Origin of the sequence: Ruegeria hyattellae (genome assembly GCF_041537925.1) — a bacterium.
Lineage (GTDB): Bacteria > Pseudomonadota > Alphaproteobacteria > Rhodobacterales > Rhodobacteraceae > Ruegeria_C.
In genome coordinates this window covers 1-50692 of sequence record NZ_JBGOSH010000021.1, presented here as the reverse complement: position 1 = coordinate 50692, position 50692 = coordinate 1, and the positions used below count along the sequence as shown (strand labels likewise).

The window sequence follows — 50692 nt, the reverse complement described above, 5'->3', positions numbered from 1 at the left end:
GCGAACGTACAGCCACACCGCGTTCGCGATGATCTGAGGAGGAAATCGGTGGCGCTTGTAGCAGATTGATGATGACTTCATCGATGTCACCTACGTCCAATTGCTGACATGAGCAACCGAACGGCAGTTAACGTGACAACACCATTTACGGCGTTGATGGACGGCAGCTCTGGGCCGGCCTCATCAACATGCGCTGAGCAAGTAAGGTCGATGCTGCGCCGCCTCTGAGGTCAGCGGTGAGCCCATATTGTTCTTGGCTGCATGCCCTACACACGTCCGCTCACCATAGGCGCCTACCTAATTAAGGAGCCTTTGGGCACGTTCAACGATATCTTCTCGTGAAAGGACACTCGGAGGTTCCAACAAGTGGGTAACATTTACACTTAAGCGGTGAACTTCGGCATCTGTCTCAGCCAGTTTTCGGATCGCCGCTCCCATCTTCCAACGGTATTCGATATCTGCGGGACGCTTTCCGACCGTAGTTGGGTGTTCCAGGTCACGGGTTTCCATGACAGACCAACCAACTTGATTGAGCGCTTCAGATGCTTCGAAGTATCGCGACGCGAGACGATCCAAGCCACCGGTCAATCCGGAACGCAATGCCCGTGCTTGACCTGAGGACAAGCTTATGCCTTGCCCATACATCGGGTTGAAGCTTGTCACCGCTTCACCCATGGGAATTATCCCCCGTGGAAACCGTTCCATTCGATCATAGCGAAACCAAATTCCCTTTGGGATTTTGTAGGAGCGAAAGTCGGATACGGGCACGGCCCGGCTCAGTTTTTCGTGGATGATGGGATGGGCAAGGCCCTTCGTCCATTCAACGAAACCTTCTGCCTCGCGTGGTGCCATGTCACCGCCCCTGCCATACATGGTCGCAAGCCAAATTCCGCCGTCGACGGGTGTTAAATAGGCCGCGCGCGTGTTGGGCGGTATTGCGAGCATAAGGCAAGCCCAGGTATCATCTACCAGATCAGGAGGTGGGCGAAATAGTCCGGACGTGTACGACATACCGATGCCCAGTTCCTGACGTTCGACGTCACCATAACCGTGGTCGACGAGCCAGCGCGGAAGAGTCGTCGCGCGACCGGAACAATCAACAACCAGGTCCGAAAAGATTTCCGAACCGATGTCGCCTGTTTGAATTTTCACGCCAGAAACGTCGCTATTACCATCAGTGCAAAACTGCGTAAATCGAGTGGCTTCCTTGATTGATACATTTGGTAACGCAAGAACACGCTTGCGTGTCACGTGTTCCAACAAAGGCCGAGTTACCGACGGTGTAAGGATACCTACATCTCGAATTGGAGTCGGGCCAGCCGCATCGTGGAACCAGATATCCTTGTTTCTGCGAATTTGAACAGCGCCCGCCTCATATAGTTCGGTCATGATACCTGGCAGAAAATCCTCCATGGCTTCAACTGCATATCCAAGGAACGTATGTACGTGTGCGCCTTGAGGGACTCCTTTTCGAACTTGAGGCCTGCGCGGTAGATCATCCTTTTCGATAATTATAACCTCAGAAAATTGGTCTGAGAGCACAGCTGCTGCCATCAGACCGGCCATGCCAGCCCCAACTACAATAACTCGTTTCTGTTGTCGGCTATCCATCACAGCGTCCCACACTTCCGTTTGAAACGAAGACTAGAATATTTTTGATTTTATTCAGCAGCCGCCGTTTTCACTCAAAAGTTGGATGTCCGAATTTTCTGCCTTGCGGTTTCTCATGTACCCAAAATGCTGCACCGTCGTCCAATGTCAGCTTTCGGGAAACCGGCAGGAGAAAATTGACAGGTGTCGAATGTCGGCTGTGGGCCGATCTTCAACCCAACCGCTTCTTGAATCTTAGAGTGGCCACCAACAATCCGAATGCCGCAAATCCGATCATCCAGAGAATTCCCCAGCGCAACTCGTATAGCGACGCGTCACGCAGGATCACGCCGCGGATCATGTCCATGAAATGGGTTGCCGGCAGGACCTGAGCAATTATCTGGACGGGTTGTGGCATACCGTCGAAGGGGAACATGAAGCCCGACATCAGGATCGAGGGCAGCAGGACAAAGATGGTCATCTGCATCGACTGCAATTGGTTCTGCGCAAGCGTCGAAATCACCAGCCCGAGCGACAGACTGGCAATGATGAACAACAATGTCACCACAAGCAAAGTGGCCAATCCACCGTTTATCGGAACATCGAATAGTATATGCCCGAGACCCAGAATGATCGCGACCTGGATGAGGCCAAGAAAGATGTAGGGGATAATCTTGCCGACCATCAATTCGATCGACTTGATCGGGGTGTTGATCAGCATCTCCATATTGCCCCGTTCGCGCTCCCGTACGATCGCGGCCGAGGTGAACAGGATCATTGTCATGGTCAGGATCACGCCTACAAGTCCCGGGACGATATTGACCGCCGATCGCTGTTCCGGGTTGAAGTATAGTGTCACTTCGAACGTTGGAACCTGACGGTTCGGCGGCAGTTTCAACAGCTCGGTCAAAGGCATTGTCCGAAGCGACTTGATCGCGCTGGCGACCATCGTGTCCGAACCATCAACGATCCAATGCGCAACAGGTCGGCCACTGCTCTGATCCGTTGCGTCTGGCAGGCCCAAGCCAATAGACGGACTGCGCGCAAGCCGATAGGCCACATCCGGCGGAATGATCAGCGCGGCGCGTACCCGGGATTCCGTAATCGCGCGCTCAGCCTCCTGTGGAGTGGTAAGCTCTTCGGTTATTGTCACGACCTGCGTGGCCTGAACCAGCTGCGCCAGTGTTCGGGACAGTTCCGTTCCTGATTGATCCACGAGCGCGACGGGTACGTGACGCAGGTTGGTGTTGATCGCATAGCCAAACAGCAGCAGCTGGATCAAAGGGATCATGATCACCATGGCGAAGGTCATCCTGTCCCGCCTCAGCTGGAGCAGTTCTTTCTTCAGGACAGCGGCGATACGGCGTGGAGAGATCACTGTTCCGGTCCCCGCGTTGCGCTGACAAAGACGTCTTCCAGGTTTGGCCGTTGCGGGGTCAGGGACAGGTCCGGAAAGGCCTCAAGCTGGCTGCGCAGCATATCTACGGGCTGAGTTTCGGATTTGTCTACCAGCACGCGCAGGCGTGATCCTACCTGCGCGGTCGACAGAATCTTGGGTTTGCCGTCTAGTTCATGTTTGACCTTTCGCAGGTCTGGCCCTTCAACTTCTACGACGTCGGCTTGCAGATCATCCATCAACTGACGGGGTGAGCCATCGGCCTTTTTTACCCCATGCTGCAGGATCGCGAGCCGGTGGCAGCGCTCTGCCTCGTCCATGAAATGCGTGGACACGATCATGGTTGCACCCTGATCGACCAGATCGAACAATTGCTCCCAAAACGTGCGGCGGGTTTCAGGATCGACGGCGGATGTCGGTTCATCCAGGAATAGCAGTTTAGGCCGGTGCATGACGGTTGCCGCAAGGGCCAGCTTTTGCCTCTGACCGCCGCTCATACTGCCACTGAGCTGATGCACATTTGTCGTCAGGTCATAGGTGTGCAACAGCTCGTCGATCCGATCCTTGGCCGCCTTGACGGGAATGCCATAAATCTCCGCTGCAAACCTGAGGTTTTCCAGCACGGTCAGGTCGCGGTAGTATGAAAATATCTGGGTCATGTACCCGATTTCGTTCTTCAATGGCTCCGCTGCTTCGGGCATGGATCGACCCAGAACCGAGATCGATCCGTTGCTGGGGGTAAGCAACCCGGTCAACATCCGCATGGTTGTTGTCTTGCCGCAACCATTGGGACCGAGAAACCCATAAATCTGGCCGGTTCGGATCTCCAGATCCAGTTTGTTGACTGCAATGTTCTTTCCGAACTGCCGGGTCAGGCCGAGCGTCGAGACAACGACGTCGTTCATGGCATGGGGACCTGTACCGGAACACCGGCTGGCAAATCGGGCGATGCGGCAGGCAGGTCAATCTCGGCTAGATAGACCAGCCGCGCCCTGTCATCCTTGTTCAGCCCGTAATAGGGCGTGAACGACGCGTCGTCGCTGATCCATCGCACGACACCTTCGAGCGGAGCCTCAAGCCCATCGATGCGCACTTCAAGCCTGTCGCCGGGCTTTAGCCTAACCCGATGCGGTTCCGGCACATAGACACGCGCGTAAGGCGTCTGCCCGGTGACCATCACGGCAACCGGACTGCCCGAGGTCACGCGTTCTCCAAGATTCCACGGCAGAGAATCCAGCACTCCATCGCGGGTCGCCACCACCGTCAGATCATCCCGAACGGTCTGCTCGGCTTCGACCAAAGCTTCCGCCGCGCGCACGTTGGCCTCGGCGACCGCCAGATCCTCCGGTCGCGTACCGTTCTGCAGCTCCTTCAAGGACTCCTGTGCGCTGGCCAATTCGGCCCGGGCTGAATCCCGCAGCGCCAGATCGTTTGCGACCTTCGCTTCGGTTACCACGGAATTTTCGACCAGAATGGAGTTCCGGTCATAAACGTCCTGGGCATCGGCCAATCGCGCCACGGCGCCAGCAACTTTTGCCTCGGCAATTGCAATCTCTTCCTGTCGCGGACCGATCTGGAGTTTAAGGAGCGTCGCCTGCGCCTTTTCAAGTTCAGCCTGTGCCAGTGCCAACTTTGCGCTTTGCAATGTGGGATCAAGCTGAACCAGCGTGTCGCCTGCCTTGACCACGGCTCCCTCTGCAACTGGCAAATCGATGACGATTTCGCTGGCTGTCGCGGTCAAGGCCACCCGGTCGCGCGCCAACACGCCCAAAGCGACGCTGGTATCGGACCCAGAGCACCGGTCCAGAAAGGCGGGCAGTACAGCCGCCAGAATCAAAGGTATGGAGATCGTCAGATTCAACGGGGCTTCCCTCCGGTGATTGGCCTTTGAACGCGTTGGATAATAGTCAAAGCATACAATCAGGAAATCTGATTTATGTATACGGCTCAGCCGCTACACGTGGCAGAACGGGTTCATGTGGGCAGTCGCGCCAACCACTCCTCCAGCTTTTCTCCGGTATCAAAGAAGTCAACAAAATCTTCAAGCGATTGCAGATACCGGTTAAAATCGACACCGTTCGCTCGAAGTACCTAAACAACATAATCGAGCAGGACCTCCGGTTCATCAAGCGGCTCACGAGGCCGATGCTCGGCTTCAAAAGCTTCGCCTCCGCTGCAGCGACACTTGCCGGGATCGAGGCCGCCAACATGATCCGCAAGGGGTAGCTTGGCCAGTTGAAGTGTGGCTTTCGTCAGTTTGCTGATCTCGCGGGAAAAACCCGTCCAGGCAAATCGGTCGCTCTGATCCGTGAAAAAATTGCGACAAAGCCCAAAATAGTCTTTCAGGTCATGCGATACCCGACGTTTCTGAGTGTCACGATCCGCTGACCTTCTCCACCGATCTTACGTCTAAGACGCCCAACATAAACATCAACAACGTTTGTCAATGGGTCTTCGTTCATGCCCCAAACCGAATTCAAAATACGCTCTCTGGACAAAACGCGCCCAACATTGGTCAGGAACAGAAGAAGTAGGTCACGTTCTTTCTTGGACAACTGGATTTCCTGACCTTCAACGGAAACCTGAAGTGAGCGCCTGTCAAATGTAAGCGTTCCGCAAGTAATCACTGTATCGTTGAGATCGTTGGCATAGCTGTTGGCGCGGCGGTGCAGCGCCTCAACTCGCGCGATCAGTTCGTCAAAGTCGAACGGCTTGGGAAGATAGTCATCTGCGCCAATCTTCAGCCCTTCCACTCTTTCCTCGGGGCTATCCAGCGCGGTCAACATCAGGATCGGGATTTTTGATTTCCTGGCGCGCAATTTGCGACAAACGTCTTGCCCCTGAATCCCCGGTAACATCAGATCCAATAAAATGATGTCATAGTTGCTGGTAGCTACGTGCTCCAAAGCATCTTCGCCACTTGGTGCATGATCCACAGACCAGCCTTCAGCGGCCAATCCGCGACGTATAAAATCAGCTACACGGGCTTCGTCCTCGACAAGCAAAATGTTCATCATACGCCTCAATTATCTCTCTGCTAACAACCGTGACGATGCGCGGTTGTGTGCGACCTAACCGGTTGCCCAACTTGCTTTTGAAGCAGACTGGCACGCATTAGCCGGTTTCTCGCAGCACGTCGTTTTGAACAACCTTCATTCGCGGCGCTTTGGGAAGCGTTATGTTGACCTTCAATCCGCCTTCCTGGCGATCCTGAAGGTCGACTGTCCCACCATGTGCCTCGACAATCGACTTAACGACAGGAAGTCCGAGACCGCTCCCCTCGATACCCTGGCCCGAAGCGTTCGACCCCCGAAAGAACCGGTCGAACGCCTGGGATTTTTCCGCCGAGCTCAGGCCGGGACCGTCATCTTCGATTGTGATCGTGCAAGACGCGAGCCCTTCTTCCAACATCGCGCCAATTGTTGGGCCTCCATATCTTCGCGCGTTCTGCAGCAATGCAAGCACCGACTGGCGAAGCCGAACTTCGTCGACCGACGCCATAACCTTGCAATCCGGAATTTCGACCTGAACCGGATCGGGGAACATCGCCACGGCATCGCGCAGTATTTTTCGCAGATCCGTTTCTTTGCGATCTAGTCTGAGCTGACCCGCTTCAAACCGGGCAACGGTTAGCATGTCATCAACGATTTGGTTTGTGTGCTTTGCGGAATCTCGAATACGGGCAAGTGAATCTGAAGCGTCTTCTGACAGCGTTTCTGATGTCCGCAGAGTGACATCGGCCTCACCGAGGATAATTGCCAGCGGCGTTCGTAGTTCGTGGCTGATATCGGCCATCAAACGCTTGCGGTTCTCTTCACCTGTTTCAAGTTTATCGATGAGTTGCTGAAGCTCAAGCGTTCTGGCAGCAACGGTATCCTCTAGTTTCTTTTTTTGCTCGGCGCGACTAGCTTCGCGAGCAGCCAACCCTTCAGCCATGCTATTCAGGACGGTGCCCAACTCTCTGAATTCTTGGCTTCCCCCCAGGCTTATTGACTTTGAATAATCGGCCCCGCGCAGGTGTCCAATGCCGTCTGCAAGTCGTGTAAGTGGCTTTCTGATCTGGCGGTTGAACGACACGAGCGCCACAAGCAAAACGCCAATTGCGGCAAGAACGATCAAGTAAACCAATCGTTCATTCCATTTTCTAAAGGCTGCTGCTTCGGCCAATACCTCGTCGACCTCCTCAGCCTCTTCATCAAGGGCAGACTGGATTTTTTGATCGAGCTCGTCGTCGATGTCACCGTCCAGCAAGGCGGCCAGGCGTTCAATTCGGACAAATGTCTCGATACGGCTACCATTGGCTGAAAGGTTCGCGATGGCTCCATTGACGGATTCAATGCCATCCTCGATCTCATCAAGAAGTTCGAGTTCTTCGATCTCCTCGTCGCCGACCATCTGGATTTCACGCGCGATCGTCGTTCGGATCGAATCTAGTGTCTGATCGATTTTCGCCTGCAGTTCTTCTTCGCTTACGCCGTCGTCCCGGTCTCCGATAAGAAGCGCATCGCCGTGTTGCTTGAACAGACGGTATAGGTCTGCCTCAAGCCTCAGATGCAGCCCATAGGATTCTTGGGCCAGTGATATCCGGGCGTCCCACCATCGCGTTTTCTCGAGGCTGTAAAGGGTGAGCCCCGCAAGACCTCCCAGGAAAGCTACTAATACAGCAGCGTAAATCCCGAATAGAGTCGATGAACGCATTTCAAATGACCTTTGAATCCTGTTTCACATTAGGCGAGGTGGCATCTTCAGCCATTATGATGGTGGCCGCCGATAGCTTCTGTAAAGTTTCAAGCAATTTGGCTTGGCGATCCCTGCATGAACCCCACCTGACAGAAGCGATTACGACGACGTCAGCTTTGCCAAGAACTGCACGCACAAGATCGATACTCAATGTTTGGAAGGGTGACAGCCCGTTACCATTTTCTGCCAACCGCTGATCAAGGTCATCGGGTGCCCCAAGCAATTCGGACAATCCAAAGGCCTGCATAACCTTTGCTATTTTCTGATCATTTGGTCTTTTCGAACACATCAGTGTTGCCGAACGGCGCAAACTGCCTTGAAGCCCGACGTGATTATCCCCGACAAAGGCGATTTTGGGGGCTCTATCTTGCCCACTATAGCGAACCGCAATGCCCTCATTCGTATCAAGTCCCGCGATACACCGGGCGATACAGTATGCGTGCTTCCCCCCCAACGCTGATGTTGAACCTGATGGGGCCGCGAAAGAGATAGAGTTTCCATCCAATTCCCCGGTGACTTCAATTTCGGGGGAGAGGCCATGATCTGCGCCGGCTCGCATCAACACCGGTTCCGAAAGCAGCCTAGCTGCCTTTTCGCGCGCAACGCTCCAGGCGCAATAATAGTCCCACGCCCCGGCAAGGTTCTGCAACGGAAGGGCAAGTAGCGCCAAAACAGAAAGGCTCGCAGCCACTGTCGCCGGTGCTGTTTCGTTTTGGCTTGCCAGCCAAAGCATCAAAAGACCGGTAAGCGCCACACCCAGTTGCAATACTGCCTGGAGGCTGGCGGTTCTACCTTGACGTGCCAATGCGTCGCGGCGCAGCGATAAGCCTTGTTTCTCAAGCTTGCGCAATTCGCGGTCGGTTCGACCCATCAGGTCCAGTTCAGGCGCGATAGCTATCCGCTCAATCATGGAAATCGCGATATTCGCACGATTGCGACGCAGCTTTTGATGCCGGCGGGCCAGATGCCAGGCCAGCGATCCCATGATAAGCAGTGTGCAACTGAGTGAGGCAATGCCATAGACCGCAAGGGCAGGATCAAGAAAGTAGAGAACGGATACGGCACCCGGAATAACAAAGGCTGCGGACAAAACGTCTGGTAAACCACGACCAAACCATAGGCGCGCCGCAGATAGGTCGCCGACAAAACGCAAAGACAGCGCACCAACCCGGCGTTCTTTATGCCGAGATTTGGGAAGTCGGGCTATCTGCTTATACAGCATACGGCGTAAAGAAATCGCGTAGCTTTGGCCAAGCGCTTCTGCGCGATATTTTGAAAGAAACAGGCACGCAGCTGCAACCATGCCGGATATCGCCAGCTGCAGAACCGTACTCGTTGCAAGAGCATGGCCAGCATGAAGCGCTGCAAAGGCATCACGAGTAGCAAACGCTGCGAAAGCCAGTGCAACAGCCTGCACTATACCGCAGATTGTAAGTAGGACCGCATCAAAGATGCGGTCCTTTGTGGCCAGTTCCGAGAGGGAGGTCATGCGGCCACGTTGACAGTTTCACGTCGCATCAGCGGTGCAACATGTTGGGTTATGATCGCGGGCGACCAAAGATCTTCGCGTGATAAAACCGGGCGACCGGTTACCTCAGCAGCTTCAGCGGCGGCCAAGGGGGAACAACTTACCATTCCGGAGATCGCGAAGGGGCTTAGACCCACCTTGTTCAGAACGGTCACACCGCCCAGAGCACTCAGTGCGTCCGGCGCGGCAAAGAGGATGCCGTCCAGCCGATCTCGAATGCGCGAAGACTGCAAGATAGCCCGCGTTTCCTGCTGGAACACACCGTCAGCGATCTCAACCACCACAACCTCGGCGCCGCGCTCAGCTGCGGTCGCAACCAGCGTATCAAAACCGGCTTCAATCGTTTCTAGCGGCATCCGATATGTCGTGGCCATACCGACGTCCGTGAAGTCGAGCGCCGGCGCGCCCCCGTCTTCGAAACTGTTGAAGTCACCAAAGGCTCCGGTCCCAGTCGCTTTCACACCGGCAACTGAGTAACCCGAACGCATAAGACCATGACCAAGGCTTGAGGCAGCTGTTGTTTTCCCGGAGTTCATCGAAGCCCCAAAAACGCCAATGACTGTGACTTGCTCATTGTTAGGCAGAGAGGGCAATGAGTAGTCCGCCACATTGATCACCTGACCGGTTGCATTGGTCAGAAGGCCGATGGGCTTCAACCGCGTTGGATCATCCATGCGTGTATGCGCTGCATCCACCCGGCCAGCGACGCCACCACCTGCGACCAGATCGATAAGATCATCATCAATCACCGCACTGGCAAGAAACTGATCTGGCGCGTACCGGTCACCCAAACAAAGGACAACATAGTCACCGGGATAGCTGACCGAGGCGCGGCGTTCTGCCAATTGGATTTTCTTGTGATGGCCAACTTCGGCAATCTCACAGAGGATAAGGTCCCCTGCTTTTGCGGCACCCATTTGCACGGACAGACCGCGCACATCGGATCGGTTAACTCTGCGGGTTGTAAATGCCCATTTTGCGATTTCGCAAGCGACGGGAGAGGTTTGAAGAAACTGTGTCATGCTGTGCTCCGTGACTGGCTGTTCAATGAAATCGTTTTGCCAATGCGACGTGAGAAGAATTGCAAAGTGGAATGAAGGGTCAGCATGCGGTCAAATGAACAGCAAATGAACACGCGCTGTTGGAGCTACGTTTCTAAGCTGCGCCTTGTCAGGCCAATTGAATTCCGGATTGCTCACACGCACAGTCTTAGAAAACAACACAGCGGTTGTATTCGCTTAGTCATCATCACCTCTGTCATCTCCATCATCGTCGCGATCATCACCACGGTCGTCCCCATTACGCTCGTCCGATCTGTCATCATCGTTTTCCCGATCTCCATCTTCACGTCGATCGCCCCGCTCATTTTTTTCGCTTCTTCCGTTATCAACCCCACGGCGTAATTCGATGATCGTGATGCGATCGTCTCCGTTGCTATCAATCTCCTCAAGAAGCCTGCGTGCGCCAGGCTCTCCGAATTCGGCGGTGAGTTCATTCACGCTCAAAACCCCATCTGAATTGGAATCAACTGATCGAAAGCTAGCTGTTTGCGCCGAGGCTTTGTTGATTTGACTTGTGGCGACAGAAGTAATGAAAGCTAAGAAAATGATGTAGGCTGCGCGAAGGGGTATCCCTGACGCGCGTCGCGCAATCCCAATTCCAGTTTTTGACACAGATCACCCTTTGCCCGTCGGTTGTTTTTGCGGACCAACGCTCTTTTATCCCAGTAGGGCAATATGGCTTTCAGAGATGAAATTTGCCTATTTGGAAAATGAACGCCAGATGAACGCCACCAGCTACACCGGAACGCGGCTTTTTAAAATGATATCGAATCTCTTGACCGAACTCTGCTAACCCCGGCAAAAGCCAGCTGCCAGCATAGCCGGATCGCTAGCTCCATCTAGACTGCTATCAAAAAAATCGACAAAACCCCCGCCCTCCATTGCCGCCCTTTACCTCTGAGACTGCCGCGCAAAAGGTGCGGATGGCAGAAAACGCTTGGAACAGCCGCGACCCCGACATCGTCACGGCGGCCTATACTGACGACAGCCTATGGCGAAACCGCTCGGAATTCCTGCAAGGTCACGACCAGATCCACGCCTTTCTGACCGCGAAATGGCAGCGCGAGCGGGAATATCGCCTGATCAAGGAATTATGGGCCTGCGCCGGGTCACGGATCGCGGTGCGCTTTGCCTATGAATGGCAAAATGAGAGTGGGCTATGGGATCGCTCCTACGGCAACGAAAATTGGGAGTTCGCCGCGGATGGCCGTATGGCCCGGCGCATCGCCTCGATTAACGATCTGCCGATTTCGCCTGCTGAGCGACTGTTTCACTGGCCGCAAGGTCCACGCCCCGTAGATCACCCCAGCCTGACCGATCTGGGTCTTTGAAGGAGACCAAGAGATGCCCCGCGCTTTCTCGGAACGTACATTCACACCAGCCGTCATCGCCCATCAGGAACGGATGGGCTCGGCCCGAAGCTATGCCAAATTCATCGAGGGCGGCCCGCAGCAAGGTCACATCATCGGTGAGTCGGAAAAGGCTTTTATCGAGGCGCGCGACGGCTTCTACCAGGCCACGGTGTCCGAGATCGGCTGGCCCTATGTGCAGTTCCGCGGCGGACCGCCGGGCTTTCTGAAGGTGCTGGGACCGCAGACCATCGGCTATGCCGATTTCTCGGGCAACAGACAGTATATCTCGCGCGGCAATCTCGACGGCAATGACCGGGTGGCGCTGATCCTGATGGATTACGCGAACCGGCAGCGGCTGAAACTGCTGGGCCGGGTGTCGTTTTCCGAAGGCGAGGGCGCCGCCGCCAGCCTGTTTCCCGACGGGTCGGATGCCACCGCCGAGCGGGCCGCGATCATCCGGGTTGAGGCGCTGGACTGGAACTGCCCGTGCCATATCACGCCGCGCTATTCAGAGGCGGAGCTGCAGCCGCATCTACAGAAATTCGGCGTGGAACTGGCACAACTCAAGGCCGAGAATGACGCCCTGAAACGGGCGCTCGCCGAACAGGGAACTCCTCTCTGATATCTTCAGAGCAAAGGAACAAGCCAGTCGAACGAGTTTGGACAAACGATTTGCAAATCGCGTTACAATCGCCTGTTCCCGGAGCTCCGCCCGTTCGCAGGCGAAACTGTCCACTGGACAGTTTCCGGGAAGCCCGCTCACCCCATCCAACGCCGCACCGGCGCATTGCTTTCCTCCAGCGGTTGGCAGATGACATCAACGAGGGTCGGTCCGTCATGGGCAATGGCCTCGCGCAGCACGCGGTCAAGGTCGTCAGGATTATCGACCCGCCAGGACTTCACCCCATAAGCTGCGGCCACTGCGGCCTGATCGGTCCGGTTGAAATCCACGTTGTAATAGCGCGCGTCTTTGTCCGCGTATTGGCTGGCTTTGATCCAGCCGAAGTTCGAGTTCGAGAACACTACATAGGTGATCGGCGCGCCAACCCGGCAGACGGTTTCCAACTCGCCACAGGTAAACCCGAAGGACCCGTCGCCCATCAGCGCCACGGTCTTCGAGGCGGGCCTCCCGAACCATGCCCCCAGCGCGGCAGACAGGGCGTAACCCAACGCCCCATGGGCGCGGTTGGTGATGAAATGCCGCCCCGGTCTGGGCAGTTGGTAATAGGCCGAGAAATACGGGCAGCTTGTCCCGGGGTCCGAGACCACGGTGGCATCCTCGGGCAGCACCTCCATTAGCGTCTTGATGACCCGTTCGGGACGGATCGGGCCATCGGTTGCTTGCGCAAGGTGCTCGAATGTCTCGAACTTGCGCGCCTTCTTTTCGGCAACAGCTGCCGCGCCGCCGAATCCATCGGCACCCTGACTGCGTTGGTCGAGCACCGCATTTGCCTCATCCAGCGCCAGTTGCAGATCGCCGACCACCGCCACTTCGGTCCGGTAATTGGCGTTCATCACCATCGGGTCGCTGTCGAAATGCACGACCCGCGTGCCCGGCCCCGGCGCTTCCCAGCGCGCGGTGGTGGTGGAGCCAGCCCGGCAACCCATGAAGATCACCAGATCGGCGGCCTCCATCATCTCCCACGTCTCGTCGGTGCCGCCATTCGATCCAACCACACCCAGGCAGTTCGGATGGGTCTCGGCCAGCGCGCCCTGCCCCGAGATTGAGGTCGCCACCGGAATGTCCAGCCGGGTGGCGAACCGCTCGAGCGCCTCCCAGGCCTGCGCGATCACTACGCCGCCGCCGCAGACAATCAGCGGGGATTTGGCCGACAGGATTGCCTCAACCGCCGACTCGACCGCGCCGGGCAGCGGGGACTGGCGATAGGCCGGATAGGTGGCGGTCGCCGGGTCCGCCCAGATATCGGTCGGATCGACCGGATCATACTGGATGTCATAGGGCAGCCCGATATGCGCGGCCCCCGATCGCCCGGTGGTCATCGCCCGAAACGCGGCGCGTACCATGCGCGGGATGTGATCGGCCCGGCTGAGCACCGTGTTCCATTTGGTCAGCGGCGCCATCAGTGCCTGCTGATCGACCTCGGTGAGAGGATACTTGCCGTAAGACGAGACCGAAATATCCGTGGTGATCCCCAGCACTGCGTAGGAACTCTCTGACGCCTCGATCAACCCCGGCAGGATATAGGTCGCACCACCGCCCGAAGGCCCCTCGGCGACACCGACCCGCCCGGTCACGCGGGAATAGCCATCCGCCATATAGGCGGCAGAGCGTTCATCGCGCGTCAGCACATGGGTGATCGAATGATCCAGCCGCAGCATCGCGTCATAGAAGGGCAGCGTGGTATCGCCACACAGCCCGAAGATATGCTGCACACCCTGCGCCTGCAGCATGCGGACCATTGCTTCGGCCCCGATCATCCGGTTTTCCATACGACTCACCCATCCCTGCATTCAAAATTGTATACAGTTGTGAATGACCGGTTGCACACATGTCAATCCCGACCTAGTCTTTGGTAGAACAAGGAGCAGACATGGCGAAATCCGAAAGCAATGTTGACCGGATCTACCAGGCGCTGCGGCGCATGGCGGCCGATTTCGCCTTCAAGCCCGATGCCCGCATCAACGAAAGCGCGCTGGCAGCGCAGCTGAATGCCTCGCGCACGCCGATCCGGGAGGCGCTGAACCGGTTGGTAGCCGAAGGGTTCCTGACCTTCCACTCCGGTCGGGGCTTCTTTTGCCGCTCGCTGTCGCCGGAACGTGTGATGGACCTTTATGAGGCCCGCGTCGCGGTTGAGACCGAAGCGGTGCGGTTGGCCTGCGAACGCGGCAGCGACGAGGCCATCGCCGCGCTGGCGCGCACTTTGGAGGCGGTGGCTCCGGATTATATCCCCGCTGCCGATGCCGAAGCGCTGCTGGCGCTGGATGAGGCGTATCACACCCAGCTCTGTCAGTTGTCGGGCAATGCAGAGCTGTGCCGGATGCTGGATAATCTCAATGACCGCATCCGCTATCTGCGCCTGATCGACCTGCGCCGCCTGCGCGAAACCGCACCCGACGGGCAGAGCATGGTATCGGCCCACCGCAGGATCGTTGACGCGGTGTCCCGGCACGATGCAGAAGAGGCCACGGCTCAGATGCGCAGCCATATTGAACGCAGGCGCGAAGGTGCGACGCAGGCCGTGCGCGATGCTTTCGCGCAGCTCTATGTTCCCGATTTGTGAGGTTCCGACATGTCCCGACAAACAGGAGGCAAGACTGTCTACGGCGCAAGCGTTGGCATCCTGATGCTGGAGACGCAATTCCCGCGCATTCCGGGCGATATGGGCAATGCAATGACCTGGCCGTTCCCGGTGCAATACCGGGTGGTTCGCGGGGCCTCGCCCGACCGGATCGTGCGGGGTGACCCGCATACGCTGCTTGACGGCTTTGTCGAGGCCGGGCGCGATCTGATTGCAATGGGCTGCGACGGGATCACCACCAATTGCGGGTTTCTGTCGCTGGTGCAGAGCGAGTTGCACGCAGCTCTTGGCGTGCCTGTTGCCACCTCATCCCTGATGCAGGTGCCGATGGTTCAGGCGATGCTGCCGCCGGGGCGCAAGCCGGTGATCCTGACCATCTCGAAAGCGACGCTGACGCCCGATCACCTGTCAGCGGCGGGTGTGCCGCCCAGCACGCCGGTCTATGGCACTGATACCGGCTGCGCCTTCACCCGAGACATCCTGGGCGACGCCGCAGAGATCGACTTCGAGGCCTGCAGACAGGACATGCTTGACGCGGCCGACGCAATCGTCGCGGGCGAACCGGATGCCGGGGCGATCGTTCTGGAATGCACCAACATGGTGCCTTACGCCGCCGATATCCGGCACCGGACCGGTCTGCCGGTGTTTTCGATCTACACGATGATCCAGTGGTTTCAGGCCAGCCTGTTGCCCCGCCGCTTCCCATCCGGGATCGATGATCCGCGTCCCGGGCACCAAACAGGCTAAAACACCAAAAAACGACCGTAGGAACCTTGACCTTCCAGTTACTGGAGGCCCTATCTGAGCCATGTCCGCGACATCCAAGGTCTCTGCCATGCCCGAATCGCAAACTGTCACATTGCAATTGACCGGCCTCTCCTGCGCCTCTTGCGTGGGACGGGCGGAAAATGCCCTGAGAGGCGAACCAGGCGTCATCAAGGCCAATGTGAATCTGGCCACCGGCAAGGCCGCCATCTGCTTTGACGGCAGCCTCACCGACACCGACCGGCTGGCGCAAGCTGTCTCTGATGCGGGCTATCCGGCACAGGCCAATCAGGCAGAGGACCCTTCGACGCAGGCGGACAGCGATCTGTGGCGCGCCACGCTTTTGGCCGCCGGGCTAGCTCTGCCGGTGTTTATTCTCGAGATGGGCGGTCATGTTATTCCCGGGTTCCATCACTGGGTCCAAAACAGCATCGGCACCCAGGCCAGCAACCTGATCCAGTTCGCCCTGACCTCGCTGCTGCTGCTGGGGCCGGGCCGCATCTTCTATGTCAAGGGCATTCCGTCGCTCCTGCGCGGCGCGCCAGACATGAACGCGCTGGTGGCGCTGGGGACGGCGGCGGCTTATTGCTACTCGGTGGTGGCGACGTTCGCGCCCGGTCTGCTGCCCGCTGGCACCGCGCATGTCTATTATGAGGCCGCCTGCGTGATCACCGTGCTGATCCTGTTCGGGAGGCTGCTGGAGGCGCGCGCCAAGGGCCGCGCCAGTTCGGCCATCAGGTCGTTGCTGAAATTACAACCGAAATCGGCGCGCGTCGAACGCGAAGGCAGGCTTGCCGATATCCCGATCCCTGAGCTGCGCGCGGGCGATATCCTGATGATCCGACCGGGGGAACGCATCCCGGTGGATGGCACCGTTCTGGATGGCCATTCGCGGGTCGATGAAAGCATGATCAGCGGCGAACCGGTCCCGCTTGCCAAAGCTGAAGGCGCCGAGATCATCGGCGGCACCGTCAACGGCACCGGCGCCTTGCGGGCGCAGGTCACGCGGGTCGGCGCAAATACGGTCCTGGCCCGGATCATCCAAATGGTCGAAGAGGCGCAATCCACCAAGCTGCCCATTCAGGGTCTGGTCGACCGGGTCACCATATGGTTCGTACCCGCCGTGCTTGTGATCGCTGCGCTGACCGTTACCGGCTGGCTGTTCTGGGGTCCCGCCCCTGCCCTGCCGCTGGCGCTGGTGGCTGGTGTGTCGGTTCTGATCATCGCCTGCCCCTGCGCCATGGGTCTGGCCACACCCACCTCGATCATGGTCGGCACTGGACGTGCGGCAGAACTCGGCGTGCTCTTCCGCAAGGGCGACGCGTTGCAGCGCCTTCAGGAGGCCAAAGTAGTCGCCTTTGACAAAACAGGGACATTGACCGAAGGGCGGCCCGAATTGACCGATCTGAGTGTTGCCCAGGGCATCAAACGCGACCACGTGCTGCAATTGGCAGCCGCAGCCGAGGCGCGCTCGGAACATCCCATCGCCAGCGCCATTACACGCGCCTGGACCGGGCCGATGCCCGAGGTGGCACGTTTCGCGGCACTCACCGGGCTGGGCCTGAGCGCCCGGATCGACGGGGTGGATGTGCTGATTGGCGCAGATCGGCTGTTCGACCGCGATACGCTCGATCTGGGCGAGCTGCGCAAGACCGGTCAGGCCTGGGCCGCACAGGGCAAGACTCCGATCTATGTGGCGCTTGACGGTCGGGCAGCGGCGGTAATGGCGGTGGCCGATCCGGTCAAGCCAGAGGCCGCCCAGACCATTGCCACCCTGCATGAGATGGGGCTGCAGACAGCGCTGATCAGTGGCGACAACCGAGCCACAGCACAGGCCGTGGCCAATCAGCTGGGGGTCGATCAGGTGAGTGCTGAAGTTTTGCCCGACGGTAAAGTCCACGCACTGGACGCACTGCGGGAAGCGCATGGCGCAGTGGCATTTGTCGGCGACGGCATCAATGATGCGCCGGTGCTGGCCAGCGCCGATGTGGGGATCGCCATCGGCACTGGAACCGATGTGGCCATCGAGGCCGCCGATGTGGTGCTGATGAATGGCGACCCGACCGGTGCGGTCGCCGCGCTGAACCTGTCGCGCCGGACCATGCGCAATATCCGCCAGAACCTGGTCTGGGCCTTTGGCTATAACATCCTGCTGATCCCGGTCGCCGCCGGTCTGTTGCATGTCTTTGGCGGACCGCTGCTGTCACCGGGGCTGGCCGCCGGGGCAATGGCGTTTTCCAGCGTCTTCGTGGTCACTAATGCGCTGCGCCTGCGCCGCATCCGACCCGGCGGGTCGTCGCCACGAAGCACACCAGCGTCTCTGCCCACGCAAATCCCGAAGGCATCAGGCGCATGAATATCGGGGATGTTTCCGACCGTTCGGGCCTGCCCGCCAAGACGATCCGCTATTACGAAGAGATCGGCCTGATCTCTCCGGCCCGCGACCACAATGGCTATCGGCGCTTTGCCGAGCAGGACTTGCACAAGCTGGCCTTCCTTGCTCGCGCCCGCGCGCTTGGCTTCACCATTGAGGAATGCCGGGCGCTACTCGCGCTCTACGAGGATGACACCCGCGCCAGCGCCGATGTGAAACGCATTGCCCGCGATCACCTGCGCCGGATCGAAGCCAAGATCGCTGATCTGCGCGCCATGCGCGACACGCTGACCGAACTGGTCGATGCCTGCGCCGGAGACTCACGGCCCGATTGTCCGATCCTGCGCGATCTGGGCCGCGAGGGTTGATCCGCCTTGCCCTTTGTCCCCGGCTTTGCTTTGTCTCTTGGCAACAGTTGGGTGAGACAGAAGGAAGGATCGTCACATGGCGAAAGTCGCATTTCTCGGGCTTGGGGTCATGGGCTATCCCATGGCAGGGCATCTTCAGGCGGCAGGTCACGAGGTGACGGTCTACAACCGCACCGCCTCCAAGGCCGAGGCCTGGGTGGCCCAGCATGGTGGCGCGATGGGCAAGACGCCCGCCGAGGCGGCGCAGGGCGCGGGATTCGTGATGGCGTGCGTTGGCAATGACGACGATCTGCGCGCCGTATGCACCGGCGCCGAGGCGGCCTTTGCCGCGATGCAGCCCGGCGCGATCTTCGTCGATCACACCACCGTGTCGGCCAAGGTAACGCGCGAGTTGTCCAAGGCGGGCAAGGAACGTGGCCTGGGCTTTGTCGATGCGCCGATCTCGGGTGGTCAGGCCGGGGCGGAAAACGGCGCTCTGTCGATCATGTGCGGTGGCGAAGAGGATACTTATGCGCAGGCGGAACCGGTGATGTCCGTCTATGCCCGCATCTGCCGCCGCATCGGCGACAGCGGCGCGGGGCAGATGACCAAGATGTGCAACCAGATCGCCATCGCGGGCCTGGTTCAGGGCCTCAGCGAGGCACTGCATTTCGCCGAGAAAGCCGGCCTTGACGGCCGTGCGGTGGTTGAGGTGATCAGCCAGGGTGCTGCCGGAAGCTGGCAGATGTCGAACCGGTACGAGACCATGCTGGACGATCATTTTGAACACGGGTTTGCGGTCGACTGGATGCGCAAGGACTTGGGCATCTGCCTGGACACCGCCGATGATACCGGGGCCAGCCTGCCGGTCACGGCGCTGGTGGATCAGTTCTACAAGGATGTGCAGAAGCTGGGCGGCGGGCGCTGGGACACGTCCTCGCTGATCAAACGCCTGCGCGCGATTGGGTGACCTGCTTGGGGCGCCGCCTCCACCACCCGTGCCGGGCGACTCCCCTAGATACTTGTAGCCAGATGAAGAACGGATTCTCGCGTTTGTGAGAGAGGCAATATGCAGCATTGGATGAACGCGCTGAAACAGCACTGGGGCATTGCCGCCGAGCTGAAACAGCTGGATGGGGAATATGACCTGAACTTTCTGGTCGAGACGGCAAACGGATCGCGTCATATCCTGAAGGTGATGCGCGCAGGGTGTGACCCGGCGCTGGTTGAAATGCAGATTGCCGCGCTCGATCATATTGGCACGACGGCACCGGGGCTACCCGTTGCAAAGGCTGCGGCGGCGCTGGATGGTTCCAAGCTGGTCGAGGTTGCGGATGCGGACGGGCTAGCCCGGCTGGTCTGGCTCCAGGAGGGCCTGACCGGCGACTGTTATGCCCGCGTACGACCGCATTCAGAAGACCTGATCCTGAAGCTTGGCCGGGTTCTGGGGGCAACCGACCGGGCGCTGGACGGGTTCGCGCATCCCGCGTTGACGCGCGACTTCAAATGGGACCTGACGGCTGCCCGCTGGATCGAGGGCGAGCTGGATGTCATCAGGGACGACGACCGGCGGGCGCTGATCAACGGCATCGCCGATGCCTTCGCCCGGATCGAGGAGCGCCTGACCGCCCTGCCAAAACAGGCGATTCACAATGATGCCAATGATTATAACATTCTGGTCGAGGGCGATCTGGGCCGACACGGCATTTCGGGGCTAATCGATTTCGGGGATATGTGCGCCGCGCCAAGGGTCTGTGAATTGGCGATTGCCGGGGCTTACGTGGTACTGGACCACCCCAAGCCTGAGCGCGCGTTGGCGGCACTGGTGCGCGGCTATCACGCAGCGAACCGACTCTCGCCCGAGGAGATCGGCCTGATCTGGCCGCTCTTGCGGATGCGGCTGGCGGTGTCGGTGGTCAATTCCGCGCTGATGGCGCTGGAGCATCCGGACGATGCTTATGTGACGATCAGCCAAGCTCCAGCCTGGCGGTTCCTGGAGCGTGACGCGCAGGGTAACGGGCTGATGACCGCCCGCCTGCGCGCGGCCTGTGGCCTGCCGGTGACTGACGGGGCGGAACGTGTCCGCGCCTATATCGACGCGCATCGCGGCACGCTTCCAACGCTGATCGGACAGGACCTGAGCGAGGCCCCGATGGGAGCACTGTCGGTCGAGAGGTCCACATGGCCACGTGATCCGTTCCATATGCCGGTCGAGGATGCGGCAAGACTTGGTGAGGTTGTGCCCGAGAATGTGATCTGGCTTGGCCACTATAACGAACCGCGGCTCATTTATGCCGAACCGGGCTTTCGCGCTGGGCCGTGGCGGGCGTCGGACCGCCGGACCGTGCATCTGGGCGTCGATGTCTTTGCGCCTGCCGGAACCTTGATTCATGCGCCGCTCAGCGGTCGGGTCGAGGCGGTCGAGAATCGCAGCGATCCGCTCGATTACGGCGGTGTGTTGATCCTGCATCACGAGACACCTCAGGGCGATGCGTTTTACACGCTTTATGGTCACTTGGACCCCGAGGTCTGCGACCGGTTGAAGCCTGGCGATCCGGTGGCGCAGGGCTCGGCCTTTTGCCGGTTGGGCACGCCTGAGCAAAACGGTGGCTGGGCGCCGCATGCGCATTTTCAGCTCACGCTGACGGGTGATGGCATGGCGCCGAACTGGCCCGGTGTTGCGGATCCCGACGATCTCACGTTCTGGGCGGATATCTGCCCGAATCCGGCGGCGCTGCTGAACCTGTCGGACGAGAAAGTGACTTATCTTCCGACACCCAGAGAAGAGGTGTTGCGCGACCGGCTGGCGCATTTCGGTGGCAACCTGCGGCTGACCTATGACGAACCGGTCATGCTTGTGCGCGGCTGGCGGCATCATTTGTTTGACGAATGGGGCCGCCCCTATCTGGACGCCTATAACAACGTGCCCCATGTGGGACATGCACATCCGCGCCTTCAGGCCGTTGCCACCGATCAGCTGGGCCGGGTCAACACCAACACCCGCTATCTCCACCCCGCGCAAACGGCGTTTGCCGACAAGCTGCTGTCGAAACTGCCCAAGCCGCTGCAGGTCTGTTTCTTTGTCAATTCCGGCAGCGAGGCCAATGAGTTGGCCCTGCGACTGGCCCGCGCCCATAGCGGCGCTAAGGGCATCGTGACACCCGATCACGGCTATCACGGCAACACCACCGGCGCGATCGACATCTCGGCCTACAAGTTTAACGCGCCGGGTGGCATCGGGCCAAGCGACTGGGTCGAACTGGTTGAGGTTGCCGACGACTATCGCGGTCGGTTCCGGCGCGATGACTGCGAGCGCGCCAGTAAATTCGCCGATCTGGTTGACCCGGCCATTGCGGCCCTCGTCGAAAAAGGGCACGGGCTGGCCGGGTTCATCGCCGAGACGTTCCCGTCGGTCGGCGGTCAGATCATCCCACCGGTGGGCTATCTGCCTGCGGTCTATGAGAAGGTGCGCGCCGCAGGTGGTGTCTGCATCGCCGATGAGGTGCAGACCGGGCTGGGCCGGTTGGGCGAACATTACTTCGGTTTCGAACAGCAGGGCGCGGTGCCCGATATCGTCGTGCTGGGCAAACCCATCGGCAATGGTCACCCCATCGGCGTGGTCGTCACCACGCACGCCATCGCTGACAGCTTCGCGCAAGGGCCGGAGTTCTTTTCGACCTTCGGGGGCTCGACCCTGTCTTGCCGGATCGGCAGGGAAGTGCTGGACATCGTCGACGAGGAAGGCTTGCAGGACAACGCCCAGCGCATGGGCGCATGGCTGATCGACGGCTTGCGACAGATCGAGGGCGATTTCGCTTGCGTCGGTGATGTGCGTGGCATGGGGCTGTTTCTGGGCGTCGAACTGGTGAACCAGGACGGCTCGGAAGCCACCGAGATCTGCGCCTATGTCAAGAACCGGATGCGCGACCACCGAATTCTGATTGGCAGCGAGGGGCCCAAGGACAACATCCTGAAAATCCGCCCGCCGCTGACCATTGAGGCTGAGGATGTGGACATGATCCTAACAGTTCTGCGGGAGGTTCTGGGCGAAGTGGGTGTGATCGCACCGACAGCCGCCTGCGACCACACCCACCATCATGGCGGGTGCGGCTGCTGTTAGCGTCCCGGCCCTAATGCAGGACGCGGTCGCGGGTTGTGATCGGGCCGGACATTGTTTTCAGCGCCAGTCCAAACTCTTCGGACAGCGCGGCCAGCGCGGGGGCGAAATCAGGGCGCACGATCAGGGTGGCCAGCATCATCGCATCCTCGCGCCCGCCATCGGCGGCGGCACCGATCATTTGGGCGAAGAAATTCTCATCGGCCCCCAGACAATTGCACCCCAACGAATGGCGCATGAGCGGCCTGCGCCCGTGCTGGGCGCAGAGACTGCAGATCCGTTCAAGTGTCTCCAGTGCGCGTGAGCCGGCATCAACCTCACGCATCAGGCGAAGGTCGCTGGGCTCTTCGTCACGATCATTGCTTCCGCATAACCTGAGGAACAGCACCGCACCCGCCTCGACAGGGGCAAGATCGTCGACGCGCCCGACGACCTCTCCGCCACGGTGACGACCACTCATTTGGTCAGGATCAGCTTGCCGGCGCGGGTGATGCGCAGGGTATAGAGTTGATCGCCCAGTTCGATATGCGCAAGATTGCCGCCCTTGGTCAGATCCTCGGCCTTGTGTGAGGGCAGCATGCGGACCGGGTAGGCCTGAGTGGGGGTCGGGTTCGGGGCGTTCATGGGGGACTCTCCGTGACGATTGAAGGGGGTGGATCGGATATCGGCACCGAGATTGGTCGAACAGGTCAATTCGGTTTTCATGTCCGACTCCGGCGCTCCAGTAAGGGTCTGAATGTGTCTGGCTGGCTCGGAATCGGCGAGTGTGGCTGACGTCTCACCTTTAATCTGAGTAAATTACTAAGATTTGTCAAGCGATGGTTCCCATGCAGTTTTTATGTCGCGGAACATGGACAGCGCGAATACGGTTGCATCGCGGCACAACCCCTGCCACCCATAAAGCGAAACATGGGAGAGCAGCGATGAAACCGGCGATCGTCTTCGATCTGGATGGCACCCTGATCGACAGCGTGCCCGATCTGGCAGCGGCAGTGAACCTGACGCTGACCGCGCGGGACCTGCCGGAACTCGACCTGCCCACGATCACCGGATTTGTCGGCAATGGCCTGCCCAAGCTGGTCGAGCGGGTGATGACCCATAGCGGAATCGATATGGGTCATCATGGCGAACTGACGCGGATCACGCTGGACAATTACATGCGCGCGCCCACCGCGCGCACGGTGCTCTACGTAGGCGTGCGGGACATGTTGGAGGCTTTCACTACCAGCGGCCATGCGCTGGGTATCTGCACCAACAAGCCCGAAGCCGCGGCGCGTCAGGTGCTGGATGCGCTTGACCTGTCCCGGTTCTTTGCGGTTGTGGTCGGCGGCGACACGCTGGCACAGCGCAAACCCGACCCTGCCCCCTTGCTGCACGTGTTCAAACAATTGGACGCAGGCCCACGTTTCTATGTGGGCGACAGTGAGGTGGATGCGGAAACGGCACGGCGCGCGGCGGTTCCGTTTGCCCTCTTCACCGAAGGCTACCGCAAAAGCCCTGTCTCAGCCCTGCCCCACCATCTGGCCTATGCCAACAGCGGCAACCTGCCTGACCTGATGGAAGACGCATTGTCAGGCATCAGTGCGCGCTGAGCACCCTCGTTTTCGTTCCGGGAAAAAGGCGTTAGCATAACGGTCGCGATTTGGGAGGCAGTCGAAATGACCAAGGCAAAGAACATCCTGTTCATCATGTTCGACCAGCTGCGCTGGGACTACCTGAGCTGTTACGGCCACCCGCATCTGCACACGCCCCATATCGACGGGCTGGCCGGGCGCGGCGTCCGCTTCACCCGCGCCTATATCCAGTCGCCGATCTGCGGCTCGTCGCGGATGTCGACATATACCGGGCGCTATGTGCACAGCCATGGTGCCTCGAATAACGGCATCCCGCTGAAGGTGGGCGAGTTGACTATCGGCGACCACCTGCGCAAGGCGGGGATGCAAAGCTGGCTGGTGGGCAAAACTCATATGAACGCCGATGCCGAGGGGATGGCTCGGCTGGGCTTGACCCCGGACAGTCTGATCGGAGTGCGGGTGGCCGAATGCGGGTTCGACGTGTTCGAGCGCGACGACGGCATGCGACCCGAGGGGCCGGATGGATTCTATGACCCGGACGGCGCCAAGGCCTATAACGACTACCTGCGCGGCAAGGGTTATGACAGCGACAATCCGTGGCACGATTTCGCGAATTCGGCGCTGGATGCGGATGGCAATGTCCTGTCTGGCTGGTTTCTGAAAAACTCGGCCCACCCGGCCAACATAGACGAGGCCGACAGCGAAACGCCCTATCTGACGACGCGGGGCATGGACTTCATGCAGACCCATGACCGCCCCTGGTGCTGCCACCTGTCCTATATCAAGCCGCATTGGCCCTATATCGTGCCCGAGCCCTATGCGTCGATGTATGGGCCTGAACACATCCTGCCGATCAACCGCTCAGAAGCCGAACGGCAGCAGGCGCATCCGGTGCTCAAGGCCTTCATGGACACCACGGTCGGTCAGGCGTTTTCCAAGGACCATGTGCGCGAGGCGGTGGTCCCCGCCTATATGGGCCTGATCAAGCAGGCCGACGACCAGATCGGCCGCCTGCTGCGATGGATGGAAGAAACAGGGCGGATGCAGGATACGATGATTGTGCTCACCTCGGATCACGGCGACTTTCTGGGCGACCACTGGCTGGGTGAAAAGACGTTCTTTCAGGACGCCTCGACCAAAGTGCCGCTGATCGTCTACGACCCCGCCCCCGAGGCAGATGCCACGCGGGGCACGACCTGCGATGCATTGGTCGAAAGCATCGATCTTGCCCCAACTTTTTTGGATATTGCGGGCGGAGAGATCGCCGATCACATCCTCGAAGGCGAAAGCCTGCTGCCGATCCTGCGCGGACAGCGCAACGATACGTTCCGCGGGCATGCGATCTGCGAATACGACTATTCCACCTCGCCGATCGCCGCGCAGCTTGGCGTTGATACACGCGACGCAGTGATGTTCATGATCGCCAACAAAAAGTGGAAGCTGATCCATTGCGAAGGCGGCTTCCGGCCCCTGCTATTTGATCTTGATAACGATCCGCAGGAGCTGGTGGACCTGGGTGAAAGCACCGCGCATGGGGAGGTGATCGACGATCTCTATGACCATCTTTTTGCCTGGGCGCGCCGTCTGTCGCAACGCACCACACGGTCCCTGCGCCAGTTGGAAGAGATGCGCGTGAAGTCGCGCAAGCGTGGCATCGTGCTGGGGGTCTATGACGAAAAAGACGCGCCGCCGGAGCTGACGGTGAAATACCGGGGCCGCAAGGCGCAAGACTGGCAAAACCGGTAACACACCGACGCGGGGCGCACATCGACACTCCAAACAAAAAAACCACCCGTCGTTGCGGGTGGCTGCGTTGAATACGATGCTGGCTTGATTCAGGTCCGGCTGGCTGGCGGGGCTTGCTGTCTGGCTACCTTTGAAAGGTCGCTGGATTGCTGGCTGCGGGCGAGCGCCTGAGTCTGGCTTTCTCTGTACTGTGAATTTAACTAGGTGCCACAAGGGTGAATGTAAAGAGGAAAAATCATTAATAATCATATAGTTGACTAGTTTTATCAAGTACTACTCTTTAACAAATCCCGTCGCTCACATAGTCGCTGAAGAACCGGCTCTTTTTAGCGTGGTGACCGGATTTGGCGCATTGCTGCCATGTCTTTGCCATCTGGGCCCACTATATCGGGCGCATGTCGGAACTCAGCGAACTCAGACCTAAAAGCAAGTCGGTCAAGCGTCGGATGCGCCGGGAAAGGCGCGCCGCCGCGACGCGGGCCAAGGCGTTCTCACCGACGCGAATCGCGACCCTGCTTGCCAGCCTGCCGCTGCTGATGTTCAGCACCGTGCTCGGCGTCTATATCCGCACCAGCCCCTATCCGGCCGAACAAGCCCTGCAACATCTGGTGGCAATGGCGGGCTGCGAGGCTGCGGCAAAGGTCGGCGTGTTCGAGGTGCGCGAGGGAATGCCCGGCTATCACCTGCGCAATGATCCCGACGGGAACGGCGTCGCCTGCGAGGCACGGACCATTGCCGCCATCCCGGTGCAGTCGGTCGAGACCGTGCAGGCCTCGCGAGACACCTCCCCAAGTGCGGACAGCACCGACAGGCGGCAGCTCGGCAATTCCAAATTCATTCGACCCTGAGCACTACAGTGTCAGAAGCGGTTCAAAGTGATGCATGTTTTCGAACCGGCAGAACTCCACCGGACCGATCTCGATCCGCCGCAGATCGCCGCCATGGTCGGCAAAGATCTGGCCCGAAAGCGCAGTGACCTCCTCCTCGGCCTGGGGATCGAGCCATTGAACCTGGTAAGCCAGCGTAATGTGAAACCCATAGCTGTCGTGATTGGCTCTGCGCAGTTGCAGCCGCTCTGCAAGCGTATCGCGGCACTGGCGCAACTGCCGCTCCTGCCCGGCGTCGGCACCGCTTACCGGGCAGTTATAGCCGCCGACCACCCCATTGACGCCGATCTCGAAGCGCTGCGGCAGGCAGAAGCCCTGCAGCCGCGCGCGCCAGTCCGCCTCAACCTGGGTTATGGGCGCGTCCGATGGCAGGTCGGCGGGCCAGTTTGCACCGTCGCGGCGATAGTCGATCACGCCATCGAAGATGGTCATGTGAAAGCTCTCGGGCGGCAGGAAGGCAAAGGCATGGGCATGCGGCCCCGCCCGCAACGCATCGGCGATCCGGCACAAAGCAGCATGCGCACCAGAGCCCCTGTCGATATGGCAAAGCGTGGTCAGGCCCGGCGTGGCCCGCACCCGGCCCGCATCGTCGAACTTGTCGATGCTCCACGCCGGGCGCGGCCCGGATGCGTCAGTCGGGGAAAGCTTGGTTGGGCTCATCGGGATATCCTGTCCGAGGTGTCATGCAACATTACGTAAAGGATATTCCCGGCCCGTGACACAGCCATCAGCGGTTTACTTGCCTCGGCTGTGCTTCGAGACAATAGTGCATCGGAGACGGTAATGCAGGCACGCAGGAGCAAAACCATGGCCCAGACATCGGACGTGATCGTGGTTGGCGGCGGGCTTGCCGGTCTCGTTGCCGCGACCGAGGCCGCCGAAGCCGGGTGCCGCGTCCTCGTGTTGGACCAAGAGAGCGAGGCCAATCTCGGCGGTCAGGCGTTCTGGAGCCTTGGTGGGCTGTTCATGGTCGACACCCCCGAACAGCGGCGGCTGGGCATCAGGGACAGTTTCGATCTGGCCTGGCAGGATTGGCAGGGCACCGCCGGGTTCGACCGGGACGAGGATCACTGGCCGCAGCAATGGGCGCGCGCTTATGTCGAATTTGCCGCCAGCGAGAAACGCGACTGGCTGCGCGCCATGGGGCACCGGATTTTCCCGATCGTCGGCTGGGCCGAACGCGGTGGTGTCGATGCCTCGTCGCAGGGCAATTCGGTGCCCCGTTTTCACATCACCTGGGGCACCGGACCGGGTACGGTCGAGGTGTTCGAGACCCGCACCCGTGCGATGGAAAAGGACGGAAAAATCACGTTCGGGTTCCGCCATCAGGTGGATCAACTGATCATCGAGAACGGGGCCTGTGTGGGCGTGTCGGGTTCGGTGCTCGCCCCCGATGACAAACCACGCGGACAGGAGAGCAACCGCGATGTGATCGGTGATTTCGAACTGCGCGCCTCCGCCGTGATCGTCTGTTCCGGCGGCATCGGCGGTAATCTGGATCTGGTGCGTCAAAGCTGGCCGAAACGGCTGGGCACCCCGCCCGCGCATATGATCAAGGGCGTGCCGGCCCATGTGGACGGGCGCATGATCGGCATCTCGGAAGAGGCCGGGGCCAACACGATCAACAAGGACCGCATGTGGCATTACGTCGAAGGTGTACGCAACTGGGACCCGATCTGGCCCGATCACGCGATCCGTATTCTGCCCGGACCGTCCTCGATGTGGTTCGACGCCACCGGCAAGCGTATGGTCGAGCCGAACTACCCCGGCTATGACAGCCTTGGCGCGCTCGAAGCGATCACAAAGACCGGGCATGACTATACCTGGTTCATCCTGACCCAAAGCATCATCAAGAAAGAGTTCGCGCTGTCAGGCTCAGAGCAAAACCCCGACCTGACGGGCCGCGACTGGAAACAGGTGCTGGGCCGCGCGTTTGGCCCGAAAGCCACCGGCCCGGTCGAGGCGTTCAAGGAACATGGCGCGGATTTCGTGGTAGCGGACACGCTGTCGGAACTGGTCGCCAAGATGAACGGTGTGGCTGGCAACGACCTTCTGAAACTGGACGACATCCAGCGCCAGATCGAAGATCGCGACCGGCAAATGGACAACAAATTCTCCAAGGATCAGCAGATCATGGGGATCCGCACCTTCCGCAACTATATCGGTGACAGGCTGATCCGCACCGCCAAACCCCACAAGATCCTCGACCCCTCCAAAGGGCCGCTGATCGGGGTCAAGCTGCACCTGCTCACCCGCAAGACGCTGGGCGGGCTGGAAACCGATCTGGGCGGGCGCTGTTTCCGACAGGCAGAGGGGCGCGGGGCCGAGATACTGCCGGGGCTGTACGCGGCGGGCGAGGTTTCGGGCTTTGGCGGCGGCGGCTATCACGGCTATCGCAGCCTTGAGGGTACATTCCTGGGCGGCTGTATCTTCTCGGGCCGCCAGGCAGGACGCGCCGCCGCGTCTGACATTGGTTAGCAGGACGAGCTCTCTGGACCGCGCCCTACAGTCAACGCGCAAGCTTGCCGCGTTCCTGCAAGCCGCAACCGAGTGTTCGCACACACACATCCTCTGTGCCTTGGGTTGGCTGGATTTTGGCTTTTACGTCACAGCAACGCTCCTATGTTAGGAACCGGACCATTACGGAGTGACCCATGCCCGATCTTTCCTCTTTCCCGATTACTCGCAAATGGCCGCCCCAGAACCCCGACATTCTACAACTCTATTCATTTCCTACGCCAAACGGCGTCAAGGCCTCGATCATGCTGGAAGAGATCGGGCTGCCCTATGAGGCCCACAAGGTCACGTTGGCCGATGCGGATGTCAAAAGCCCCGAGTTCCTGTCGCTGAACCCGAACAACAAGATCCCCGCCATCATCGACCCGAACGGCCCGGATGGTGCACCACTGCAACTGTTCGAAAGCGGCGCGATCCTGCTGTATCTGGGTGAGAAAACCGGCAAGCTGATCGGCCGGACTGCGAGTGAAAAGGCGCATATCACCCAGTGGCTGATGTTCCAGATGGGCGGCATCGGGCCGATGTTCGGGCAGCTTGGCTATTTCCACAAATTCGCGGGCGCCGAGATCGAGGACCCGCGCCCGCGCAACCGCTACATCTCTGAGGCCATGCGGCTGCTTTCGGTGGTGGACGGCCAACTGACCGATCGCGACTGGATCGCGGGTGCGTATTCCATCGCCGATATCGCTATCGCGCCCTGGCTGCGGGGACTGGAATTCTATGGCGCGCAGGAAGTTGTCGGCTGGCATGCCAACAAGAATGTGGTGGCTTATCTCGATCGCTTCCTCGCACGCCCTGCGGTGCAGAAGGGGCTGGTCACGCCGCCGCGCGACTGATTTCGGCATTCATTCGGTCGGCGATCTTTTCGGCGATCATGATGGTGGGCGCGTTGGTATTGCCACCAATCAGGCGCGGCATCACCGAGGCGTCGACCACCCGCAGCCCGTCACAGCCATGCAGCCGCGCGTGGCTGTCCACCACGGCCATGTGGTCACGGCCCATCTTGCAAGTCCCCACCGGGTGATAGATCGTGTCGGCGCGGGCGCGGATATCGGCTTCGATCGCGGCGTCCGACCCGTCGTGAGGGTAGAGCCGCTTGCCTCGCCACGGGTCGAGCGGCGGCGCGGTCAGCAGCGCCTCCAACCGCTTGGCGCCGGTCATCAGCAGGTCAAGATCGCGTCGGTCGCTGAGGAACCCCGGATCGATGCGCGGAGCCGCCATGGGATCGGTCGACAGCAGGCCCACATGGCCCCGGCTTTCCGGGCGCAGCACGCAGACATGGCAGGAAAACCCATGATGCAGGTGGATCTTGCGCAGGTGGTCATCAACGATGCCCGCGACAAAGTGCAATTGCAGGTCCGGACGCGCGACGCCGGGGTCGGATTTGAAGAACGCGCCTCCCTCGGCGATCGGCGAGGCGAACAGGCCGCCGCCATCCTTGCGCCAGCGCAGCCCGGCACGGGCGAGATCGTAGAGGCCACGCGGATTCAGCCCCAGCACATCGCGACGGTTCGAGCGATAGCCGATGATGTAATCCAGGTGATCCTGCAGGTTCCGGCCCACTCCGGGACTTTCCACAACCGGCTCGATCCGATGCGCGGCCAGCTCGTCGCGCGGCCCGACCCCCGACAGCAGCAGCAGCTGCGGTGAGCCGAAAGACCCGGCGGACAAGATGACCTCGCGCTTGGCCTCGGCCACGCAGACCTGACCGCGCCGCGCGTATTCCACGCCGGTTGCACGGGTGCCGTCAAAGCGGATGCGGTGGGCCGTGGCCCGGGTGATCACCGTCAGGTTCGCGCGGTTCAAAACGGGATGCAGATAGGCCGCCGCCGCCGAGCAGCGCTCGCCACGCTTTGGCCCGTCATGGAATTGCGTGACCTGATAGAGCCCCGCGCCTTCCTGCTCTTCTCCGTTGAAATCCTGGGTTTCGCGGATCTGGACCTGCGCCGCTGCCTCTACGAAGGCGCGGGTAATCGGGCGCGGCTCGGACTGGTTGGCGACCTGCAACGGGCCATCTCCACCATGCAGCCCGTCATTTCCGCGCTGGTTGTGCTCGGATTTCTGGAAATAGGGCAGCACGCCTTGCCAGTCCCAACCGTCACACCCCAGATCGGCCCATTCGTCATAATCGCCGGGATCGCCCCGCACATATAGCATCGCGTTGATCGCCGAAGACCCGCCCAGCGTGCGCCCGCGGGGCTGGTAGCCACGCCGCCCGTTGAGTTCGGGCTGCGGCTCGGTCTGAAAAGCCCAGTTGTTGATCTTGGGTCGCCCCGAGATCATCGTGGCCGCCATGGCAGGCGCGCGGATTATCAGATCCTTGCCGTCACCTCCCGCTTCCAGCAGGCAGACTGACACGGTGGGGTCCTCGCTCAGCCGCGCGGCCATCACACAACCCGCCGAGCCGCCGCCCACGATCACGTAATCGTATGCCATGCGCCAGTCCTCCTTGCGGCGAGGCTAGCAACATGATCCCGCCCCTGACACCGGCTGGCTCAGGTGACGTCGCGGCATCTAGTCTGGCAGTTTGCCGGTCAGCACATAGCGCAGGATTTCAACCACTTGCGCGGGTTCTTCGGTGACGGCCAGAGCGGCGGCATGGATCTCTTTCAGCGGATGCTGATGCTCGGGCTGGCTGAGAATGATGAGCGACTTGCCAAGCGCCGCAGCATAGCCCGCATCAAAGGCTGCGTTCCACTGCTTGTATTTCTCACCAAAGCGCACCACGACCACATCCGCCCCCGCGATACCCTTGCGGGTGCGTATGGCATTGACCATCGCACCCTTGTGATCGTGCCAGTATTTGTTTGGCTCCTCACCCAGGATCGCCACCCCGCAATCATCCGAAGCGGCGTGATCGGTCACCGGGCTTTCGAAATGCACATCCAACCCATAGGCCCCTTCGATGATCTGTTCGCGCCAATCGGTGTGAATCTCACCCGAAAGATAGACGATCATGCTCATGGCTTCCTCCTTTGTTCGTTGTGCCGGCCAGTGGCAGCACACTCATTGCTTAGATGCGCAATCCGCTTGATAGCTTTTTGGAATACGCGCCAGGTGACCATAAGAGGAACGCCGAATTGGGCAAGCTCCCAATTCGGTCCAAACACGCCCAGGTCTTTGGCAATCAGCTTATGCAGAGCAGAAAGGCCAGATTTCGGAAAGATCAGGTAGACGACGCCGTGATTTGGAAATGGGGTAACAAGAAAAGTGTCGGCGCAGCGGTTCCGATCAGCAAAGTGTCAGAAGCTGTGCTGGCTACGGCTCCCATACATAATGCCGAGACACTGCTCGCCAGCTCAAAGGGCACTCCTTTGACCTATGACGGTTTTGCCAGCGTATGTCAGCGGTTTCGCAGGAAGCTAGAGTAGGTCGGCAAGATTGCCCCAGGTCTAACCCCCAAGGGGCTGCGCCACACAATGGCGACTTGGCTCAGAGAGGCAGGGCAAGACGATCTCGAGGTCTCCGATCTACTTGCAAAGGCTTCGAAGGACTAGGGTCTTCACTACTCAAGGAATGCTGCACTGGCTCGCAAGACCAGAAAGGCGATGCAGGTCAAGGGGTGTTTTAACCGACAATGCTAGGTCGGTAACGCAAAAGGCAGCTAAGAAGTATTCAAAGCGATCACCATCGCCTGGCACCATTCTTACAGCTCAAAAACACTATGTCCGTGATGCTAAATTGGTCGCTTCATGGCTCTTATCTATGTCCTGTCAGCCCATACAAAATCTGAGTTGCCGTTGATCAGATCATTTCGGATCCGGTATCTGCTTGGCGTTGGTTTGCGCCCAGTCGTGCATCGCCTGCAGTAGCGGGATTAGGCTTTGGCCCAATGGTGTCAGGCTATATTCTACATGGGGAGGAATGGTCTTGAAGTCTTTTCGGCTGACAAAGCCTGCCTCTTGCAACTCACTCAGTTGGCGGGTCAGAGTGCGGTGCGTTATGTTCCCGAGATGCCTTTGAAGCTGATTGAAACGGCAAGTTTCCTGCGCGAGCCAATATATCACCAACAGTTTCCACCGCCCTGATATGGCCGAGATCAGGGGTTCTATGATGCAGTGTTCTTCCGGCTTGCTGGGTGTCATTGCAGTATCCTAAGTGACCGTACTTGTCGTTGGGAACATACAAAACTAACTACGGGTTCATACACAAAGACGCAATGGAGGTCCCGGTGTCCAAGAAGAAAATCGTTATCATTGGCGGCGGGTACGTCGGTTTCGAAGTTGCCAAGGAATTGGATGCGCACGCCGATGTCACGCTGATCGAGCAACGTAAGGCCTTTTTGCAGCCGCCCGCAGCCATCCGGGCGCTCTTGGAACCATCTCTATTGGATCAGATCATCTTGCCATATGATCGCCTGTTGACGGATGGCCAAGTCGTCAGAGGGCGTGCCGTTTCGGTTTCGCAATCCGAAGTCACTTTGGGGGATGGGACTGTCTATCCTGCCGATTTCATCGTTCTCGCCACCGGTTCATCTTATGCGGCCCCATTCAAACCCTCGGGCCAAAGCATTGATGATTTTCGTCAAGCCAGCAAAGAGGTAAGTACCCAATTGGCGAAAGCGAATTCTGTTGTGATTGTCGGCGCTGGAGCCGTTGGTACAGAACTCGCCGGGGAAATTGCCTCGGCACAACCAGACAAGAAAGTCACTCTGGTATCGTCGGATGACACTCTGTTTCCAATGTATCCGGCAAAGCTTGGTGCGCAGCTAAAACGCAAGCTGGAACGCTTGGGCGTTTCGGTTGTACTTGGGCAAAGAGCGCAAGATCTACAGCGGGTAGATATGCCTTATGAAGGGTCGGTGACTTTGACCGATGGCAGAGTTGTCGCCGCTGATCTTGTCTTCCCGGTGATCGGATCCAAACCCCAAGCGTCATTGGTGCAAACCCTGCCGGGCACGAACTTGAGCCCTTCAGGCCGGGTCAGGACCGACAAGTGGATGCGCCCCTCGGACTATCCGAATGTGTTCGTCGCCGGGGACATTGCCGATGTTGGCGATGGCATGACAATTGTCGCAATCTCCAGGCAAAATCCATGGCTTATCAAAACACTGAAACAGGTTTTGGGGGGCGCATCTGTTGAAGATCAAAAGCCCTACACGCCATGGAAAAAAGCGCCGATTCTAGTACCACTTGGTCCATCTGTGGGTAACAGCTGGTTGTTCGCGACTGTAGGCGATTGGATCACGCGCAAGATGAAGGGGAAGGAACTTTTCATTCCCAAGTACCGTAAGGCATTTGGCCTTTCTGAGAGCCAGAAACCTTCCGTTATGCAAATACTCTAATCAGGCCCAAAGGTGCTGATCCCGGACAGTTGCAAATGATACTCGACTGATATTGGGTCTAGTTTCGTAGCGCCCAGTTGCGGCACGGTCCACGTTGTGTCGGCATGGGCAGACAAAGAAACGAGTGTTCCCACTAGTAAAAAAATCTTCGTCAAAATGCGCTGAAGGACCACCATAACGAACCTGTCGTAACAAATATATGGTTATGGTAGCGCGGTCGCTTAACTGGGAAAAGTAAATTGAAATGACTGAAGACGCTTCAACCGGGCGCTTTCCGAGTGTCATAGGTGTCGGATGGAGCAAATACCTTTGAAGGGGCTGGCGCAATCTGCTCTGACTACGCAGGTGTGAACCGAATGATCTTTGCCGTTTGCTCGTCAGATTTTGGACTCGGAGGGGGTGCTTCGACCGGTTTTTCAAGCTCCGCAGGTTTGACCTTCGCCCCGTCCTGAACTTTCTCCCATTTCTTGTCCAAAAGCTTCACGACAGATGGGGATTGGCGGATCGAAACCAAAGCCTCCTCCGGGTCCGAGAGACCTTTATTATTTTTAGACTCATCTGCGCCTCGCCGCGCCGGCTCGCTCCAACTATATTTTCAAGGACAAGCCGAGTCAGTTCTTCTGACTTCGTTCTCCTTTCGTTTCAGGCGGCGTTGAACCAGGCTCCAATGGGACCATCACGCAAGGATTAAAACACAGTAAATGACGACCGCACTTGCGCGTACCTTAGTGCGTTTGATGCAAGAGGTGCCCATTTGCCGACTGGACACCAGACCAACCACAGTCTTTGTGAACTTCGAGGCGGCAATCGAATGCACAGGAAAATTGCAACCCGTTGCAACGGACAAGCAACCTTCAATTGCCACGTACCACGAGACAGATCACCGTCGAATGGCTATTCCAGAGATTGTCCCAAGGGTGACCTTCGGTTCACCCTTGGGCGGATCGGCGTCCGTAATGGTTCGGCAGATCAATTTAGCTTGAACCGACGCGACATCTGTAACCTTAGAGTACCGACCAAAGAGAAGACGGTCGATCTATCCGCAATTGTGAACAATCAGGCCGTTGGCAGCGAAACGATGGATTCCCTCGACCTTGCAGTCATAAACCGGTTCGACCCCGTCTTCAGATACACTCTCCACTTTTGCGGTGAAACGATCCTGGTAGAGGGTGCGCTTGCGGCCCGTGAGAACTGCGTCCAACTTTTCGATATGCTCCGGATGGTAGAAGCCAACAACGACCCGATACGCTTCGATCTGACCTTTGGAGATTGCCAGTTCATGCTGTGCTTTGCAGGCGTAGAACTTCGAGCCGCCTTTACCGTCAGGCAACTCCCGTTTGCCCGCTTTACGGCGGTTCTCGTAAATCGTGCTGGCAATCCCAAAACGGAGAAGCATTCGCTGCACCTGCTTCAGCCGAGACAGGGACGTCTGACTGAGACGGACGGACACCCCCTTCTCGGTGTTCCCTTGGACGCATCCGTCCGCGTCGAAGAGGCCGCGCAAAAAACCGCGCAGGAAATCAGGGTGTTGTTTTTCAAGGAAAGGGGTACCTTCCTTGGTTTTCGGCAAAACATGATGCTTCGCAAGCTCGGATAGTTCCGAGGAGGCGACAGTCCAGTTGCGCAGCAACTTTTGCTGTTTGTGACCGGTGAAGTCGGATCTCGGGCTAAGATGGGTCTTGATGATATCGACAGCGCGGTCCGCCATGGCTTGACCGTGATCACCCCAGAACCGGACAAGACCGGTGTACTTATTCGGGTTATAGCAACCATCCCCCACCATCTCCCCGAGCAACCACCCGAGATCGAAGCGTTTGGTTTCAGGCAATGTGTCTTGAACCGACACATGGTTCAAAACGACAAGATCACCCTTGACCAAATCCTTCACCTCTCTCCACTCTGTCGCGACATTATAGCCACCGCCGAATTTCTGCTTGCGACCGGTCTCGACCAATACCCGGTGATCCGCCGTCGCCCGAACTTCGTAACCGCGAGCGGTCTTCAGCCTGAACAGTGGTTTGACGCCTGTTTGAAAGAAACCCTTCGGCGCATCATGAGCGACCCCATTGATCATCGCCTTGAACGGCTTGCCCATCAGTTCGGAAACAACGCGTGGCCCAACATCAGTCTCAATCCAAGTATCTGCAGGAATGCAGGGATTGACGATGAAATGGTAATCCATCCCCATGAAGGCGTCGTACAGCGCAGACAGCAACTGCTTGGTGGTTTTCCCCGGCTGGTACTTGATTGACCCGAACCACTCCCCGGATTTGAACACTTCGCTGTCCAGTCCGGTCATGTCGGCGGACAATGGGACAACAGATTGCTACCCTTTGCCATACGCCAGCAAATGGATAGCCATCAATTTCACTTCGTGAAATGCTTCGCATGTGCTTGGAGATTTTATTCGTCCATTGGACAGGCTGGATGATGATCCTGATCCCATTGCTATCCCTCTGGACCTGACAGACCTCTATGGAATCAACGCTTGCCACCCATCGCAATCGTCCAGCTACCGCTTGGCTAGCCTACTTCACTTCGTGAAGTGCTTCGCATGGTTTTGGTTTTGTTGCTCGTGGTTGGCACAAATCGGAAAGCAATAGGTCCCATTGCGCTCAATCCGAGCCCAACGGGACCGTGTGAGTGTTCCATGCAACCGGCAGATGTCACTTTCCGAACCGGCTGCGGATTGCTGTTGCAGCCGTCTCAAGGACCGCATCCAACTTGCCGTCACTCGTGAGGGACTTCAGCTTTTCGAGGTTTTGCACCACGTCTTCTGCGTCCGTGCATTTGATCGCCGACAGGCCCGGAGCCAGTTCCAGAGACGCTTTGCCGTACCTTGGCGAGATGAACCAATCCCCTTTGCTCGACTGCCAGACCCAAGTGCTTTTCGAGGTATTGCTGGCTTCCCCAGCCGCCATTCCTGCCAACTGCTTGTCGATGGCTGCGATGAATTTCTGACGTCGCTGATGGGAAGGCTGGGTCGTTTTGGGCTTTTCCGCTGCTTCCAAATTGAATTGCTTTTCAAGTGCCATTGGGGTCTCCTTTGCTACCCCAACGGCGTCCTATGGCTCACGATTACAGACAACGGATTCAAGAACTGCAAATGGCAGGTCAGCAGGACTTAGCCCCCTTAACTGCGAACAAGTACATTTCGATTTATTGAATGACCGCACCCCGTGTGGCAAAATAGATGAATGATCTCTGGGCTACAAAAAATTCTGTTGCTGCGTTCCAAAATTGAGAACTCCAACATGTGGGGTTTCGCTACAAGATCAATATTGCACATCATTGTAAGCATGTTGGCCGTCTTTGGGGTTGCGATAGTGGCCCTGACCAGCTCTCCATTCCTCTTTTTCTATTCGCCACTTTTAGGAATTTTTGCCTTTGCCGTATTCTTGGTCCTGATGTACGGCCTCCACATCCTGGCCGATGAGTTGCGACGTCGTGAAAAAAGATGGTTAGCGGCTCGCAAGCGACCACTTGAATAGGCAAGCGGCTTAAGTTTCGCCCTTGTACTGCAAGTTCTCGATGAGTTCCTTCGTAGGGGCCATGTTCTTCAGATAGAACCGCTCCAACTGATCCACAGACGTGCCAGCATTCGTGGCAAGGGTGTGGAGATTAACCTTGCCATTAGACCCTCTGAGCCGTGCTTGGATCGCATAGTGGCGAAGTGAATATGGTGACAGTTTACGATCCTCATCCAGCAGATCGGCCTTTTCCAATATGTGGTTGAAGATTCGCCGAGCCGTGTTAATCGCCGTTGTTCGATTTGGGTATTCCGGCATCCAGACATAGCCGTTCCTGTCTGGCCCCTTCTCATCGAATGGGTTCAGGATGGCATGGTAGAGCGGAACAGCCAGAGGCATCGTCACGCTTATCCGGCCACCAGTCTTACCGCCCCGCACATTCATTTCCAGATGAGCCGGGGCACCCTTAATCTGAATGTCCTTATGCTTGAGGCCAAACAGTTCGCCCTCAGTCGGACGGAGGAAGGTGTGGACCACAAAGCGGAACATCTTGGCATGGTGGCCGGCAATCTCAACACCACGTACCTTATCACCCCGTTTGGCACATTCACCGGCAGCCTTCATGAACCGCTTGTATTCGTCATCGGTGAATGTGTGCCGAGGCGTATCAACAGTCTTTTGCTTCGGCATCACCGGCAGCACATCCAGTAGACCATCCTCGACTGCCAGCGTCAGGACCTTACGAATGATGATGGTGTGCTTGGCTTTGGTCGATTCTGCTAACCGCTTTGGACGGTTCTCGTCGAGGTGAATCAGATAATCCCGAACCATCCCTGTGGTGATCTTACTGACATCGTACTTTCCGAAATAGCAGATGAGACCATCCTTGGATCGATTCAGCAGCTTGTTGTCACCATCCGACCATTTCGATTTGCCCTTCTGCACTCCCATCAGCTTTTTCGCATAGTGCTCAAAGCTGGTGGTTTTCTTCTTGGCATGGTCGCTGTTGGCTTTGCTGCGGAACGTGTCAGCAAACTCATAAGCCACTTCACTGGCTTCAAGCCGTGATTCTTCCTTGGATGACCGATGGACATATTTGCCCGCTATCGGGTCTCTCAGACGAATAAACCAATAGGGGCTGCGACTCGTCTTGTAGATCGCCAGACCCTTTCGGAGGCGTTTCAGCTTGGAGATTTGGTTTTTTGAATCTTTGGCCAAGGTCAGCCCGTCGGAGGAGTGTATAACTGTGTATAACTTTTACGGCTGAAAATTCGAAGGATCAACGATCTAAATTTACCAACTAATTCAGTGAGTTAGTGGTGCCCGGGGGCGGAATCGAACCACCGACACGAGGATTTTCAATCCACTGCTCTACCCCTGAGCTACCCGGGCACGGGAAAGGTTTGGTCCTTTGGGTGGGGGCGTTCTATGCGTAGGCTCAGGCGGTGTCCAGAGGCTAATTGATCTTTTTTCAGTGTGGGCGCAGCGGCGTTTCGCCGGCCCCTTGCGGCGCGTCTTCAGGGTCTTCTGGCTCGACTGAGGGGACCGCGTAGCTGCCATTGAACCAGTTGGCCAGATCGAGATCGGCGCAGCGTTTCGAGCAGAAGGGGCGATAGGCCTGTTGGGTGTCCCGACCACAATTCGGGCAACTCATTTCAGCATCTCCGCAACCGGGATGCGACCACGTTTGCGCTGTAATTCGAAATGACCCAGGGGGGTCCAGCCCGCCAGTGATGTCTCCTCGCCATCCGCACGCAGGGCAGCGCGCAGTACCGCTTCAAAACCGCGCCGGTCCTTCTTGGCCATCGGCGCCAGATCCAGCACGATCTGGCCGCCAAGCCCCCGTACGCGCAGCGCCCGAGGCAGTGCCTTGGCGCACGCGAAATTGGCCTTCTGACCTGCCGCGAGCGACATGTCGCTGCCGGTATTCACATCAACGGCGACCAGCGCGCGCGTGGGTTCGATGAACAGAAACCCTCCTCCGGGCAGAGAGGTGCGGGCCGACAGCGCGTCGTCGAGCAGGTCCAGAACGCCATGCTCAGCGAACGCGCCTGGCTGGGTGACAACGTCAGCCGGATCGGTCCAGTCGCGCCAGGCCTGTACATGCGGGCCGTCACCATCGGTCAAGAAGCCAGGCGCGTCGCCATCATCCTGCAGGACCTGATCGGCCAGATTGGCCATCTGTGCGATATCTTCGGCGATCTCATCGGCATCCACGCCAACGCAGGCGGACCGCAGGATCAGGCCGAACCCGCTTTTACCCATCTCGGTATGAGCGACTTCCTGCAGGCGGTCACGTTCTTCGTCATCTCGGATACTGCGCGAGACATTGAGCCCCGGTGCGCCCGGCGTGACGATGGCATAACGGCTCTTGAACAGCAGTTTTGCGGTGACCGGGATTGCCTTTCCCGGCTCGGCATAACCGGTGACCTGCACCAGCAGATGCACGCCAGGGGCCAGCCCCTTGACCTGACGCAGAAAGGCCGGGCCGTCGGGTGTGGTCAGGAACATGCCGCCCTGCCCCTTTACAGGGCGGTCGGCGCGGGCGCGGTAGATGGTGCCGGGCGCGGGCGCGTCCGTGGCGATCAGGAAATCGTCCAGCTGACCGTCGACCAGCAGCGCGGCAGCCTCGCGGCCCCGGATATGGTCGAGAATGATCGTGCGTCCCTTCATGAGGCCTCACAATATAGCGGATAACCCGCCGCCTGAAGCAGCGCCGAGGTTTCAGCGAGCGGCAGGCCCACGATACCGGTAAACGAGCCGCTGATCCATGGCACAAAAGCTCCAGCGGGACCCTGGATCGCATAGGCTCCAGCCTTGCCCAGCCAGTCACCGGTGGCAAGATAGGCGTTCACCTCGGGGTCCGAGAGCCGCTTGAATTTTACGCTGCTTACAACGTCGCGCTGCCAGAGATGTTCGCCCCTGCGCACGGCAACGGCGGTGATCACCCGGTGACGACGCCCCGAGAGCGCATAAAGGAACTGCGCCGCTTCACCCGCATCGGCAGGTTTGCCCATTATCCGCCGCCCCATTGCAACGGTGGTATCGGCGCAGAGCACAAGGTCATCGTCGCCCGCCTCGACTGCCAACGCCTTTTCCCGGGCAATGCGCACGCAGTAGGGGCGCGGCAACTCGCCTTTGGAAGGGGTTTCGTCGATATCGGGAGGGCACACGGCATCGGGCTGCACATTAAGCTGGGCCAGCAGGTCCAGCCGTCTGGGGCTGCCCGATCCGAGAATGAACGCCATTGAAAACGGCGTTACTTGAAGCGGTAGTTGATCCGACCCTTGGTCAGATCATAGGGGGTCATTTCGACTTGAACCTTGTCGCCAGCCAGAACACGGATGCGGTTCTTGCGCATCTTGCCTGCCGTATGTGCGATGATCTCATGGCCGTTTTCCAGCTCGACCCGAAACGTCGCATTAGGCAGGAGTTCCTTCACGACACCGGGAAATTCGAGCGTATCTTCCTTGGCCATGTTGTCTCCATTACAGTTTTGCCCGCTCAGATGCAGGCCGTGCGCTTAAATGGTCCCATTTGCCCCGTTTTTCAAGGTGTCATTGCCGCGTTTCCCCTGTTTTCTTTGGGCAAGGCCGCCACGCCACCCTTTAGGACCGGATTGGGCCCGCCTGACCGTGCGCGGCGCCCTATTGCAGAACCACCGGATGAGCCACTGATCGCTCGTCCTGTTCGCACCAATGGGCGCGGTTCAGGACGGCACCATCACGCCGCACATCGGCAATTTTGGCCAGGTCCACCTCGGCAAAGGTCCAACCGGGTCTGTTCAATTGCCCTTCGGTCAGCACTCCGTTGGCGGGGAATCCCCTGTCAGGCGGGCCGAACACCCCGCCAGCGCCGGTGTTCCGATCAACCGCCTCGGACCACGCATTGTCACCCACGATCGAGGACATCACACAAACGCACTGATTCTCCAGCGCACGCGCCATTGCCCCGATCCGCACCCGCCAATAGCCTGCAAGTGCTTCGGTGCAGGAGGGCACGAGCAGCAGATCAGCATCGCACAGCGCACGGCCCAGCAGTGGAAACTCGCAATCGTAACAGATCAGGATGCCGACCCGCCCCAGCGTGGTGTCGAACAGTTTCAGTGGGCCGCCGGGCGCGATGTGCCAATCCTCGCGCTCGAACCGGGTCATGATCTGCTTGTCCTGATGATCCCGCAGGCCATCGGGTGTGTACAGCTCGGCACGATTGACCGGGCGGGCGTTTGCGTCCATCACCGGCGCCGAAGCGCCTAGAATATGCACCCGGTATTCGGCGGCCAGCCGCAAATGTAACGATGCGGCCTCTTGCATTCGTTCGGACACTGCCTGGATAGAGCACGCCAGATCACCCGCCGCCGCAGCACCCGCCAGTGTCGACAGCTCCATGGCACCATATTCTGGAAAGACCAGCAACCCGGCCCCCTGCCCTGCCGCTTCCGCGACCCAGGCCGAGATCTTGTCTTCGTACTGTGCCCAACTGTCGAGCCAGTCGAGCGGATAGGCGGCGGTGGCGATTTTCAAGACGGGTCTCCGGCTGTGGTGATGTCAGAGGTCGCGAATCCAGAATTGAAGATTTTTCTGGCTTTCCACGTCATCACCAAGGTCTTTCCATGAAAACTGCGCGATGACACCGGGCAGTTTGTGATAACCGCGCTTGGTCCAGAACCCGTCCAGCGGGCGGTAACCCGCCGCTCGCGCGGGATGATCCGCAGGGCGCACTACGCCGCAAAACGCGGATTTCGCATAGCCCAGCCCGCGCGCGTGGTCTTCGCGCAAATCGAAGAACTGATGCCCTATCCCCTGGCCCCGGTATTGCGGCAACAGCACCGATTCCGAGCAGTAGAATATCTGGCTCAGGTCAAGGTGAGTGCCTTCGAAGGCGGCCGAGAAATCGTCGGAATGTTCGAGCAGCGCCATCCCGGTCGAGCCGCCCACCAGCCTGTCGCCGTCAAAGGCCCCGACAAGAATGGCCGAGGCGGATTCGGCGTAAGATTTCAGATACTCATGCTCGTATTTCAGATCGCCGTCATAGAGATAGGGCCAGTCGCGGAATACTTCGATCCGCAGCTTTGCCACATCCTCCAGCGTGTCCACAAGCTTCTGACCGCTCAGTGCTTCGATATGCATTTTGGCTCCTCCCTCTGGCGTAGGGGCTGATGTCAGCCCGCGCCGGAAACCTGCTTGGTCCAGTCGGCCAGATTGTAGTAGGTCGTCACGCGGCTGATCAGCCCGTCCGACAGATCGAAGAACGACCCGGCAGGCAGGCGATAGATCTGGCCAGCGGCGGCGGGCAGCCCTTCATCCGTTTCCAGATAGGTGCCGTTGACCACATATTCCGCCGCCGCGCGGGTGCCGCTTTCGGCCTCGAACAGCACCATGTCGGTCAGTTCCTCTTTGTAGCAGCGGTTCATATGGGCGCAGAAGGCGGCGAACTGATCCTTGCCGACCCGTATATGTCCTTCGTTCACGTGATGGGCCACGTCATCGGACAGGCAAGCCAGCATACCAGCTACGTCGCCCGCGTTGAACGCCTCGAAATAGCGTTTCACCGTTTCCGTCATTGTACCTCCGTCGGTTCGCCCCAGCGGTCTTTGAGATGCTTGATGATCTGATCGCGCGCTTGCCGGTAATGGGTCAGCTTATCGTTGCGGCCCTCGCCCAGACCGGTCGGGTCCATAATCGGCCAGTATTCAACATCCAGATGAAAGAACCGCGTCAGTTCCAGCGCCCGGCGCTGGCTGGCGGGCGACAGAGCCACGACCAGATCGAAAGAGCTGAGGTCGTCGCCCCATTGCTCCATCTCGTCAAAGCTGCGCGAGCGATGGCGGCTCAGTTCGACATTCAGCTCCTGACAGACGGCGATGCTGAACCCATCGATCTCAAGATCATTGTGGACACCGGCGGATTGCACATAGGTGCCGGTGCCATAGAATTTCTTCATGATCCCCTCGGCCATCGGGGATCGAACCGCGTTGTGATCGCAACAAAACAGGATCGACTGCGGCAGGTCCGTCACGCCCTAGCCTCCGAAATGCAGCACGCAGATCAGCGTGAAGAGGCGGCGGGCAGTGTCGGTATCGACCGCGACCTTGCCCTCCAACCGCTCCTGCAGAACCCGGCTGCCTTCGTTGTGGATGCCACGCCGGGCCATGTCGATGGTCTCGATCTGGCTGGGCGGCAGTGTCTTGACCGCGTTGAAATAACTTTCGCAGATCTGGAAATAGTCCTTAACGACCTGCCGGAACGGCCCCAGAGACAGGTGAAACTCGGCCGCTTTCTGGTCTTCTTCGGTGTTGACGTCAAAGACCAGCCGCTTCTCCCGGATCGACAGGTTCACCCGATATGGGCCATCGGGCACCGCACGGTCATCGCGCGCAGGCAGCACAAAGCTGTTATCCTCCAGCAGGTCGAACACGGCCACGCGCCGCTCCTGCTCGATCTCGGGCGTTGGTGGCGGCAGACCAGCGTCGTCCAGCGCAATATCGACAATACGCGACATGGGCATCACCTGTTGAGTTGATCGAGGCGCGCCCGCACGGACAGACCATGCGCCTCAAGGCTTTCGGATTGGGCCAAAGTTTCGGCCGAAGGCCCGATAGCACGAAGTGCGACCGGAGTCATCTGGCTGAGCGTCGTGCGTTTGAGAAAATCCAACACGCTGAGCCCGGACGAGAACCGCGCCGAACGCGCCGTTGGCAGTACGTGATTGGGCCCACCGACGTAATCGCCGATGGCTTCGGGCGTGTACTGGCCCAGGAAAATCGCACCCGCATGGACGGTTTTCTGCGAAAGAGCTTCGGGATCGGCCACGCAAAGCTCCAGATGCTCGGGTGCGATGCGGTTCGACAGCGCGGCTGCCTCGTCAAGCGAGCGGACCGTGATGACGGCCCCGAAGTCGCGCCAAGACGGGCCGGCGATCGCGGCGCGCTCCAGCGTTTGCAGGCGGGCATCCACCGCGCCACCCACCGCACGGCCAAAACCGGAATCATCGGTGATCAGAATCGACTGGGCGCTTTCGTCATGCTCGGCCTGGCTGAGCAGGTCCAGCGCAATCCAGTCCGGATTGTTATTCTTGTCGGCAATAACCAGAATTTCCGACGGGCCCGCGATCATGTCGATGCCGACCTTGCCGAAGACCCGCCGCTTGGCCGCCGCCACAAAAGCGTTGCCGGGGCCGGTGATCTTGTCGACTGGGGCAACCGCATCAGTGCCATAGGCCAGCGCCGCAATCGCCTGCGCCCCACCGATGCGATAGACCTCGTCCACGCCCGACAATTGCGCGGCCAGCAGCACAAGTGGATTGATCACGCCATCGGGAGTGGGCACCGTGATCGCCAGCCGCTCAACCCCCGCCACCTTGGCCGGGATTGCGTTCATCAAAACCGAAGACGGGTACGAAGCCAGCCCTCCCGGCACGTAAAGCCCCGCCGCCGATACCGGCGTCCAGCGCCAGCCCAGCGTGGCACCGCAGGCATCCTGCCAACTGGCGTCCTCGGGAATCTGTTTCTGATGATAGGCCCGTATCCGATCCACCGCCAGTTCCAGCGCTGCGCGATCTGCGGGCGCGACATCGCTGACGGCCATGTCTATCTCATCGGGTGAAAAGGCCAGCGTCTCGGGAGTCAGCTCCAACCGGTCGAACTTTGCCGTCAGCTCGATCACCGCCGCGTCGCCTCGCGACCGCACGTCTGCGATGATGCCGGATACAACCGCATCCACATCCGGGCTGTCTTCGCGCTTGGCACTCAGCAACGCGCTGAATTCCGCCTCGAAACCGGGCGCGGATGTGTCCAGAAATACAGGCATCGATTATTCCCCTTTGCCTTGCCCGAATACCTGCGGTTTCGCGCGGCCTCAAGCCTTATGCGCCGCAGTGTTTTCGACGTCCCGCAGGTCGAGGGTGTAGAACAGGTCGTCCTGCGCCCCATCGACCAAGATCACCGCATTGGGAAGAAGCCCCTGCCGTTGGAACCCAAAGCTTTCGTAAAACCGGATGGCCCGAGGGTTATCGGCGGCAACATACAGCTCGAGTTGCCAGATGCCATTTGCCTCGGCGTGATCGATCAACGCTTTCATCAACGCACGCCCCGCACCACCGCCTTGGGCCGCAGTTGTCACATAGAAGGGGCCGATCGAGCCGCGATGGCGGCACCGCGCGAAAAACTCTGGACGCAGCGCGGCGATCCCCACCGCGGCGGCTCCATCAAAAGCCGCAAACCGGCCGCCCTGATCCAACATGCGGGCATCGACCTCTTCGGGCTGCGCGGCGGTTTCCTCATATGAGACAATGAATGCTGCGGGATATAGGCGCGCGCCCTCGTTCCGAAGGGCGCGCCAGATCCCGACATCATCAGATGTAAGGGACCGGGCCTCAATCATTCCGGGTGGGTCGGGGCGTGTTTGGAAGGTGCGATATAGGGCCGCGTCACGTCCTTGAGCGTCGCTTCTATGGCTTCGACGCGCAGCCGGATCGCCCCGTCGCCCGCCAGTGTCAGCACGATCTCGCCTGCGCCGTCCTCGCCCGGCTCGAACGTAATCGAGAGCAGCGACATGACCATATCCGCCTCGCTTCGGTCGACGCCCTGACTTGCCACCGACTGAACATCGTCAAAAACCAACAGCGCCTGAACACGCTCATAGGCGCGCTTCCGGAGTTCTGCGGCGTCGCGATCCTCCCAGCGGAACCGGTTGATCAGGATGGCAAAGCGCCGCTCTTTCGCGCGCCAAGACATTTCGGTTATCGGAAACACCGCGTCCTGCGACAGGGATGCGATGACCTGCAAATCCTCGGCATCCTGCGCGCCCAGGTTCAGCGGGGCCTCTCTTCCGTCCTTGAAACTTGCGTCCACCATCACTCTTTGATCCGTTCTATTCTTGCACCTACGCCTTCCAGCTTACGCACAACTTGCTCATATCCGCGGTCCAGATGATAGACCCGGCTGACCACGGTTTCGCCCTCGGCAGCCAGCCCCGCCAGAATCAGCGAAACCGACGCCCGCAGATCGGTCGCCATTACCGGCGCACCCCTGAGCCGCTCAACCCCCGTCACCGTGGCCGTGCCGCCATGCACCTCGATCTGCGCGCCCATCCGCGTCAGCTCCGGCGCATGCATGAAGCGGTTCTCGAAGATCTTTTCCTCCAGCACCGAGGTGCCTTCGGCAGTACATAAAAGCGCCATCATCTGCGCCTGCAGATCGGTGGGAAAGCCGGGAAACGGTTCGGTCGTGACATCCACCGCCGACACCCGCCCATTGCGGCGCCTGACCTTCAACCCTTTGTCGGTCTCGGTCACGTCAATGGCGGCTGCGTCCAGTTTCTCGACAAAGGCACCGACAAGGTCCAGCCGACCGCCCAGCAATTCTACCTCTCCCCCGCAGATCGCCGGGGCTAACATATAGGTCCCCAGTTCGATCCGGTCGGTCACCACCTGATGGGTCGCGCCGTGCAGCCGGTCGACGCCCTGGATTTCGATGGCCGAGGTGCCTTCGCCCGCGATCTGCGCGCCCATCTTGCGCAGGCACTCGACCAAATCGACGATCTCGGGCTCGCGCGCGGCGTTTTTCAGTACCGTCGTTCCTTTGGCCAGGGTTGCCGCCATCACGATGTTTTCAGTCGCCCCGACCGAGGCAAACCGCATCTCATGCACCGCCCCTTTCAGCCCGCCGGGCGCCTTGGCATGCAGGTATCCGTCCCGGAGTTCGATCTCCGCCCCCAGCGCCTCGAGCGCTTCAATATGCAGGTCCATCGGACGCGCCCCGATAGCGCAGCCGCCCGGCAGCGACACCACCGCCTGCCCCAGCCGCGCCAGCATCGGACCCAACACAAGGTTCGAGGCACGCATCTTGCGCACGATGTCATAATCGGCTGTGTGGCTGTTCAGATCGTGGCTCGACATCGCCAAGACCTGCCCGTCCTGCAACGACGACACTTCGGCCCCCAGCGACTGCAGCAGCAGCGTCATGGTCTTGATGTCGCTCAACCGCGGTGCGTTGGTCAGGGTCAGCGGTTCTTCGCTGAGCAGCGTCGCCGGCATCAGCGTCAAACAGGCGTTTTTCGCCCCGGCAATGGGAATCTGCCCATTCAGCGGGCCATTGCCCGTCACAAGAATCGAATCCATCTGCCCTCAGCTTTCTGTCTGCTCGTTTTTGTCCTGCCCATCCGCCCGCTTGCGCGCCTGCGCCTTGCGCCGCGCTAGGTTGGCCTTCAACGCGGATTTCAGCCGGTCTTCACGCGAAGCGGCGGGTTTCCGGCGGCTTTCGGATGGTTTTTGCTCTGCCATTCCCTTTCTCTACAGCAGCCGCAAAAAACCGTCCAGATAGGCCTTGCACCGTTCAACCATTCGGTCTAGAGAGCCGCCCACGACGCTGCTGTAGCTCAGAGGTAGAGCACTCCCTTGGTAAGGGAGAGGTCGAGAGTTCAATTCTCTCCAGCAGCACCATCTCGCTTTTTGATCCCGAAATCGCCCCTAAGTATTTGAAAGGGAACGACAATTCTGGAGTTCCATACACACCATTTTGGCCGTATCGCAATGGCTCTGAAAACGCCAATCTGAGCACAGTTTGGCGCATAGTGTAGTCACCATTTTTATATATATTCCAAGGACTTGATAGGAATCTCATGGCAAGTTCAATACAATCCTCCAGCCGTCCCTTATCAGGCACCGCACTGTCGATCTTTTCTTGAAGCGCGATCTTGTCGCGTTCGAGCTTGTCGATACGCGCCTCATAGGCGCTCACGACAGAGGCGTTGTTCGCATCCACGATCCGGTCGAGCAGGCTTTGAATTTGACGGTTGGTACCTTCCAACATTTTCTGCACCGCCTCTTTCTCGCCAAGCGCAATGGCGAAGCGCATATCCCACGCGTCACGAAGCATTACCTTGGCAAGTTGGAAGAGTTCTTTAGCAGGCTGCAGGCCCTTCAAGATTTCCGCGAAACCTTCTTCCAGTTTCGCCTTGGGAACCGATTTGCTCTTAGCCTCGCAGCCACGCGTTTCGCACCGGTAGTACGCCTAGTGGAGGTACTTGCCTTTCGACCAAGCAGCCGTCATCGCGTTGCCACAGCAGTCGCATGCTACAAACCCGCGCAACGGAAAGTCCTCGTTGTGATCTTTGCGCGCCGGATAGCGTCGCTTACGCCCTTCAAGAGCATCCTGGATTTTCTGGAATGTTTCGAAACTGATCAAACCATCATGCTGACCTTTGCGAGTGCTGACACCCCACTTCGGCGCTTCAACGTAGCCCGCGTAAACAACTTTCTTCAGTAGCCTGTTTACGGTCATCGGACGAAGTGTGCCGTCCGGTTTGTCCTTAGGGAAGTGTGGGCTGCGTTCAAGGAAGCGCTGAACTTCTGCCTGAGAACCAAAATGACCTGACGCATAGCCTTCGAGTGCATCAGTCACGATGGGGACGAGTCCTGGATCAGGTTCCAGAATTTTTTCGCCACCGGAAGGGGCAGCGACATATCTATATCCGACAGGCGCGCGGAAAACCCAGAAGCCGTTCTCAACACGCGCTTTCATCTTTTGAACCACTTGGCGGCGATTCTGTTCACGTTCGAGCTCGCCCTGTGCCGCGATTACTGTCTCGATGAACTTGCCTTCAGGCGTATCTTCAATGTGAAAGTTCAAGCATTCAATCGTTGCCCGCGTTTCGCGAACTCGCGGCGCAGCTTCAAATGGAATTCGGTATCGCGGGCAAAGCGCTTCAAATCATCGAAGATTACGACGTAGGGCTTGCCTTTTTTTGAGCATCAAAAAAGCTGAGCAAAGCAACCATGCCGGGGCGACGCATGAAGTCGCCACCGCCACTCACATCATCGGGAAAAACGCCTTCTACAACGTAGCCCTTGTCATCAGCATAGGCACGGCAGCGCTGCTCTTGGCTTTCCAGCCCACTGCCTTCAAGCCTTTGCTTGGTCGATGACACGCGGCAGTAAACCAATGCCCGCGTCATATCCGTGCTCTTTGAATACTCATCTTTCATTCTAGCTCCAAACCACCCTCGCTGTTTGCCGCGCGAGCGTCTTCGTCATCTTTGGGGGTTTCTAAGCTTACCGCATCTGAATCGTCATCGGTGGACAGACTGCAGGTGCCGGTGTTTTTTCCACAAACTTCCTGAAGCGGATGCACACCGAAACCCAGTTCAACAAAACTGATGATGACTTGCCACAGAGATTGCAGAAATTCAGCCTTCTCTGCTTCGCTCAGATCAGTATCATCCAAGTACTGTTGATACCGCTCCACATCCACCGACAAAATCGGATTTGCGGATGTGTCGAACTCGACATTCAGGCCTTCACGGCCCAACTCATCATTCAGTTTACCGTCCATTTTTTCACCTTCTTGTATTGTATCATAAACCGTGAAAACCCCTAATTTCTGCGGGTTACAGAGGATTGCCACTTAGAATAAGCCCACCCCATAGACACTCAATCACATGCTTTGAACTCGGCTTTGAGATCGAGATTGTTCTCGCTCTTGCCGGGCAGCTTCCACTTTGGGCCTGTGGTATTTTTCTTCGAGCGATTTGCCCGTCTCGTATGTCCGTGATCAGCACCTTTGGGCCTGATTAGAGTATTTGCATAACGGAAGGTTTCTGGCTCATCTGAACCGTCAAGGAGTGAAGATGAGACTGAAAGTTGGAACCGACAAACCGGCGGCCGAACGGGTCGTCAAAGACATCC

The 50692-nt window shown here is 58.8% G+C and carries 51 protein-coding genes, 2 tRNA genes and 1 pseudogene; 17 read left to right on the top strand and 37 right to left on the bottom strand.

Going from position 1 to position 50692, the window contains the following annotated elements; genetic code table 11:
- Nucleotides 1-297: 297 nt before the first annotated feature.
- The 4 genes from AB1E33_RS27755 to AB1E33_RS27740 all read right to left on the bottom strand — a co-directional run bounded on the left by AB1E33_RS27755 (nt 298) and on the right by AB1E33_RS27740 (nt 4847).
- Nucleotides 298-1611: an NAD(P)/FAD-dependent oxidoreductase gene (locus tag AB1E33_RS27755; protein ID WP_372580462.1), complete on the bottom strand. Its 1314-nt coding sequence runs from the start codon at nt 1609-1611 to the stop codon at nt 298-300.
- 211 nt (nt 1612-1822) lie between these two features.
- Nucleotides 1823-2968 (bottom strand): ABC transporter permease, encoded by a 1146-nt coding sequence (locus tag AB1E33_RS27750; RefSeq protein WP_372580461.1) that lies wholly within the window; start codon nt 2966-2968, stop codon nt 1823-1825.
- A complete protein-coding gene (locus AB1E33_RS27745) occupies nt 2965-3891 on the bottom strand; it encodes an ABC transporter ATP-binding protein (RefSeq protein WP_372580460.1) in 927 nt (308 codons plus the stop codon). Before AB1E33_RS27745 ends, AB1E33_RS27750 begins: the two co-directional genes overlap by 4 nt.
- The gene (locus AB1E33_RS27740) at nt 3888-4847 is read right to left on the bottom strand and encodes an HlyD family secretion protein (RefSeq protein WP_372580459.1); all 960 of its coding nucleotides are present in this window, start codon (nt 4845-4847) and stop codon (nt 3888-3890) included. Before AB1E33_RS27740 ends, AB1E33_RS27745 begins: the two co-directional genes overlap by 4 nt.
- Before the next feature lie 155 nt (nt 4848-5002).
- On the opposite strand from AB1E33_RS27740, the pseudogene AB1E33_RS27735 reads away from it, so the two are divergent.
- Nucleotides 5003-5212 (top strand): annotated as a pseudogene (locus tag AB1E33_RS27735) (DDE-type integrase/transposase/recombinase); the annotation flags it as partial.
- Nucleotides 5213-5328: 116 nt separating this feature from the next.
- On the opposite strand, the gene AB1E33_RS27730 reads toward AB1E33_RS27735, so the two are convergent.
- From AB1E33_RS27730 to AB1E33_RS27710, 5 genes are all read right to left on the bottom strand, one after another.
- A complete protein-coding gene (locus tag AB1E33_RS27730) occupies nt 5329-6000 on the bottom strand; it encodes a response regulator transcription factor (RefSeq protein WP_372580458.1) in 672 nt (223 codons plus the stop codon).
- 100 nt (nt 6001-6100) lie between these two features.
- Nucleotides 6101-7684: a sensor histidine kinase gene (locus AB1E33_RS27725; RefSeq protein ID WP_372580457.1), complete on the bottom strand. Its 1584-nt coding sequence runs from the start codon at nt 7682-7684 to the stop codon at nt 6101-6103.
- Nucleotide 7685: 1 nt separating this feature from the next.
- Entirely contained in the window at nt 7686-9215 is a 1530-nt protein-coding gene (locus AB1E33_RS27720) for an ABC transporter transmembrane domain-containing protein (protein WP_372580456.1), read from the bottom strand.
- A complete protein-coding gene (locus AB1E33_RS27715) occupies nt 9212-10276 on the bottom strand; it encodes a hypothetical protein (protein WP_372580455.1) in 1065 nt (354 codons plus the stop codon). The genes AB1E33_RS27720 and AB1E33_RS27715 overlap by 4 nt, the downstream gene beginning before the upstream one ends.
- A 216-nt stretch (nt 10277-10492) precedes the next feature.
- A complete protein-coding gene (locus tag AB1E33_RS27710; protein WP_372580454.1) occupies nt 10493-10753 on the bottom strand; it encodes a hypothetical protein in 261 nt (86 codons plus the stop codon).
- A 443-nt stretch (nt 10754-11196) separates the two neighbouring features.
- Here AB1E33_RS27710 and AB1E33_RS27705 point away from each other — a divergent pair, with 443 nt between their 5' ends.
- Together AB1E33_RS27705 and AB1E33_RS27700 are read left to right on the top strand one after the other, a co-directional pair.
- Complete coding sequence (locus tag AB1E33_RS27705; RefSeq protein WP_372580453.1) at nt 11197-11646, top strand: nuclear transport factor 2 family protein; 450 nt, start codon at nt 11197-11199, stop codon at nt 11644-11646.
- Between the two features lie 13 nt (nt 11647-11659).
- Nucleotides 11660-12289, top strand: coding sequence for a pyridoxamine 5'-phosphate oxidase family protein (locus AB1E33_RS27700; RefSeq protein ID WP_372580452.1), 630 nt, complete (start codon nt 11660-11662; stop codon nt 12287-12289).
- Nucleotides 12290-12426: 137 nt separating this feature from the next.
- Here the strand turns inward: AB1E33_RS27700 and AB1E33_RS27695 are convergent, their stop codons facing one another.
- Nucleotides 12427-14118, bottom strand: coding sequence for a thiamine pyrophosphate-binding protein (locus AB1E33_RS27695; RefSeq protein WP_372580465.1), 1692 nt, complete (start codon nt 14116-14118; stop codon nt 12427-12429).
- Between the two features lie 101 nt (nt 14119-14219).
- Between AB1E33_RS27695 and AB1E33_RS27690 the strand changes: the two genes are divergently transcribed.
- From AB1E33_RS27690 to AB1E33_RS27665, 6 genes are all read left to right on the top strand, one after another.
- Entirely contained in the window at nt 14220-14909 is a 690-nt protein-coding gene (locus AB1E33_RS27690; protein WP_372580451.1) for a GntR family transcriptional regulator, read from the top strand.
- 9 nt (nt 14910-14918) lie between these two features.
- Complete coding sequence (locus AB1E33_RS27685; RefSeq protein ID WP_372580450.1) at nt 14919-15674, top strand: aspartate/glutamate racemase family protein; 756 nt, start codon at nt 14919-14921, stop codon at nt 15672-15674.
- 88 nt (nt 15675-15762) lie between these two features.
- Complete coding sequence (locus AB1E33_RS27680; protein ID WP_372580449.1) at nt 15763-18048, top strand: heavy metal translocating P-type ATPase; 2286 nt, start codon at nt 15763-15765, stop codon at nt 18046-18048.
- Entirely contained in the window at nt 18045-18434 is a 390-nt protein-coding gene (cueR, locus tag AB1E33_RS27675; RefSeq protein WP_372580448.1) for a Cu(I)-responsive transcriptional regulator, read from the top strand. The genes AB1E33_RS27680 and cueR overlap by 4 nt, the downstream gene beginning before the upstream one ends.
- Before the next feature lie 76 nt (nt 18435-18510).
- Entirely contained in the window at nt 18511-19383 is an 873-nt protein-coding gene (locus AB1E33_RS27670; protein ID WP_372580447.1) for an NAD(P)-dependent oxidoreductase, read from the top strand.
- Between the two features lie 99 nt (nt 19384-19482).
- Entirely contained in the window at nt 19483-22533 is a 3051-nt protein-coding gene (locus AB1E33_RS27665; protein ID WP_372580446.1) for an aminotransferase class III-fold pyridoxal phosphate-dependent enzyme, read from the top strand.
- 10 nt (nt 22534-22543) lie between these two features.
- Here AB1E33_RS27665 and AB1E33_RS27660 read toward each other — a convergent pair whose 3' ends face one another.
- The gene (locus tag AB1E33_RS27660) at nt 22544-22990 is read right to left on the bottom strand and encodes a hypothetical protein (RefSeq protein WP_372580445.1); all 447 of its coding nucleotides are present in this window, start codon (nt 22988-22990) and stop codon (nt 22544-22546) included.
- Nucleotides 22987-23154: a hemin uptake protein HemP gene (hemP, locus tag AB1E33_RS27655; RefSeq protein WP_372580464.1), complete on the bottom strand. Its 168-nt coding sequence runs from the start codon at nt 23152-23154 to the stop codon at nt 22987-22989. Before hemP ends, AB1E33_RS27660 begins: the two co-directional genes overlap by 4 nt.
- A 299-nt stretch (nt 23155-23453) precedes the next feature.
- Between hemP and gph the strand changes: the two genes are divergently transcribed.
- The 3 genes from gph (at nt 23454) to AB1E33_RS27640 (ending at nt 26698) form a co-directional block, all read left to right on the top strand.
- Nucleotides 23454-24122, top strand: coding sequence for a phosphoglycolate phosphatase (gene gph / locus AB1E33_RS27650; RefSeq protein ID WP_372580444.1), 669 nt, complete (start codon nt 23454-23456; stop codon nt 24120-24122).
- A 66-nt stretch (nt 24123-24188) separates the two neighbouring features.
- Nucleotides 24189-25850, top strand: coding sequence for a sulfatase-like hydrolase/transferase (locus AB1E33_RS27645; protein ID WP_372580443.1), 1662 nt, complete (start codon nt 24189-24191; stop codon nt 25848-25850).
- A 344-nt stretch (nt 25851-26194) separates the two neighbouring features.
- A complete protein-coding gene (locus tag AB1E33_RS27640) occupies nt 26195-26698 on the top strand; it encodes an excalibur calcium-binding domain-containing protein (protein WP_372580442.1) in 504 nt (167 codons plus the stop codon).
- A gap of 3 nt (nt 26699-26701) precedes the next feature.
- On the opposite strand, the gene AB1E33_RS27635 is transcribed toward AB1E33_RS27640, so the two are convergent.
- Nucleotides 26702-27397, bottom strand: coding sequence for a DUF1868 domain-containing protein (locus tag AB1E33_RS27635; protein WP_372580441.1), 696 nt, complete (start codon nt 27395-27397; stop codon nt 26702-26704).
- A 147-nt stretch (nt 27398-27544) separates the two neighbouring features.
- Here AB1E33_RS27635 and AB1E33_RS27630 point away from each other — a divergent pair, with 147 nt between their 5' ends.
- Together AB1E33_RS27630 and AB1E33_RS27625 are read left to right on the top strand one after the other, a co-directional pair.
- Nucleotides 27545-29215: an FAD-binding dehydrogenase gene (locus AB1E33_RS27630; protein ID WP_372580440.1), complete on the top strand. Its 1671-nt coding sequence runs from the start codon at nt 27545-27547 to the stop codon at nt 29213-29215.
- 176 nt (nt 29216-29391) lie between these two features.
- The gene (locus AB1E33_RS27625; protein WP_372580439.1) at nt 29392-30090 is read left to right on the top strand and encodes a glutathione S-transferase family protein; all 699 of its coding nucleotides are present in this window, start codon (nt 29392-29394) and stop codon (nt 30088-30090) included.
- On the opposite strand, the gene AB1E33_RS27620 is transcribed toward AB1E33_RS27625, so the two are convergent.
- From AB1E33_RS27620 to AB1E33_RS27610, 3 genes are all read right to left on the bottom strand, one after another.
- A complete protein-coding gene (locus AB1E33_RS27620; RefSeq protein ID WP_372580438.1) occupies nt 30071-31690 on the bottom strand; it encodes a GMC family oxidoreductase in 1620 nt (539 codons plus the stop codon). The genes AB1E33_RS27625 and AB1E33_RS27620 overlap by 20 nt on opposite strands.
- A 78-nt stretch (nt 31691-31768) precedes the next feature.
- Nucleotides 31769-32218 (bottom strand): YtoQ family protein, encoded by a 450-nt coding sequence (locus AB1E33_RS27615; RefSeq protein ID WP_372580437.1) that lies wholly within the window; start codon nt 32216-32218, stop codon nt 31769-31771.
- A gap of 785 nt (nt 32219-33003) precedes the next feature.
- Nucleotides 33004-33339: a winged helix-turn-helix transcriptional regulator gene (locus AB1E33_RS27610; RefSeq protein ID WP_372580436.1), complete on the bottom strand. Its 336-nt coding sequence runs from the start codon at nt 33337-33339 to the stop codon at nt 33004-33006.
- A 74-nt stretch (nt 33340-33413) separates the two neighbouring features.
- On the opposite strand from AB1E33_RS27610, the gene AB1E33_RS27605 reads away from it, so the two are divergent.
- On the top strand, nt 33414-34538 hold the full coding sequence (locus tag AB1E33_RS27605; protein ID WP_372580435.1) for an NAD(P)/FAD-dependent oxidoreductase: 1125 nt from the start codon (nt 33414-33416) through the stop codon (nt 34536-34538).
- Between the two features lie 1036 nt (nt 34539-35574).
- On the opposite strand, the gene AB1E33_RS27600 is transcribed toward AB1E33_RS27605, so the two are convergent.
- Together AB1E33_RS27600 and AB1E33_RS27595 are read right to left on the bottom strand one after the other, a co-directional pair.
- A complete protein-coding gene (locus AB1E33_RS27600) occupies nt 35575-36837 on the bottom strand; it encodes an LAGLIDADG family homing endonuclease (RefSeq protein ID WP_372580434.1) in 1263 nt (420 codons plus the stop codon).
- Nucleotides 36838-37204: 367 nt separating this feature from the next.
- Nucleotides 37205-37573 carry a hypothetical protein gene (locus AB1E33_RS27595; protein ID WP_372580433.1) on the bottom strand — a complete coding sequence of 123 codons (369 nt, stop codon included), beginning with the start codon at nt 37571-37573 and terminating at the stop codon, nt 37205-37207.
- Nucleotides 37574-37735: 162 nt separating this feature from the next.
- Between AB1E33_RS27595 and AB1E33_RS27590 the strand changes: the two genes are divergently transcribed.
- Nucleotides 37736-38029, top strand: a complete 294-nt coding sequence (locus tag AB1E33_RS27590; RefSeq protein ID WP_372580432.1) for a hypothetical protein — start codon at nt 37736-37738, stop codon at nt 38027-38029.
- 9 nt (nt 38030-38038) lie between these two features.
- On the opposite strand, the gene AB1E33_RS27585 is transcribed toward AB1E33_RS27590, so the two are convergent.
- The 16 genes from AB1E33_RS27585 to AB1E33_RS27510 all read right to left on the bottom strand — a co-directional run bounded on the left by AB1E33_RS27585 (nt 38039) and on the right by AB1E33_RS27510 (nt 48289).
- Complete coding sequence (locus AB1E33_RS27585; protein ID WP_372580431.1) at nt 38039-39226, bottom strand: tyrosine-type recombinase/integrase; 1188 nt, start codon at nt 39224-39226, stop codon at nt 38039-38041.
- Nucleotides 39227-39325: 99 nt separating this feature from the next.
- A tRNA-Phe gene (locus tag AB1E33_RS27580) sits at nt 39326-39400 on the bottom strand.
- Between the two features lie 79 nt (nt 39401-39479).
- Entirely contained in the window at nt 39480-39662 is a 183-nt protein-coding gene (locus AB1E33_RS27575) for a DNA gyrase inhibitor YacG (protein ID WP_372580430.1), read from the bottom strand.
- Nucleotides 39659-40681 (bottom strand): ribonuclease E/G, encoded by a 1023-nt coding sequence (locus tag AB1E33_RS27570; RefSeq protein WP_372580429.1) that lies wholly within the window; start codon nt 40679-40681, stop codon nt 39659-39661. Before AB1E33_RS27570 ends, AB1E33_RS27575 begins: the two co-directional genes overlap by 4 nt.
- On the bottom strand, nt 40678-41256 hold the full coding sequence (locus tag AB1E33_RS27565; RefSeq protein WP_372580428.1) for a Maf family protein: 579 nt from the start codon (nt 41254-41256) through the stop codon (nt 40678-40680). The genes AB1E33_RS27570 and AB1E33_RS27565 overlap by 4 nt, the downstream gene beginning before the upstream one ends.
- Nucleotides 41257-41267: 11 nt before the next feature.
- On the bottom strand, nt 41268-41486 hold the full coding sequence (gene infA, locus AB1E33_RS27560) for a translation initiation factor IF-1 (protein WP_005978431.1): 219 nt from the start codon (nt 41484-41486) through the stop codon (nt 41268-41270).
- A gap of 169 nt (nt 41487-41655) precedes the next feature.
- Entirely contained in the window at nt 41656-42531 is an 876-nt protein-coding gene (locus AB1E33_RS27555) for a carbon-nitrogen hydrolase family protein (RefSeq protein WP_372580427.1), read from the bottom strand.
- Nucleotides 42532-42555: 24 nt separating this feature from the next.
- Nucleotides 42556-43137 carry a GNAT family N-acetyltransferase gene (locus tag AB1E33_RS27550; protein WP_372580426.1) on the bottom strand — a complete coding sequence of 194 codons (582 nt, stop codon included), beginning with the start codon at nt 43135-43137 and terminating at the stop codon, nt 42556-42558.
- A 32-nt stretch (nt 43138-43169) separates the two neighbouring features.
- Nucleotides 43170-43571: a ketosteroid isomerase-related protein gene (locus AB1E33_RS27545; RefSeq protein ID WP_372580425.1), complete on the bottom strand. Its 402-nt coding sequence runs from the start codon at nt 43569-43571 to the stop codon at nt 43170-43172.
- Nucleotides 43568-44026 carry an arsenate-mycothiol transferase ArsC gene (locus AB1E33_RS27540; RefSeq protein ID WP_372580424.1) on the bottom strand — a complete coding sequence of 153 codons (459 nt, stop codon included), beginning with the start codon at nt 44024-44026 and terminating at the stop codon, nt 43568-43570. The genes AB1E33_RS27545 and AB1E33_RS27540 overlap by 4 nt, the downstream gene beginning before the upstream one ends.
- Before the next feature lie 3 nt (nt 44027-44029).
- On the bottom strand, nt 44030-44509 hold the full coding sequence (locus AB1E33_RS27535) for a UPF0262 family protein (RefSeq protein ID WP_249713430.1): 480 nt from the start codon (nt 44507-44509) through the stop codon (nt 44030-44032).
- Between the two features lie 5 nt (nt 44510-44514).
- Nucleotides 44515-45816 carry a histidinol dehydrogenase gene (gene hisD / locus AB1E33_RS27530; RefSeq protein ID WP_372580423.1) on the bottom strand — a complete coding sequence of 434 codons (1302 nt, stop codon included), beginning with the start codon at nt 45814-45816 and terminating at the stop codon, nt 44515-44517.
- 48 nt (nt 45817-45864) lie between these two features.
- The gene (locus tag AB1E33_RS27525) at nt 45865-46389 is read right to left on the bottom strand and encodes a GNAT family N-acetyltransferase (protein WP_372580422.1); all 525 of its coding nucleotides are present in this window, start codon (nt 46387-46389) and stop codon (nt 45865-45867) included.
- Nucleotides 46386-46862, bottom strand: a complete 477-nt coding sequence (locus tag AB1E33_RS27520; protein ID WP_372580463.1) for a DUF2948 family protein — start codon at nt 46860-46862, stop codon at nt 46386-46388. The genes AB1E33_RS27525 and AB1E33_RS27520 overlap by 4 nt, the downstream gene beginning before the upstream one ends.
- Nucleotides 46862-48127 (bottom strand): UDP-N-acetylglucosamine 1-carboxyvinyltransferase, encoded by a 1266-nt coding sequence (murA, locus tag AB1E33_RS27515; RefSeq protein WP_372580421.1) that lies wholly within the window; start codon nt 48125-48127, stop codon nt 46862-46864. Before murA ends, AB1E33_RS27520 begins: the two co-directional genes overlap by 1 nt.
- Before the next feature lie 6 nt (nt 48128-48133).
- Nucleotides 48134-48289 carry a hypothetical protein gene (locus tag AB1E33_RS27510; protein WP_372580420.1) on the bottom strand — a complete coding sequence of 52 codons (156 nt, stop codon included), beginning with the start codon at nt 48287-48289 and terminating at the stop codon, nt 48134-48136.
- A gap of 84 nt (nt 48290-48373) precedes the next feature.
- Between AB1E33_RS27510 and AB1E33_RS27505 the strand changes: the two genes are divergently transcribed.
- A tRNA-Thr gene (locus AB1E33_RS27505) sits at nt 48374-48448 on the top strand.
- A 571-nt stretch (nt 48449-49019) separates the two neighbouring features.
- On the opposite strand, the gene AB1E33_RS27500 is transcribed toward AB1E33_RS27505, so the two are convergent.
- The 3 genes from AB1E33_RS27500 to AB1E33_RS27490 all read right to left on the bottom strand — a co-directional run bounded on the left by AB1E33_RS27500 (nt 49020) and on the right by AB1E33_RS27490 (nt 50339).
- A complete protein-coding gene (locus AB1E33_RS27500) occupies nt 49020-49637 on the bottom strand; it encodes a recombinase family protein (protein ID WP_372580419.1) in 618 nt (205 codons plus the stop codon).
- Nucleotides 49638-49728: 91 nt separating this feature from the next.
- On the bottom strand, nt 49729-49992 hold the full coding sequence (locus AB1E33_RS27495) for a recombinase family protein (protein ID WP_372580418.1): 264 nt from the start codon (nt 49990-49992) through the stop codon (nt 49729-49731).
- On the bottom strand, nt 49989-50339 hold the full coding sequence (locus AB1E33_RS27490) for a hypothetical protein (protein WP_372580417.1): 351 nt from the start codon (nt 50337-50339) through the stop codon (nt 49989-49991). Before AB1E33_RS27490 ends, AB1E33_RS27495 begins: the two co-directional genes overlap by 4 nt.
- Nucleotides 50340-50692 lie beyond the last annotated feature (353 nt).

Bases quoted from the DNA above. Each gene is read 5' to 3' on its own strand.
- AB1E33_RS27550 (WP_372580426.1), bottom strand. From the start codon at position 43,137: ATGCATATCGAAGCACTGAGCGGTCAGAAGCTTGTGGACACGCTGGAG.
- AB1E33_RS27725 (WP_372580457.1), bottom strand. From the start codon at position 7,684: ATGCGTTCATCGACTCTATTCGGGATTTACGCTGCTGTATTAGTAGCT.
- AB1E33_RS27545 (WP_372580425.1), bottom strand. From the start codon at position 43,571: ATGACGGAAACGGTGAAACGCTATTTCGAGGCGTTCAACGCGGGCGAC.
- AB1E33_RS27570 (WP_372580429.1), bottom strand. From the start codon at position 40,681: ATGAAGGGACGCACGATCATTCTCGACCATATCCGGGGCCGCGAGGCT.
- murA (WP_372580421.1), bottom strand. From the start codon at position 48,127: ATGGATTCGATTCTTGTGACGGGCAATGGCCCGCTGAATGGGCAGATT.
- AB1E33_RS27510 (WP_372580420.1), bottom strand. From the start codon at position 48,289: ATGGCAGAGCAAAAACCATCCGAAAGCCGCCGGAAACCCGCCGCTTCG.
- AB1E33_RS27745 (WP_372580460.1), bottom strand. From the start codon at position 3,891: ATGAACGACGTCGTTGTCTCGACGCTCGGCCTGACCCGGCAGTTCGGA.
- AB1E33_RS27755 (WP_372580462.1), bottom strand. From the start codon at position 1,611: ATGGATAGCCGACAACAGAAACGAGTTATTGTAGTTGGGGCTGGCATG.
- AB1E33_RS27605 (WP_372580435.1), top strand. From the start codon at position 33,414: ATGGAGGTCCCGGTGTCCAAGAAGAAAATCGTTATCATTGGCGGCGGG.
- AB1E33_RS27625 (WP_372580439.1), top strand. From the start codon at position 29,392: ATGCCCGATCTTTCCTCTTTCCCGATTACTCGCAAATGGCCGCCCCAG.
- gph (WP_372580444.1), top strand. From the start codon at position 23,454: ATGAAACCGGCGATCGTCTTCGATCTGGATGGCACCCTGATCGACAGC.
- AB1E33_RS27490 (WP_372580417.1), bottom strand. From the start codon at position 50,339: ATGGACGGTAAACTGAATGATGAGTTGGGCCGTGAAGGCCTGAATGTC.
- AB1E33_RS27575 (WP_372580430.1), bottom strand. From the start codon at position 39,662: ATGAGTTGCCCGAATTGTGGTCGGGACACCCAACAGGCCTATCGCCCC.
- AB1E33_RS27730 (WP_372580458.1), bottom strand. From the start codon at position 6,000: ATGAACATTTTGCTTGTCGAGGACGAAGCCCGTGTAGCTGATTTTATA.
- AB1E33_RS27630 (WP_372580440.1), top strand. From the start codon at position 27,545: ATGGCCCAGACATCGGACGTGATCGTGGTTGGCGGCGGGCTTGCCGGT.
- hemP (WP_372580464.1), bottom strand. From the start codon at position 23,154: ATGAACGCCCCGAACCCGACCCCCACTCAGGCCTACCCGGTCCGCATG.
- AB1E33_RS27600 (WP_372580434.1), bottom strand. From the start codon at position 36,837: ATGACCGGACTGGACAGCGAAGTGTTCAAATCCGGGGAGTGGTTCGGG.
- AB1E33_RS27715 (WP_372580455.1), bottom strand. From the start codon at position 10,276: ATGACACAGTTTCTTCAAACCTCTCCCGTCGCTTGCGAAATCGCAAAA.
- AB1E33_RS27520 (WP_372580463.1), bottom strand. From the start codon at position 46,862: ATGGTGGACGCAAGTTTCAAGGACGGAAGAGAGGCCCCGCTGAACCTG.
- AB1E33_RS27670 (WP_372580447.1), top strand. From the start codon at position 18,511: ATGGCGAAAGTCGCATTTCTCGGGCTTGGGGTCATGGGCTATCCCATG.
- AB1E33_RS27615 (WP_372580437.1), bottom strand. From the start codon at position 32,218: ATGAGCATGATCGTCTATCTTTCGGGTGAGATTCACACCGATTGGCGC.
- AB1E33_RS27700 (WP_372580452.1), top strand. From the start codon at position 11,660: ATGCCCCGCGCTTTCTCGGAACGTACATTCACACCAGCCGTCATCGCC.
- AB1E33_RS27620 (WP_372580438.1), bottom strand. From the start codon at position 31,690: ATGGCATACGATTACGTGATCGTGGGCGGCGGCTCGGCGGGTTGTGTG.
- AB1E33_RS27525 (WP_372580422.1), bottom strand. From the start codon at position 46,389: ATGATTGAGGCCCGGTCCCTTACATCTGATGATGTCGGGATCTGGCGC.
- hisD (WP_372580423.1), bottom strand. From the start codon at position 45,816: ATGCCTGTATTTCTGGACACATCCGCGCCCGGTTTCGAGGCGGAATTC.
- AB1E33_RS27565 (WP_372580428.1), bottom strand. From the start codon at position 41,256: ATGGCGTTCATTCTCGGATCGGGCAGCCCCAGACGGCTGGACCTGCTG.
- AB1E33_RS27595 (WP_372580433.1), bottom strand. From the start codon at position 37,573: ATGGCACTTGAAAAGCAATTCAATTTGGAAGCAGCGGAAAAGCCCAAA.
- AB1E33_RS27610 (WP_372580436.1), bottom strand. From the start codon at position 33,339: ATGACACCCAGCAAGCCGGAAGAACACTGCATCATAGAACCCCTGATC.
- AB1E33_RS27635 (WP_372580441.1), bottom strand. From the start codon at position 27,397: ATGAGCCCAACCAAGCTTTCCCCGACTGACGCATCCGGGCCGCGCCCG.
- AB1E33_RS27660 (WP_372580445.1), bottom strand. From the start codon at position 22,990: ATGAGTGGTCGTCACCGTGGCGGAGAGGTCGTCGGGCGCGTCGACGAT.
- AB1E33_RS27590 (WP_372580432.1), top strand. From the start codon at position 37,736: ATGATCTCTGGGCTACAAAAAATTCTGTTGCTGCGTTCCAAAATTGAG.
- AB1E33_RS27690 (WP_372580451.1), top strand. From the start codon at position 14,220: ATGGCGAAATCCGAAAGCAATGTTGACCGGATCTACCAGGCGCTGCGG.
- AB1E33_RS27645 (WP_372580443.1), top strand. From the start codon at position 24,189: ATGACCAAGGCAAAGAACATCCTGTTCATCATGTTCGACCAGCTGCGC.
- AB1E33_RS27695 (WP_372580465.1), bottom strand. From the start codon at position 14,118: ATGGAAAACCGGATGATCGGGGCCGAAGCAATGGTCCGCATGCTGCAG.
- infA (WP_005978431.1), bottom strand. From the start codon at position 41,486: ATGGCCAAGGAAGATACGCTCGAATTTCCCGGTGTCGTGAAGGAACTC.
- AB1E33_RS27720 (WP_372580456.1), bottom strand. From the start codon at position 9,215: ATGACCTCCCTCTCGGAACTGGCCACAAAGGACCGCATCTTTGATGCG.
- AB1E33_RS27680 (WP_372580449.1), top strand. From the start codon at position 15,763: ATGCCCGAATCGCAAACTGTCACATTGCAATTGACCGGCCTCTCCTGC.
- AB1E33_RS27685 (WP_372580450.1), top strand. From the start codon at position 14,919: ATGTCCCGACAAACAGGAGGCAAGACTGTCTACGGCGCAAGCGTTGGC.
- AB1E33_RS27665 (WP_372580446.1), top strand. From the start codon at position 19,483: ATGCAGCATTGGATGAACGCGCTGAAACAGCACTGGGGCATTGCCGCC.
- cueR (WP_372580448.1), top strand. From the start codon at position 18,045: ATGAATATCGGGGATGTTTCCGACCGTTCGGGCCTGCCCGCCAAGACG.
- AB1E33_RS27535 (WP_249713430.1), bottom strand. From the start codon at position 44,509: ATGTCGCGTATTGTCGATATTGCGCTGGACGACGCTGGTCTGCCGCCA.
- AB1E33_RS27495 (WP_372580418.1), bottom strand. From the start codon at position 49,992: ATGAAAGATGAGTATTCAAAGAGCACGGATATGACGCGGGCATTGGTT.